Genomic DNA, 55,939 nt, shown 5'->3' on the forward strand with positions numbered 1-55,939 from the left:
GAGCGGCTGCCGCATGACGACCCGTACGAGGTACGCCCGCGGGTCGCCGACCCGCGACCGCGGACCAGATCTCCCCCGTGTACGGGGACCTGCACACCCACCGCGACCAGGCCGAACGGATCTTCACCGTCTGACCGTCGCCGGAGCCGGAAACCGGCGGCACCGCACCCCCGACGGGCACGGGTCCCGTCGGGCCGCCACGGCCCGCCACGCGTCCCCGACCGCGTCGTGTTCCGGCGGGCGGGCCTCCGGATCAGCGGGCGAGGAGGTCGCGGAGGGCCGTGACGACCGTCGCCGGGGACTCCTCCGCCATGAAGTGGCCGGTGTCGACCGTGGTGTGCCGGAGGTCGGGGGCCCACGCGGACCACAGCGCGGCGGCGTCGAACCCGAGCGCCGCGCCCCAGTCCTGCTGGAGGACGGCGACGGGCATACGCAGCCGGTTGCCCGCGGCGCGGTCGGCCGCGTCGTGGGTGACGTCGATACCGGCCGAGGCCCGGTAGTCCGCGACGATCGAGGGGATCGCGGCCCGGCAGGCGGCCAGGTAGACGGCGCGCACGTCGGCCGGGACGGCCTCGGGAGCCCGGACCCACAGGTCCAGGAAGTGGCCGAAGAAGAGGTCGGGGTCGGCGGCGATCATCCGCTCGGGCAGACCGGGCGGCTGCGCCATCAGGTAGAGGTGGAAGCCGACGGCGGCCGTGGTGCCGTGCATGGCGTCCCACATGTCGAGGGTGGGCAGGACGTCGAGGCAGGCGAGGTGCGTGACCGTTCCCGGGTGGTCGAGGGCGGCGCGGAAGGCGACCAGGGCGCCGCGGTCGTGGCCCGCGAGCGCGAAGCGGTCGTGTCCGAGGGCGGCGGCCACGGCCACGATGTCGGCGGCCATGGTGCGCTTGGCGTAGACGGCTGGTGCCGTCCCGGCGGGGCCGGCCGTGTCGTCGGCCTCGGCCGGCTTGTCGCTCGCGCCGTAACCCCGCAGGTCGGGGCAGATCACGGTGTGGTCGGCGGCGAGGTCGACGGCCACGTGCCGCCACATCAGGTGGGTCTGCGGAAAGCCGTGCAGCAGGACGACGGGCGGCCCGGAGCCGCCGACGGCGGCGGTGAGGGTGACGCCGTCGGCCGCGGGGACGCGGCGGAGGTCGAAGCCGGGGATGGCGGGTGGCATGGGGTGCCCCTTTCGGTGGGTGGACGTACGCGGGCCGTGCCCCGTACGCGGCGGTCCCGGTCGGTCCTACGCGAGCCGGGCGCGTAGGCGGTCCTGGTCCGTACGCGGGCCTGGTCCGTACGCGATCTGTGCGAGTACGCGGTCCGGGTCCGTACGCGGGCCTGGTCCGTACGCGATCTGTGCGAGTACGCGGTCCGGGTCGTACGCGGGCCTGGCGCGTCAACGGGCTCGTGCTTCCAGCGTGTGGGCGGCGGATGAGCAGCCGATGAGCGCGCTACCGTGACCTGGGGGAACTCCCGGAGAGGCGGTACGCGGTGCGGGTGGCGTTCGGCGTGCTGGGGCCGGTGGCGGCCTGGGCCGAGAGCGGGGACGGCCCGGACGAGGCGGTACGCGGTGCGGCCCTCGCGCTGAGGGGGCCACGGCACCGGGCCGTACTGGCCCGCCTGGTCATCGCCCGCCGCCGCGTCGTACCGGTCGCCCGGCTGGTCGAGGACCTGTGGCCGGAGCGGCCGGGGAACGACGGCGCGGGTCCCGGCCACTCCCCCGCACCGCCCGCCGATCCCGTCGGCACCCTCCGTACCTTCGTCGCGGCCCTGCGCCGCACCCTCGAACCCGACCGGCCGCCGCGCGCGCCCGCCCGGCTGCTGGTCACCGAGGGCCCCGGGTACGCGCTGCGCGCCGCGCCCGACACGGTGGACGCGTGGCGCTTCGAGCAGGCCGTGACCGAGGCCGCCGGGCTGCTGCCGAAGGACGTACTCGCCCTGCTCCAGCGGGCGTTGGGGTGGTGGCGCGGGCCCGCGTACGCCGAGTTCGCCGACCAGCCGTGGGCCCGCACCGAACGCTCCCGCCTCGCCGAACTGCGGCTGCACGCCGTGGAACGCCGGGCCGAGGCCCGCCTCTCCCTCGGCCTGGCCGCCGAGGCCGCCGCCGACCTCGACGCCCACGCGGCGGAGCACCCCTGGCGCGAGGACGCCTGGCGCCTGCTGGCCCTCGCCCTCTACCGTTCGGGCCGCCAGGGCGACGCCCTGGCCGTGCTGCGCCGCGCCCGCGCCCTCCTGGTCGAACAGCTCGGCGTCGACCCCGGGCCCGGCCTGCACGCCCTCGAAGCCGACATCCTCCGGCAGGACGACGACCGCCTCGACCCCGGCGCGGGCGGCGCCGAACGCGTCTGGGCCGAGGCCACCGCCGCCTACGACCGCACCGTCCCCACCGGCGCCCGCGCCCGCCTGGAATCCACCGTCACCCTCCTGCGCGGCCTCGCCGTCACCGGTGGCGACGGGCTCCGGTCCGCCCGCCGCCACCGCCTCGCCGCCGTCTCCGCCGCCGAAGAACTCGGCGACCCCCACCTCTGCGCCCGCGTCATCGGCGCCTACGACGTCCCCGCCGTCTGGACCCGCCTCGACGACCCCGCCCAAGCCGCCCAAGTGGTGGCCGCCGCCGAACGCACCCTGACGGCCCTGCCGCCGGGCCCCGCCGAAGAGGCCCTGCGCGCACGGCTGTTGGCGACGATCGCGCTGGAGACGCGGGGCGCGGACGTCGGCGGCGCGAACGTCGGCGGCGGGCGCGGTGGCGGCGGGCGCGGGGCGCAGGCGGCGCGGTTGGCGCAGGAGGCGGCGCGGCGGCTGGACGATCCGGTGCTGCTGGCGTTCGCGCTCAACGCGACCTTCATGCAGACGTTTCAGCGGGCGGGTCTGGCGCCGGAACGCGATGCGATCGGCGCGGAGCTGGTCGAACTCTCCGCGCGGCACGGCCTGTTCACGTCCGAGGTGCTCGGCCGGCTCATCCGGCTCCAAGCGGCCTGCGCACGGGGCGACTTCGGGGCGGCGGACGAGCACGCCGCCGCCGCCGACCGGCTGGCGGAGCGTCATGAGCTTCCGCTCGTCGGGGTGTTCACCCGGTGGTACGGGGCGCTGCGGCTCGCGGAGACCGGGACCTTCGAGGCGGCCGAGGCCGCGTACGGGGATGCCGCCGCCGAGCTGACGGGGGCCGGGATGCCGGGGCTGGAGCGCGGGCTCCTCCCCCTCGCCCTTCTGTGCCTGCGGCTCCGGCACGGCCGCGACCTGCTCGTCCTCGCGCGGACCGACGCCGACTGGGGCCCGTACGCCCCGTGGGTCCGCCCCCTCCTCCTGCTCGCCGAGGACCGCCGCCCCGAGGCCGCCGCCGCCCTCCGGGGTGCCCCCGCGCCCCCGCACGACCTCCTCTACGAAGCCATGTGGACTCTCACCGCCCGCGCCGCCCTCGCACTCGACTCCCCGCCAGCCGCACGGCGTGCCCACGCCGAACTGCTGCCCGCCGCAGGTGAGCTGGCCGGCGCCGCCAGCGGACTCCTGAGCCTCGGCCCCGTCGACAGCCACCTGCGCGACCTGGCCGCCGCCCTGCGGACCCCCTGACCGAATTCGACGTGCCCCGACCCGCCTTCCCCCGCCATCATCAGCGCATGGTCCACATCGAGGTCGTCCAGGGCGACATCACCAAACAGGCCGTCGACGCCATCGTCAACGCCGCCAACGAGTCCCTCCAGGGCGGCGGCGGAGTCGACGGCGCCATCCACTGGGCCGCCGGCCCCCGTCTCGCCGAGGCCGGCGCCGCCGTGGCGCCCTGCGCGCGGGGGGACGCCGTCGCCACCCCCGGGTTCGACCTCGACCCCCCGATCCGGCACGTCATCCACACCGTCGGTCCCGTATGGAAGGGCGGCGCCTCCGGCGAGGCCGACGTCCTCGCCTCCTGCTATCGCCGCTGCCTCGAAGTGGCCGACACCCTCGGCGTCTCCACCCTCGCCTTCCCCGCCATCTCGACCGGCATCTTCGGCTTCCCCGCCGACCAGGCGGCTCGCATCGCCGTCGCCGTCCTCACCCACGCGTCGACTCGCGTCGAACACGTACGCCTCGTGGCCTTCGACCGCCCCTCCTACGCCGTCCTCGCCGAAGCCTGACCCCTCCCCGGGACCCGTGGCGACACTCAGCCCCGTCGTGCCGCGTCGCACCCACGCGGCACCAGCCGCCAATAACACACAGCCCCGCGCCCCTAAAAACCTCGACCCACCCACCCCGCACGAGTCCGAACCCCGCAGGGGCGCGGGGAACGGCGCGGGCAACCCCCACCGGGCTTTCAGCCCGGAAACAACAGCATCTGCCCCGCTGGGGCCGGTTTTCAAAGCCGCGCCACCGCGGTGGCTGACCGCGCAGTTCCTCCCCCGACCTTCGGCCGGGAGGTGCCCCCAGCGCCCTGAAAGCACGGCCCTGCGCGAGGGCGGTGGGGTGGGGGCGCGCCGCGGAGGGGGGTCAGGTCTCGTTGAGGAGGCGGAAGGCGGCGAGAACTGTTTCCGACTGAAGGTCAACCTGGTCGGGGACCGGCACCCACGTCAACTCATGACCGGCGGCCAACTCGGCCGCCCAGCGGGCGTGCTGGGCGGAACAGACGCCGTGGAGGGTGCGCGCGGCGGAGCCGCCGCGGCCGTCGAGGAGGCGGAGCATGATCCCGGTGGCGCGCAGGGAGATGCGGCGGGCGGCGATGTCGAGGGCGTTGAGGTGCGCGAGGGTGAGGGGGACGGGGGAGGGGTGGAGCCCGTCCCAGTCGTCGGCGACGCTGCGCATGATGGCGGGCATGCCGCCCGTGATGCGCAGGAGGGGGCGGGTGGCCGGGGAGCCGGGGTCGGGGACCAGCGGCCGTACGGCGTCGAGCAGGGCGTGGGTACGGTCGGCGTGGCGGCGCAGAAGCGCGGCGAGAGCCGCGAGCGCGCGGGCCGGGTCCGGGTGCGCCGTGGTGTCGGCGACATCGCGGCTGGCCCACATCGGGACCTCGAAGAGCGCGGTCATCCCGCCGTAGCGGTGCGGGCGGATCCAGGTCGAACGGTTGACGTCCTCGGGCAGGTTCTCGAACTGGGCGCGCTGGCCAGGCGCGGGCATCAGATAGACGCCGGGCCCCGACACCGTCCAGTACAGGGCGTCGTACGTGCCGGTCTGCACGGGCACGTCCCGCTCGGCGGAGAGCTTGCCGAGAGGCTCGGCCAACCCCGGTATGTCACGCGTGAGTTGGACCCAGCTGCCGCCGAGGTCGTTGCCGTGCAGCGAGCACTGCAACTCCGGCCGCAGCTCGTCGATGAGGCTCACCAGCGCCTGGGATTCGGGGAGTTGGTCGTCCGGCGGCCGGATCGACGGTGCCCACTCCGGCTGTTCGTCGGCGGGCGGACGGTACGCGTGCCGGAAGTGCTCGGCGGGCGTGCGCCGCACCGGCGGCCCGGCCTCGCTGCGTACGGTCCCGTCCGGGTCGAGACAGAGCAGGAAGTGCCAGGAGGCGCCCGCCCCGGAGTGCAGGCGGCTGTCGGCGGCGACCCGGTGCGCCAGCCGCAGCGCGGTCGCGGGCCCGACGCGCTCGTCGGAGTGCGGGCCCGCGACGACCAGGATGTGCCGCCGGCCGCGCCCGACGGTCAGCAGATGCAGCGGACGCCCCTGCCGGGACCGGCCGACCACCCGCAGGGTGCTCAGCACGGGCCGCGAGTACGCGAACGCGGAGGCCGCCGCTGCGACCTCCGCGACGCTGGGATAGGCGTCGGCGTCCGACGTCACGTGCCGTTGGAGTTGCTGTCGCCGGTGGTCTCTTCCTTGTCCAGCCGTCGGATGACGAGAGTGGTGTTCGCCACGGTGACTCCTCTCTGTCCAAGCAGGGTGCAGCGCTGAGGAGTTGAACGGTTTGGCCCCTGGATCCCCCACTGATTCCCCCGCACCTTGCCAAGGCTCCGGCGGCCCGGCGACAGTGTCAAGGTCCGTACGTACTCATGCGTACGGGCGGAGCACGAGGGGGTCGGCTGATGACGGCACCACCGCACACCGAACCGCACACCGATGACTCCGAGGCGCTGCTCAGGCCGCGGATCAAACCCGAACACCAGCCCTATCGCACCGCCGACGGCAACGTCAGGATCGGCAGTGTGATCTACGGGATCGGCGCCGAGATCGAGGACCCTGACGGCTGGATCTGGACCCTTACCGAGGCGATGGACGGCACACGCACCGCGGCGCAGATCGCCGCCGAAGTCGCCGCCGCGCACCCCCGCTTACTTCTGTCCGCCGCCACGATCGGCTCCGCGATGGCGGACTTACGGGAGGCGGGTTTCGTGGACGACGCGGCGGCACCGCTGCCCGCGGGGCTCGTCGACCGCGACCGCGTACGGCACGCCCGCGGTGTCGCGCTGCTGCGCTGGATGGACCTCAGCTCACGGGCCAGCCCGTGGAACGCCCAACTGCGCCTGGCCGGCGCCCGCGTGCTGGTCCTCGGCGTCGGCGGTACGGGCGGCATGGCCGCGCAGGCGCTGGTCGCCTCCGGTGTCGGTCACGTCCACACCGTCGACCCCGACGTCGTGGAACTGTCCAACCTCAACCGGCAGACGCTCTACCGCGAGGCCGACATCGGGCGGCCGAAAGCCGACGCGGCGGTGGCCGCGCTGCGCGCCCTCAACTCCGATGTCACCGTCACCGGTGAACGGCGGGAGATCCGCGGCCCCGACGCCCTCGCCGCGCTCCTCGCCCCGGACGGCGGCGGCCGGTCACCGTACGATCTGCTGGTCCTCGGCGCCGACCGGCCGCCGGAGATCCGCCGTTGGGCCAACCGCGTCTGCATCGCCCTCAATCTGCCCTGGGTGGAAGGCGGTTACCGCGGCCCGCTGGTCACCGCGGGCGTCCACGTACCCGGCGACGGGCCCTGCTGGGAGTGCCAGCGCGCGGGCGAGGACGCACGGCGCGATCTGCGGCTGCGCCCCGGCCAGAGCGAGGACGCCGCCTCGCCCCGCATGCCGTGGAATCCGGCGAGCGCCGTCACCGCCGGTCTGTCCGGCACGCTCGTCGCCCACGCCGCCATCGCCCTGCTCACCGGCGTCCCGCGGATGCGCCCCGGCTTCCGCTACGGCATCAACCTCATGGCGCTCGGCGACCCCGTACTCCAACGCCACCCGCGCCGCCCCGACTGCCCGGCCTGCGGCCCGCTCGACCACCCCACGTAAGGGCCCAAGGCCCCATCGGCGGGTGGTGACCTGCGGAAGCGTCGTGCCCGAGCGCGCCCCACTGACCGGCTCGCCGCCCGGACGAAAGGCGGTGCGCCCCGTCAGGGGTGCGAGCGATCCCCACCGGCGGGTGGCCCGGACACCACCGGGCTGCCCCCCGGGGGCGGGTGGTGACGTACGGGAGCGTGGCGGTCGGGCGCGCGGTTCCTCGGCCTTCGACCGGGAGGTGCCCCCGGCACGGTGAGCCGATCTCTCCGGGGTGCGGGCGGGGTCCTTGAGGGGGCGGGTCACCGCGTCGAGGCGAGGTCGACGGTTGCAAGGACGGTCCTTGCCTGGAGTTCGGCCTGGTCGCCGACCGGCACCCAGTGGGCGTCGGTCGCGGCCAGCAGGTCACGGGCGCCGGAGTCGATCCGGCGCTCCAGCCGGCCGCGCAGGCGGCCGTGGTCGCCGCCGGGGTCGCCCTCGCCGCCGCGCTCCTCGTCGAGCAGCCGCAGCAGCATCCCGGAGGCGCGCAGCGGCATACGGCGGGCGGCGATGTCGAGGGCGGCGACGTGGGCCATGGTCAGGGGGACGGGGGAGGCGTCGGCGAGCGTCTCGTAGTCGTCGGCGAGGCCGGAGAAGGCGCCGACGGCCTGCTCGACACCGCGCAGCAGCGGGCTGTGCGCGGCCTGCGGGGAGAGCAGGCGCCATGCGCGGTCCAGCGCCGACGCGGTGGCGGCGCCGTCCTTGCGCAGCCGGGCGGCGAGGGAGGCGACGGCCTGGGCGGGGCCGGGGTGCGCGTCCTGGTCGGCCACGCGCCGGGTGGCCCACATCGGGACCTCGACCACGGCGGTCAGCCCGCCGTGCCGGTGCGGGCGGGCCCAGGTGGAGCCCGCCGCGTTCTCCGGCTCGTCGGTGAACCGCCCGGGCGTGCCCGCGGGGGGCCGCACGAAGACGCCGGGCCCCGACCCGGTCCAGTGCAGCGCGTCGTAGGCGCCGGTCTGCACCGGGATCTCCAGTTCGGCCGCGTATTTGCCGAACGGCTCGGCCAGGCCCGGCACATCGGCGGTCAGCCGCACCCAACCGCCGCCGACGTCGGTGCCGTGCAGCGTGCACTGGAGGAACGGCTTCAGCTCGTCGATCGCCGCCAACAGGGCCATCGTCTCGGGGAGTTCGTCACCCGGCGCGCGGAAGGCCCCGGCCCGCTCGGGCTGATCGGCCGGCGCCGGGCGGTAGGTGTGCCGGTAGTGGACGGCGGGCGGCCGGGGCCCGGCCGGACCCGTCTCGTTGAGCACGGTGCCGTCGGGGTCGAGGCAGAGCAGGAAGTCCCAGGTCAGATCCGCGTCGGCCTGCCGCTGCCGGTCGGCGACCGCGTGCTCGGCCAGCCACAGCGCGCTCGCCCCGCCCGTCTGCTCGTCCGGGTGCGCTCCGGCCACCACCAGCACGTGCCGGCTGCCGTGTCCCACCGACAGCAGCCACAGGGGCCGCCCGGCCCGCGACTCCCCGGCCAGCCGCATCCGGCACAGGTCGGGATGCCGCCGGGTCAGTACGCGGGCCGCCGCCGCGACACCTGACACGGTCGGATACGCGTCTGGCCCGCGCATGACGGCTCCTCCTCGTCCCACATCCACGACCACGGCGGCGTCCACTCGCCGTGCCCACCCCCACCGCGCTCCGTACCGGCGCGCCGCGTATCGCACATCGCGCGCCACCGGCGGAGTAGCGGAGTTCGGGTGCCGTGGGCGCGCCACCCAAGGCTGTGCGGGCCGCCCCCGGGTGTCAAGAGCGCCCCGTGGCCCCCGAGTCGGCGCGCGACCGCCCGATGTCGGGCCCCCGGTAGAGGCGTTCGGGGATGGTGGCCAGCGCCGATTCCCGCAGCCGCGGGCCGAGCCCGTAGAAGTGCTGGAAACTCATCACCAGGGGCCGCCACATGTCCGGATCGATCCGGTCCCGCGTGCCCGCCGCCCGTACCTTGTCGTGCACCAGCACGCGCGTGATCCGTACCTCGAACACCACGATCCCGCCGCGCTGTTGAGGGTCGTCCTCGGCCAGCGGGTGGGTGGCCTCGACCACCGCCTCCAGCGCCACAGGGCACTCGGCGACGCGCGGCGCCGCGACCGTCTCCGACGCCACCGGGGTCAGCCCGGCCAGCTCGAACTTGCCGCCCTCGTAACGGTATCCGCGCCGCGCCTTCCCCTCGGGCACCGGATCGCGGCCGGTGGTCAGCGCCAGCCGGTCCACGGCCGCCGCCATCGAGTCCTCGGGCAGATTCAGTACGCACGCGCCGTCGCGCAGCAGATTGCGCGCCGTCTGCGACCGGGCCCCGAGCCCCAGCATCGCCCGCCACCCCAGCCAGAACACCGACGACATCGGCGCGAGATTCGCCGACCCGTCCTCGTTCACGGTGGAGAGCAGCACGACGGGCGTGCCGAAGTAGAGGATTCCGGGCTCGATGCGTGAGTGGACGGCGGGTGCGGTCGCCGCGGTGATCTCTGAGGTCATACGGCCAGTGTTGTGCGCGAGGCCGCCGGTCGCTGGCGGGTATCGGACGTCGCGTACGGGGACAGTAAGGCCCGGTACGGGGGCCCGTACGCCCCGGTACGGGGGCGTCGGCGGTCAGGAACCGGGCCGCTCGCGGGGGCCGTAGCGGGCGTGCGGCGCACCCGTGGCGAGCGCCCAGTAGCGGTCGCCGTAGGACCAGTGCCACCACTCGGTGGGGTAGTTGACCAGGCCCGCGGCGGTGAGCGCGGCGGACAGCGTACGGCGGTTGGCGCGGGCCTCGGCCGACAGCCCCGGCGCGTCGGTGTAGCAGGCGCCCGCGCTCTCCTCGGGGTTGGCGTTCACGCGGGTGCCCATGTCCAGTTCGCGGCCGTCCGCGACGAGGGTGAGGTCGACGGCCGCGCCCGCGCTGTGCGGCGCGATCTCCGGCGGGGACACGTAACGGCTGGCGGCCTCCCTGATCCGCGCGGGCGTCCACTCCGGCCGTGCGGCGCGCAGCTGCGCCGAGTACCCCTCGAAATAGGCGCGTTGGAGGGACGGCGGCCGGTAGCCCTCCACGAACAGCAGGCCGACGCCGTCGGGCAGCAGCGTGCGCGCGTGCGCGAGCCGGGTCAGGACGCCCTCGCGCAGGTGGGCGAAGCTGCCGTCGTCGTCCTGGCGGCGCGGGTCGACGGCGCCGAGCGGTCCGTCCGTACCGGGGCCGCCGCTTCCCGCCCCGCCTCGTACGCCACCGCCTCGTCCGCCGCCCCGCACGTCGCTCCGCACGTCGAGCAGCGGCTCGTCGCAGTCCTCGACGGGGATGGCCGCGATGCGCGGGTCCGACATCAGCACGATTTCGCTCATGGTCCGATCATCGCCTGCCGCCCGCCCAAGTGCCGCGCCCGGCCCCGCCACCGCCCCGGCTGCGCGGCCTTCGCTAGCCTGCGCGGGTCAGGGACAGAGCCGGGCGCGGGGCGTCGTCGAACGGGGCGGACGGATGAGCGAGCAGGAGCGGGACCGAGAGCGGGACCGGGAGCGGCTGCGGGCGGCGGTCGAGGCGCGCGTGCTGGCGGACTGGGGGTTCGAGCTGCCGGACTCGCTGTTCCGGTTCCACGACTTCATCGGGTCGCTCGACCCCGTCGAGGCGTCGGCCTTCGCGGACCTGGAGCTGTGGCCTTACGGCGTGATGGACCTCTTCGACGCCCCCGGCGCGCGAGCCCGCGACGGCGTCGACATCCGCGCGCACGGCCGTTACTACCGCGACCCGCCCGAGTTCCTGACCTTCCTGCACGGCGGCACCGACGGCCTGCACTACGGCCTCTGGTACGACGACGGCCGCACCTGCGCGGGCGTCGGCTCGTACTACAACAACGACGGCGGCGGCATCGACCGCACCTGCCGCACCCCGCTGGAGGCGGTGCGCGTCACGCTCGAACGCCACTGGTACGACCTGCACGAGGACACCGGCCGGGAGCCGGAGGAGGTCGCGGAGCGCGCGCCGGGGATGGCCCGACTCCGTTCGAAAATCGGCGAGTTCGAGACCGGCGACCGTACCGCGACCGGCGCGGACTACGTACGCGCCCACACGTACGGCTACCGGCGCCCGCCGGTCGAGCCCGGCCGGATCACCACGCTCGACGGCGGCGGCGCCCTCGCGGCGGGCGAGACCGCGCTCGGCCGTCCGCCGCACAACGGCGCGGACGAGCACGCCTTCGGCACGCACATGGCCGCGGTCTTCGCGGACCCCGGCGAGCTGGCGGCGGCCGTCGCCGAGGCGCGGCGGCGCCTCGTGGCCGGTGACCCGACGGAGGCGCTGGTCCTCGGCCGCGACCTGCACTGGGCCTCGGTCGGCGACGCGACCCGCGAGGGTCACGCCCATGAGCTGCTGGCCGCGGCCTACCGTGCCCTGGACCGGCCCGCGCTGGCCGCCGTCGCCGACGCGCACCACCGGCACCGGGACCTGCCGCGCGTGGACGTGCTGGAGCCCAAGTCCTAGGGCCCAAGTCCTAGGGCCCGTCCGGTGGATCAGCGGGACATGGGCGTCAGGCGGGCAGCTCCACGACGTCCGCGACCACGCAACTGACGTTGTCCGGACCGCCGTTGCGGTTGGCGAGGGCCACGAGCGCGCGGACCGCGTCGTCGGGGTCCGGGGTCGTCGCGAGCGTGGCGTGTACGTCGTCGGCCGGGACGACGGCGGACAGCCCGTCGGAGCAGAGGAGATAGCGGTCGCCGGGGCGGGCGTCCTGGAGCCGGATGTCGGCGCCCGCGCTCCCGTCGATGGCCGGGCCCGTACCCGACAACGCCCGTGCCAGCAGGGACCGTTGGGGGTGGGACTCGGCCTCGGCCGGGCTGAGGCGGCCCTCGTCCACCATCGACTGGACCATCGTGTGGTCGTGGGTGATCTGGAAGAAGCCGCCGTCGCGCAGCAGATACGCGCGGGAGTCGCCGATGTGGACGAGGGCGAGCTGGGAGCCGGTCCAGAGCATCGCGGTGAGGGTGGTGCCGACGTGTCCCGGCTCGCGCTCGGCGGCGGCGACGCCGCGGACGGCCCGCCCGGCCTGCTCGACGGCGTCCTCCAGGGCGTTCAGCAGCTCACCGGCGGGGACGGTGTTCGCGCCCGCGTCGAGGCGTTTCAGTACGTCGACGGCCGCGGCGCCCGCGGGGGCGCCGCCGGTCCCGAAGCCGTCGGCGACGGCGAGCAGGCGGGAGCCCGCGTAGGCGGTGTCCTGGTTGCTCTCGCGGACGAGCCCGGTGTCGGACAGGGCGGCGTAACGGATGCCGAGCGGTGCGGTGGCGGCTGACATGGCGGGGTCCTTCCAGGACAGGTAGTCGATGAGGAAGGCGGCCAGGTCCCGCCGGGCGGCGGTGTCGGCCTCGACACGGGTCCAGTACGCGCGGACCGACAGGGCCGCGTCCCGGCCCTCCTGGGCGCAGACCTCCTGGATTCCGGCCAGCGGCATCCCGAGGCGGCGCAGCCACGCCACCAGGCGGGCCTTCTCCAGTTGCTCCGGTGCGTACCAGCGGTAGCCGGTCGCCGGGTCCACGCGGGCGGGGGAGAGCAGGCCCAGCTCGTCGTAGAGCCGCAGCGCCCGCTGCGACAGCCTGGCCGCCTTCGAGAAGGCCCCGATGCCCATCAGGCCGGGTCCCGTGTCCCGCTCCATGCCCGCGCTCCTCCGTCCCTCCTCGCGCCGGGCCTCCGTCCGGCGCGCGTCCGATGCTGGGGTCTTCCCCGACGTGAGAGTCAAGCAGGTCCGCGGCCTTCCGCCTCTCCCGCCGTCCGCGCCCTCACCTGCCCGGCTTTACGGTTCGCTCTACGAACTAATATGGTTCGTAGAGCGAACGAGATGTCGAGGCGTGCGGGGAGTGGTGAACATGGCGGGTGCGGGTGCGGGTGCGGGTGCGGGTGCGGGTGCGGGTTCCGGCGTCGGTGGTGGTGCTGGTGCGGGTACGGAGGGCGCGGCGCGTGCGGCGGGTGCGGTGCGGACGGTCGCGGTCGTCGGCGGGGGGTACGGGGGCGCCGCCGTCGCCAAGGCGCTGGACCAGGACACGGACGTCGTCCTGGTCGAGCCGAAGGACGCCTTCGTGCACGCGGCGGGCGCGCTGCGCGCCCTGGTCAGGCCCGACTGGGCGGCGAACATGTTCTTCCCGTACGACCGGCTGCTGGCGCGCGGCCGGGTGGTCCGCGAGCGCGCGGCCTCGGTGGACCCCGGCGGCGTCACACTGGCCTCCGGCGCCCGCGTCGACGCCGACTTCCTCGTCCTGGCCACCGGCTCCGACTACGCCTTCCCGGCGAAGACCGAGACCGACTCCACGGCCGAGGCGCTGCGCAGGCTGCGCGTCGGTCACGACGAACTGGCGCTGTCCGAGCGGGTGTTGATTGTCGGCGCGGGCCCCGTCGGGCTCGAACTCGCCGGTGAGATCAGGGCCGTGTGGCCGGACAAGCACATCGTCGTCCTCGACCCGGCCGAGCGGTTGCTGTCCGGTTTCATGCCGGAGCTTCGGGACGACCTGCTGCGCCAACTGGACACGCTGGACGTCGAATTGCGGCTCGGTACGACCCTGGCCGCGCAGCCGCCGACCGAGCCGGGGCAGGCGAAGACGTTCACGGTCGCCACGTCCTCCGGTGACCAGGTCACCGCCGACATCTGGTTCCGCTGCTACGGCGTACGCGTCAACAGCCACTACCTCGCCGACGGCCGCCTCACCGCCCGTACGCCCAAGGGGCAGGTCCGCGTGACCGACACGCTCAACGTCCATGGCAACGGCGGGACGTACGACCGCGTCCACGACCACGTCTACGCGCTCGGCGACCTCACCGACCTCGCCGAGGCCAAGATGGCGGGGTACGCCATGAAGCACGCCGCCGTCGTCGCCGAGAACATCCTCGCCCAGGTGCGCGGCGAACGGCCCTCGGCCGTCTACCGGCCCTCGCCCGTACCGTCCGTGCTGCTGCCGCTCGGGCCCGGCGGGGGTGTCGGCCAGACCCTGTCCGACGACCGGCCGACCCCCGTACCCGTGCTCCTGCCGGCCGAGCGGGTGGCCGCGTACAAGGGGCGGGATCTGCTCGTGGGGCGATTCGCGGCGCTCTTCGGCACGGGCTGAGCCCTCGGGTACGGGACGTGGCGCGCGCTCAGTGCGCGACGGGGCCCTCGTCCAGTTCGAGGAAGACGGCGGGCACCTTGTTGTCGCGGACCACGCGGCTGAGCAGACCCGCGAGCGTGACCCGTTCCGCCTCGGTCAGGCCGGACGGCAACTCCTCGACGCGGCGGCAGGTGTCGGCGTAGAACGCGTCGACCAGCGACCGCCCTTCGGCGGTGAGCGCGACCCGTACCGCGCGGCCGTCGCTCGGATCGGCCTCCCGCCGTACCAGCCCGCGCTGCGCGCAGCGGTCCACAAGACCGGTCAGGCTCGACTTCGCCAGCCCCAGGATGCTGCCCAACTCGCCCATCCCCAGGGGCTGTCCCATCAGCACGCACAGCAACTGCCCCTGCTGCGGCGTCAGTCCGTACCCCCGGCCCGCCTCCGCGTACACGGCGTTCACCAGGAAGGAGGAGCGCACCAATGCGGTGACGACTCCCATATGCTCGCCCGCGTCCTTCCCCATACGGCCAGCCTACGGGATAGGGGCGATCGGGTGGTGGTTCGTGACGCGAACTATGGAAGGGGTGGGAGGGGGAGGAGGGGAAATAGGGAACGCGGTGCGTTCCCGTTCGGACCCGTCCTTTCCCGTGCGTTCCCGTTCGGACCCGTTCGGACCCGGCCGGATTGCCGCCGGGGTGCGGGCGTCGGACGATCGAGACCGGCGGTCCGTCCGGCGAGGGAGTGATGCGATGAGCGCGCGGCGGCTGGCCGACCTCGACCGCCCCGAGCGGCGCCGGGCGATGGCCGCGAGTGTGGTCCGCTGCGTGCTGTCCACGGCGGCGATCCTGGTCCTGTACTACTTCCTGCCGCTCAACGGCGGCCGTCCCGACGCCGCCGCCCTGATCCGGCTCGGCATCGGCGCCGTCGTCTTCGTCGCGGTCATGCTCCTCGAACTCCGCCGCATCCTCCACGCCGATCTTCCTCAGCTCCGCGCCGTGGAGACCCTCGTCGTCACCTTCGCCTTCTTCCTCGCGCTCTTCGCCAGCGCCTACGTCTCCCTCTCCCACCTCTCACCCGGCAGCTTCACCGAGCCGGTCGACCGCACCGCCGGGCTCTACTTCGCCATCGTCACCCTCGGCACCGTCGGCTACGGCGACATCGCCCCCACCAGCGATTTCGCCCGCATTCTCGTCAGCGTCCAGGTCCTCATCGACCTCGTCTTCCTCGCCTTTCTGCTCCGCCTGGTCATCGACCTCACCCGCCTCACCCTCCACCGCGACCAGCCCCCCTGACGGGGGTCCCGCCCCCTCCCGGCCCGGCCCCCACTTTCCCGCCCCCCGGGTCCGGCAGGGCTTGCCCGCGCCGTTCCTCCCCCAACCTTCGGCCGGGAGGTGCCCCCAGCGCCCTAAAAAGATCGGCCCACCGCCCCGGTGGAGGAACCGGACCGGGCCGCGCGGCTCCTGGGGGCGTACGCCCGCGGGGGTCTAGAGCGCCGCGGTAGCGGCAAGCTCGGCGGCGACGAGCTCGGCCACCTGAACGGCGTTCAAAGCGGCCCCCTTGCGAAGGTTGTCGTTCGAGACGAAAAGCGCGAGCCCGTTCTCGACGGTCTCGTCGAGGCGGATGCGGCCGACGTACGACGGATCGCGCCCGGCGGCCTGAAGCGGCGTGGGAATGTCGGAGAGCTCGACGCCGGGTGCGGACCGCAGAAGGTCATAGGCACGGGCGACGCCGAGCGGCCGGGAGAAGCGGGCGTTGAGCTGGAGGGAGTGGCCGGAGAAGACGGGGACGCGTACGCAGGTGCCGGAGACCTTGAGCTCGGGGATCTCGAGGATCTTGCGCGACTCGTTGCGCAGCTTCTGCTCCTCGTCGGTCTCGAAGCTGCCGTCGTCGACGAGGTTGCCCGCGAGGGGGACGACGTTGAAGGCGATGGGCCGGGCGTAGACGGCGGGTTCGGGGAAGGCGACGGCGTCGCCGTCGAAGGTGAGCTGGTCGGCGGATTCGACGACCTTGGTCGCCTGGCCGTGCAGCTCGGCGACGCCGGACAGGCCGGAGCCGGAGACGGCCTGGTAGGTGGTGGCGACCAGGGCGGTCAGCCCCGCCTCGGCGTGCAGCGGGCGCAGCACCGGCATCGCGGCCATGGTGGTGCAGTTCGGGTTGGCGATGATGCCCTTGGGGCGGTGGGCGATGGCGTGCGGGTTGACCTCGGAGACGACCAGGGGGACGTCGGGGTCGCGCCGCCAGGCGGAGGAGTTGTCGATGACGACCGCGCCCTGGGCGGCGACCTTCTCGGCGAGGGCGCGGGAGGTGGCGCCGCCCGCGGAGAACAGCACGATGTCCAGGCCGCTGTAGTCGGCGGTGGACGCGTCCTCGACGGTGATCTCGCCGTCGGCCCACGGCAGGGTGCTCCCGGCGGATCGGGCGGAGGCGAACAGCCGCAGCTCCGTCACCGGGAACGCGCGCTCGGCCAGCACCTTGCGCATGACCGAGCCGACCTGTCCGGTCGCTCCGACGATTCCGATCCTCATCCGGCTCTCTCCGATCGATGTGTGCCGTTCCGTACGGCTGCGTGCCGTTCCGTACGGCTGCGTGCCCGCCCGGTCGAGTATCCCCCGAGGCGGGAGCGGGGCGGCGGGGCATTTCAGGGGACGAGACGCAGCCTGGTCAGGGCGTCGTCCACGACGGCGGGCGGCGGGGGCAGCAGCGGCAGCCGTACGTCGGGGGTCGGGATGCGGCCCTCCGCGTGCAGCACGGCCTTGATGACGGTCGGGTTCGGCGCGCGGAAGAGGGCGGCGGCCAGGGCGGCGAGGCGGTGGCCGAGGGCCGTGTCCCCCTTGGCGTCCCCCGTGGCCGCGGCCTCCGCCAGCCCGGCCCAGCGGGCGGTGGCCAGGTGCGCGGAGGCGAGGATGCCGCCGGGGGCGCCGAGGGCGAACAGGGCGGGCGCGAAGACGTCGTCGCCCGCGAGGATCTCGAAGCCGTCCGGGTGGTCGCCGAGCAGGTCGACGGTCTCGGCGTCGATGCCGCCGGTGGCGTACTTCACACCGGCCACGCCCGGCAGCGCGGCCAGCTCGCGCAGGGTGCGGGCGGTCAGCGGCTGCCCGGTGCGGTACGGCACGTGGTAGACGATCAGCGGTACGGGACCGGCGGCGGCCAGCGCCGCGAAGTGGGCGAGGACCCCGGCCTCGCCCGGCCGGGAGAAGGACGGCACCGTGGCCAGTACGGCGTCCGGCACCACCGGCCCCCCGGCGAGCGCCCCCAGCTCCCGTACGGCCGCCGCCGTGGCGCCGCCGGCCACGCCGAGCACGAAGCGCGCGCCGTGCTCGCGGCAGACCCGGCCGACGACCGCCGTCACCTCGGCGCGTTCGCCGGGGTCGAGGGCGGCGGCCTCCGCGGTCGTGCCGAGCGCCACGAGCCCGGCCGCGCCGTCCCGCAGCACCTCGTGCGCGAGCCCTTCGAGGGCGCCCACGGCGACCCGGCCCTGTGTGTCGAACGGCGTGACCAGCGGTACGAGGATCATGTCCGCGAGTCTGACCCGAGCCCATGGCGAAGGTCCAGTTAATTGTCGTGCACGGAACCGTTAAGCAGCGCTACTCTCCCGCGCATGTACGAGATCTCCGCGGACCCGGCCCGCCTCGACGTCCCCCGTATCCACGACTGGCTCTCCACCGACGCCTACTGGGCCCTGGGCCGCACCCTCGCCACCCAGCAGGCCGCCATCGACGGCTCCCTCAACTTCGGCGCCTACCACCCCGCCACCGGCGCCCAGCACGCCTACGCCCGCGTCGTCACCGACCTCGCGACCTTCGCCTACCTCTGCGACGTCTACGTCGACCCCGCCACCCGCGGCCAGGGCCTGGGCACCACCCTCGTCACCGCCATCCGCGACCACCTCACCCCCTACGGCCTGCGCCGCGTCGTCCTCGCCACCGCCGACGCCCACGCCGTCTACGCCAAAGTCGGCTTCACCCCCCTCACCGACCCCGACAACTGGATGACCCTGGGCCTCCAGAACCCTTCGGTGCGGGAGCCGCGGAACCGCTGACGCGGCCTCAGCGACGCAGGCCGCCCGCACCGCCTACGGGGATACGCGGCTCACGGGGACCGCGGGCATACGCGGCCTACGCGGCCTCGGCGATGTCATCGCGCAGCGGCGGGACGCGGACGCCGTCGCGCTGCCGCTTGCGCACCCAGTCCACCAGCGCCCGCTCGACCTCCGTACGCGTGGCCACCCGGCGCAGCCGCAGCGGCACCGCGGCCAGGTGCAGCGCCGCCCGCACCCGGCTCACCCCGGCCCCGACCATGCCAGGACCCGGATGCGCGTCGAGCGCGAGCGCCACGCGCATGGTGTCGGCGAACAGCGACTGGGCCCGTTCGTAGGCGGTGTACACCGGCAGGTCCCGTTCGAGCCCGGCGGCGGCCTCCGGGTGTACGCGGAGCACCGCACGCCGCCAGCGCTCGATGACCTCGGGCCGCTGGTCGGCCGGGTACCGCATCCGCACCAGGTGGATGGCCAGGTCGTGCAACGGGTCGCCCCACATGGCGAGTTCCCAGTCCACGACGGTGAGGCCGCCGTCGGCGCGGACGATGAGATTGTGCCGGTGCAGATCGCCGTGGAGCAGCGCGAAGGGCCGCCGGCGCAGCGGCGGCATCCGGTCGCGGAACCAGCGCAACGCGTTCGCCGGGACTTCCAGCGCGGCGAAGAGCGGTGCGAAGTCGGCCCAGTTGGCGGCGCGCACATCGTGCTCGGCGAAGTCCGCGCGGGCTCTGAGGAAGGCGTTGGAGTCGCCGTCCGCGGCCCAACCGGCGGGCAGCGGGGGCAGATCGGCCGCCGACACCCGGGTGAACCCCGCCATCTGACCGACGATGGCGTCCACGACGAAGGGATCCACCGGCTTGCCCGGCGCGCAGACCTCCGCCAGCGCCTGCCCTGGCACGTACTCGTGGACGGAGAATCCGCCGAGTCCCACGTAGTGCCGGGGGGTGTTCTCCACAACCGCCGTGCGCTGCAAGGCGTTCAGGATCTCGCCCTCGTCGGGCCAGACGCGCTCCACGACCTTCAGCGAACCGTCCAGCGGCACCCGCACCTTGACCGGGGTGTGCGCCTCGAAGCGCAGACGCTCCGCCATGCCGGGCGCCAGATCGATGACGTAGTTGCTGTTGTGATGACCTGTCAGCCGCTCACCGAAGCGCGTGGCATCCTGTCGGACCGTGTCCCAAGCGGCAGCAAGGCTCTGCTCCCGGCCGGTCGTCAGGACGCCCAAAGCATCGCTCCCACGCGCTCGCGCACTCACGAGACCGCCGAAGGGCGGCCAGTGTTTGGCACGAACATTAGTGGGTAGCGGCAGCCCCCGCCATCGGAGAGCCGTTAAGACCCGGTTACGGACCGCGACGCCTCACCCGTTCGGGCGACGACTCAACGCGCTCGCGGCGACGACGAGGTCACGCATCCCGACGACCACCGGATGGGGCTCGATCTCCTGGAGCCGCGCCACCCGGCTCCTGGACCGCGCGTAACCGAGGAAACGTACCCGCGCCGCCCGCGCCGCCTCCGCGTCCCGCGGCGAGTCACCGATCATCAGGCACTGCTCCGGCCGTACCTTCAGCGCCGTCATGGCCCGCAGCAGGCAGTCGGGGTCCGGCTTCATCCTGGCCGGGTCGTACTGGTCACGGCCGTAGATCCGCGACCCGAAGACGCTCTCCAGCGAATGGCTCTTCAGATACGTCTCGACGGCCTGGGGCGAGTTGTTGGTGGTGATGGCGAGCAGTCGGCCACTGAGCGCCACGGCCCGTACGAATTCGTCGGCGCCCTCTGTCTCGCGCGCGGACGGTACGGCCGACTCCTCGCCGTGCGCGAGTATCCGCTCGAGCTCGGCGGCCACTCCGGGCGGCCAGGGCTCGCCGAGCATGGCGTGCGGGTCCTTGCTGCGCGCCGTCGCCGGATTCGGGGGACGTATCCCGTGCCGGTCGAGGTACCGGCGCATCTCTTCCGCTATCAGGCTGGCCGGATGCCTCGCGAACAGTTCGCAGACCGGTCCGTCGAAGTCGAGCAACAGGCATTCTGCCGCGTCGAGCAGGGCGAACGGGCTGCTCTCAGGTGATTCGAAGTACGTAGGAGTCACTCAAGGAGTGTCAGCGGCTCGGCGATCGTTGACCAGAGTGAGTCAAACCACTCCTGGGACTCGGTGACGAACTGCGAGTCCCGCTCCTTGGGCTTGTCGGTGTTCAGGCCGAACGAGAAGAGCGTCGCGGTGATGCCGAGGACGTCGTAGATGTTGCCCTTGCCCCGCTGGCCGAACTCGACCTCGCGGTCGATCACTTGATAGTGGCCGAACAGCGCGGTCCGCCCGTTGATGAGGTAGAGCTTGTGCATCGGGGTGATCGGTACGGTCCGCACCTCGACCGACTGCTCGACGTCGGGCTGGAATTCGGCCAGGGCCGCGAAAGCGGCGCGCACGGTGAGGACATGGGCGCGGACGAGTTGTCGTAGCCGCCACAGCGGGCGCTCGTCGGAGGCGTCGGCGACCAGCCGGGGAATCGCCAACTGCGCGGACAGGCTGGGCATCATGAGGCGGAGGCGGATCGACTCGGGCTTCAGGTCGCCGTCCTGAACCCGCGTCAGAGGTACGACCAGCGCGCGGCTGAGGGTCTCCGTGGTCAGCGAGTAGGCGTCGATGGTGACGTGCTGGTGCGTGAACGCCTCGTCGATGTGCGGCCGGAGGGCCTTGGAAGCACGTCCCGGCTCCTGGAGCCGAGTCTGCGAATCCGGGCGGTCTTCCTCCCAGCGCAGCACCTCGGACGGGCGTCCGCGCTGATTGTCGATGTAGCCGTCGTCGCGGAGTACGCCCAGCGCACGCTGGATCGTGGGACGGGAGACGTTGAAGCGCTCTTCCAACTCCGCCTGAGAAGGTATGCGTCCGCCGACCGGGTAGCGACCGTCGACGATCTCACCGCGGAGTACGTCCGCGATGTAGCGGTATGGGGGTCGGGAACCGTTGGTTCCGGCGTCTTCCTCGTCCACAAGACGACGTTACAACTTCCGGCGGGACAACGGTGCTTACCTGACCCGAGTTTATCGATCTCGGCCAACTGGGCACACCCTTGATAGAGGCAGCCTCTCTCAACTTCTCATTCGGGTAGGGAAGTTGAATGATCCAGCCTCATCGGGGGTCGCCAACTTCCCGTCCGATGGCGTGCGGGACATCGCAGCCACCCGCCTTCTGCAAAAGCGCGGAGTCGCGAAGGAGGGATCGGTCATGCTCGCTCTCAGTTTGTGCGCATATGCCTTCGAAGAGATCATCCAGTGGCGGTACGGTGCGGCAGGGGCCATCGCCGTCGGGCTGGTGGGACTCGGTCACAAGATGCGGAACACCACGTTCACCTGCATAGGGATCACCGCGATAGCGCTGCTGCTGGCGCAGTGACGGGCCGCGGAAAAGCGGGCAACCGGGTAAGCGGGTAACCGGGTAACGGGTCAGCGCGGGGATCAGAAGACGTCGGGGCACCAGGGCCGGCGTGGGGTGCGGAACAGGGCGTCGGCTGTCCTGGCCGCACCCGTTCGGTGTTCGGAGACACGGCCGAGGGCGGCGAGGCGGACCGGGGACTCGTCGCCGAGGTAGAGGCAGCCGAGGTCGGCGACGGACAGGGAGAGGTCGGCGGAGGCCGAGGTGGGGGTGCAGGAGGCGGCGCCCGAGGGCGAGGTCTCCAGGAGGAAACGGCCGCTGGCCAGGCCCGCGGGGTCGTGGACATCGAGCACGAGGGCGGCGGGGCCGCCCGCGTAGGTGCGGGCGGACAGGGCGGCGGGCACGTCGAGCATCCGCAGCCACATGAAGTCGGCGTAGGTCTCGGTGCGGGCGGCGCGCGGGTCGCCGAGGAGCAGCGGCAGGAGGTCGTCGGGCGCGCGGTGGCCGGACTTCAGCAGCGTCACCCAGTCCAGCGCGAGCAGGAAGCGCCACAGCGCGGTCTCGGCGGCCGGGGAGGCGGCGATCAGCCCGTGCACGCTCAGCTCGACCTTGGGGAACTTGCCCGGCCAGTGCTCTTCCTTGGCGGCGTACGCGGCCAGGCCGTCGACCCGGCCGTCGGCGTCGCGGTAGACGACGAAGAAGGGCTCGGTCCACGGCTGGGAGTCCAACGGCCGCTGTCCGGTGTTGACTTCCCACCAGTAAGGGGTGCGGTTGATCGCGCCGGGCGTCACCGCGCGGACCCGCTCGTGCAGCGCGGGGCCGACCTTGCGTACGTCCTCGACGGTCACGAGGTCCACCCGGCCGCCGTCGGTCGGGCCCGCCCAGCGCCGGTCGAGGCCCGCGCGCGGCACGTCGATCTCCCAGTCCGTCACCCAGGTCGCCGCGCCGAAGCCGTACCGTCCGTAGATCGGATATTCGGCCGCGACCAGGATCGACACCGGCTCGCCGCGCTCCTTGGCGGCGGCCAGGTCGGCCGCCATCATCCGGCTGGCCAGGCCGCGGCGGCGGTGCGTGCCGGTCACGGACACGTTCGTGACGGCGGAGGCCGCGACGGCCGCGCCGCCGGGCACGGTGAGCTGACGCGGCATGCTACGGAAGGTCGCCACGCAGCGGCCCTGGTCGAAAGCGCCCTGCGTCCGGCTCAGGTCGAACGCGGCCCTGCGGGCCTCGACCTCCGCGGCGCTCACCGAGGGCGCGAGATGGAAGCCGGCGAGCTTGGCTCGCACCCAGTCGGCGACGTCGGATTCGGCCAGCGTGCGGATCTCAGGGCTCGAGGTCATACGCGCACGCTACGGACGCTCCCGGCCGTCCGCACCCGAATTTCGGCCGGGGAGCCGCCGGGCGCGCCGACCCGCCGTCACCCCGCGCCCACCCGCCGCCACCGCGCACCGAACCGCCCTCACCCGTCCGACAGCAGGTCGTCCACCTTCGCCTCGCCCTCCCGGTACCGCCGGGTGATCTCCGCGCTGCACCCGTCCACCGTCTGCTGGAGGGCCTGGCGGCGGCGTGAGACCTGCTGCTCGTTGCGGACCAGGCGGCCCATCGCCGCGTCCAGCTCCGGGTCGGTGCGGGCGTCGAGGTCGGACAGCTCCACCTCGGCGAGCATGTCCTCGGCGAGCTGCCGCACCCGCTCGGTCAGCGGGGTGCCGAGCGTGACGTGACGGGCGGAGGAACGGACCCGCGAAGGCCCGTCGGTCAGGATCTCCGAGAGCCGGTCGAGCACGGGCGACGTACTCGGCGCGTCGGGGCCCTGCCCCGCGGCCGTACCGCGCGCGTCCCGCCCGCTGCGCCTGGCCTGCTCGGCCTGGAGGATGTCGATCCTGCCGTGCAGCATCCGCCGCAGATACGACAGGTCGGCCTCCTCCTGCTGCGCGTCCCTGCGCAGGGCGCGCAGCGCGCCCAGGTCGAGCGCGCCGAGGTCGGGCGCGGGCAGGTCGGCGAGCGGGTTGCGCGGCGCGGGCGTGCGCAGCGGACCCCGTGAACCCAGCGGACCAGATCCGTCGGCCTTCAGCATGCGGTGGCCCTTCGTGGTGGGCGCCGTCGGTACGGCAGTGCCGGAAGTCTCTCCAGCGCCGGAAGTGGTCATGCCTGTTGTCCCCTCCGTGGCGGCGCCTGCGCCGCCACCCTTCCGATGCTGCCACCTGCCCCTGTCACCCCGCAGCGACTCTGCACCCGAACGGCCGTCGCAACTGTTGTGCGAAGCCGCCGACCGGGCGTACGTTCCCCTCCCCGCGCTCCCCCTCACCCGTGTGGGTGGCGTGGGGGCGCGGCAGGCCACAATGGGCGCATGCGAGCGGTGGCCCAGCGGGTGAGCGAAGCGGAAGTCGTGGTCGACGGGGAGAGCGTCGGTGCCATTACGGGGCCCGGCCTGTGCGTCCTGGTCGGCGTGACGCACGACGACACGAAGGAGAAGGCCGCGGCGCTGGCCCGCAAGTTGTGGACGCTGCGGATCCTGCCCGACGAGCGGTCCTGTTCCGACATCGGCGGCCCGCTGCTCGTCATCAGCCAGTTCACGCTTTACGGTGACGCCCGGAAGGGTCGCCGCCCCACCTGGAACGCCGCGGCGCCCGGCGACCTCGCCGAGCCTCTGGTCGACGAGGTCGTCGCCCAGCTCAGGGCGCTCGGCGCGACCGTCGAGACGGGCCGGTTCGGCGCGGACATGAAGGTCTCGCTGACGAACGACGGCCCGTTCACAGTGGTCATCGACATGTGAGGCGGCACCCGCGCCCCGAATTGCCACACGCGCCAACGGACCTACGGCGCCACGACCGTCTCCTGCGACGCCGCCGTCTGCTCCGCCATCAGCACCGCGTCCTCCGGCGTGTTCCGCTTCACCAGGGCCAGTGCGATCGGCCCCAGCTCCCAGTGCCGGGCCGAGGACGTGACGAAGCCGATCGCGCGGCCGTCCTCGCCGTCCGAGGCGAGCCGGACCGGGGCGCCGTGGCCCGGCAGCCGCACCTCGCTGCCGTCCAGGTGCAGAAAGACCAGGCGGCGCGGCGGGCGGCCGAGGTTCTGAACGCGGGCGACCGTCTCCTGTCCGCGGTAGCAGCCCTTCTGGAGGTGCACCGCGGTCTCCAGCCAGCCCAGCTCGTGCGGGATCGTACGATGATCGGTCTCCAGGCCCAGCCGCGGCCGGTGCGCCTCGATGCGCAGCGCCTCCAGGGCCAGCGCGCCGATCGGCGGCGCGGCCTTCGCGGCGAAGGACTCCAGCTCGGCGCGCGGCACGAAGACGTCCCGGCCGTACGCGGTCTCCCGTACGGCCCACTCCGACGGCACCGCCGTGATCGAACCGGCGGGCAGGTACACCACCGCGTAAGCGTCCGTGGCGTCCGCGGTCTCGACGCGGTAGAAGAACTTCATGCTCTCCAGGTAGGCGAGCAGCGCGCCCTGCGTGCCGGGCTCGACGTGCATCCAGGTCGTGGTGCCGTCGTCCACCAGGTACAGGGCGTGCTCGATGTGGCCGTTCGCCGACAGGACCAGCGCCTCGGTCGCCTGCCGGGGGGGAAGTTTCTCGACGTGCTGGGTGAGCAGCAGGTGCAGCCAGGACAGCCGGTCGTCGCCGGACACCGTCACCACACCGCGGTGCGACTGGTCCACGAAGCCGGTGCCGTCCGCGAGGGCGCGCTGTTCGCGGAAGAGGTCGCCGTAGTGCGCGGCCACTCCCTCGTCGGGGCCCTCGGCGAGGACAGCGCCGGGCAGCGACAGCAAAGGACTCTTCTTCACGCCGGTGGTCGCGCCGTCCGTCATGTTCACGCCGTCAGTCATGCCGTCAAGACTACGACTCCGCGCCGGTGCTACGACTCCGCGTCCGAACGCCTGTCCGCGCAGTCCCGGCAGCGGCCGAATATGGCGAAGTGCTTCATGTCCGTCTCGAAGCCCAGCTCCGCGCGCAGCCCGTCCTTCAGCGGCTCGGCCAGCGCGACCGGCACCTCCGTGACGGAGTCGCAGTCGCGGCAGACCAGGTGCATGTGGTCGTGCCGGTCGGCGAGGTGGTACGTGGGGGCGCCGTGGCCGAGGTGGGCGTGGCTGACCAGGTCCAGCTCTTCCAGCAGCTCAAGGGTCCGGTAGACGGTGGAGATGTTGATCCCCGAGGCGGTCTTGCGGACCTCGCACAGGATGTCGTCGGGCGTCGCGTGCTCCAGTACGTCCACGGCCTCCAGCACGAGCTGGCGCTGGGGCGTGAGCCGGTAGCCGCGCTGCCGCAGATCGGTCTTCCAGTCGATGGTCACCACACGGCCAGTGTAGGACCGTCCCGGAAAGCCGACCGTCCCGGAAAGGCGACCCTGGCTTCCCCGGCGTACGCGGGGCGCGGACCCGGGCGTACGCGCGATGCCGGGGCGTACGGCCGGCTCCGCCTCCGTGGAGCCCGGCCTACTTGAAGAAGGCGATGCCGTCGTCCGGCAGGTCCTTCAGGTCGGCGGCCCACTCCCGCGGGTCCACGACCTTCTTCAGGTGCGCCGACATGTACGCGCGCAGCGGCACCGCGGGGGTGGCCTTCTCGCCGACCCACATCAGGTCGCTGTTCACGTACCCGTACAGCCGCTTGCCGCCGCTGTAGTCGGGCGCGCCCGCGAGCCGTGCCACGGCGTCCGTGACCAGGTCGATCTGCGGCTTGCCGTCGGCCAGCTCGCCGGTCCAGATCTCCACGACGCCCTCGTCACGCGTGGTGGTGACGTCGACCTTGCGGTCCTTGTCGATCCGCCAGAAGCCGCTCTCGCTCTCCAGCGGCCTGACCTTCTTGCCCGCTTCGTCCAGCACCCACGAGTGCGAGGTGTACTCCAGGAACGGGCGGCCGTCGTGCGTGAAGACGACCTCCTGCCCGAAGTTGCACTTCTCGGAGCCCGGGAAGTCGTGGACGCCCGCGCCCTCCCACCGGCCGAGCAGGAACACCAGCGGTACGAGGTCGGGGTGCAGGTCGGACGGGATCTCGATCATGTCAGCGCTGGCCCTGGTAGAGCTTCTTCACCGCGTAGAACGCGAAGAGCGCGACGCCCAGGCAGACGAGCACGAGCAGGGCGTCGTAGACATACTCAATTTGCACGGGACGTGCTCCTCGGACGGATCATGCGGACGGGCCGCGCACGAGTCTAGTGCGCCGCCCGTCCGAAGGCGCGGCCAGGCCGCGTGACGTGCGCCCCAGCGCCCCGCCCCGCCGCCCCGCCGCCCCGCCGCTCAAGCGCTCAGGCGCTCAGGCGCTCAGGCGCTCAGGCGCTCAGCCGAGCAGTTGCGCCTGGAGCCGTACGGTCTGGCGGAACGGCACCGCGGGTGTGCCCCGCTTGACGCCCGCCTGCCGGCCGGTCGACTGCACGACCAGCGCCAGCGTGTCCCCGGCGTGGACGAAGGCGTACCGCGTCGCCGTGTCGTCGTACGGCGGGGTCTGGGCGTACGCGGAGACGGTGACGGGGACGGGCAGGGAGTCCGACTCCACGGAGTTGTCGCCCTCCTTGCTGTCGACGCCGGTCAGCGTCGTGTACTCGGCGCTGGTGGCGTAGTCACCGGCGTAGGCGGTGCTGACGAACTGCACGAGGTAGATCTGCGTACGGGTGCCGTCCGGCATGGACCAGGCGCGGCCCGCGATGTGCCGCAGGCCCTGTGCCGTGAGCGTGGTCCCGGCGGCGGCGCGGTCGCCGACGTCGAACCGCCCGACGTAGTCCTCGGCGGGCACCCAGCCCTTGACGCCGGGCAGCATGGTGTCCTCGACGGCGCCTTCGGGCAGCGGCAGCAGCAGTGACCTGAGGTCGGCGTAGTGGCGGCCCGAGGGGTTGACGCCCGTGTCCAGCGCGCCCGGCTTGCCCGCGGGCAGCTTCGGCAGCGCCAGCGGCGGAAACGTCCACCGTCCGTCGTCCGGCGTCTTGAGCCCCGGCACCTTCGTCCGCTCCGGCTGCGTCACCGCGTACGCCGTCGCCCCGCCGAACGCCGCGAAGACCAGAACGGCGGCCGTCCACCGCGCCAGCGCCCGCAGCCGCCGCCTCGGGCGGCGGGCCACGGGAAGGAGGTGCGGCTCGACGGCCGGTGCGTCGCCGGGCCCCTGGGGTGCCGACCAGGACTCGGAAAGCCGCTCCGGCTGAGACGGCGGCTGCGGCGCGAGGGGGGTGGCGGGCTCAGCCGCAGGCGAATTGTCGGGCATCAGACGGCCTCTCCCGGGTCCTTGATGCGGTCGAGTTGCTGGGCGAGGAGTTTGGCGGCCTCGTTCTTCTGGAGCGGGACGACACCGGAGGCGGTGACCGTGACCATGAGGTCGCCCTCGGTGGCCTGGCAGAGCATCTCGTCGAGTTTTTCGCCGGGCTCGGTCGGCGGCAGCACGCACGTCGCGCCGGGGTGGCCGTCGATCGTGGGCCCGTTGCGGAAGACGCCCAGCGCCTTGGTGAACTCGGTGAAGTAGTCGGTCTGGGCGTGCGCCGCCGTTTTGTTCTTCATCTGGACGATCTCGATCTCGACGATCAGATTCTCGATCGACCGGTACGTCCGCATGCCCGCGCCCTCGATGTGCAGCTGCGCGAGAGCCTTCTCCGTCTTCGCGCGCTGCTTCTTCGTCAGCCCGCCGAGGTCGCCCTTGACCAGGTCGGCGGCCTTCGTCGCGTTCAGTTCCACGTCGTTGCCGAAGCCCTCGACGTCCGGCCCCGGCCCGTAACCGGCGGGCATCGGCAGCAGCAGCTCACTCAGCCTGCCGTAGTGGCTGCCGCCGGACTTCGCGCCGAACTCCTCGGTGGCGGTCGGCGCGGGCGGCGTCCAGGGCGTGGCCACGGCGGGCTTGGCCGACGTGCCGTCGTCGCGCTGTTTCAGCACCGCGTAGCCGATCCCCCCGCCCGCCGCGACGGCCACCAGGGCGCCGACGGCGATCAGCGCGGGCCCGCGCCGCGACCGTACGGGAGCGGGCACGGGCGCGGGAGCGGGCACGGGTGCCGGAGCGGGAGCGGGAGCGGGTACTGCCGGGGGCCCGAAGGGGGCGGCGGGGACGGACGGCGGTACGTTCTCGGGCTCGTCGGTCACAGCCGCTCCAGTTGCCGCTTGATGAGGGACAGGACGGTCTTGACCTTGACCGGGTGCTCCGAGTCCAGGACGACCTCGACGAAGAGGTTGCCGACGCGGGCGAATCCGATGCCCCGGTACTGGGGCAGATAGCCGTCGCTCTCGTACGGCATTCCCGAGCCCCACGCCTGGCCGTCGGCGGTGCCGGGCACGGGCGTGTTGTGGGCGAAGTGCGGGTTGGTGCCCGCGGCTCCCACCTGCTCGGTGAGGTGCCTGCCGGTGTACAGGGTCGCCTCGTCACGGAACTGCACGACTTCCACATGGGAGAAGTCGTGGCGGGCGTCCGTCCAGCCGGCGCCCGCCACCCGGCGGAAGTCGTTCTGGGCCAGCCGGGTGAAGGCGATGTCGGGGCGGCCGTAGCCGTCGGCGTATTCGACCAGCGACTGCCAGCCGCGTTCCAGCTCCTTCGTACCCTTCGTCTTCGGCGTCGGCACGAGCAGTTTCAGCAGGTCGCCGTCGTAGACCGCGTTCCGGTCCTGGGCGACGGGGAGGGCCGGGACGTCCGGGCCCGTCCCCTTCGGCTGGGCCAGCGCGGGGCCGGTCAGCGGGGGCAGCGGCGTCGGCTCACGGTCGTGCTGGATCTTGTAGCCCACGCCTCCCCCGGCCAGCACGCCGAGCACCAGCGCGGCGGCGATCAGCAGCGTCGTGCGCCCGCGCGGGCGCGGCGGGTGCGGCGGGTGCGGCGGGTGCGGCGGCGTGGGCGGGAGGCCCTGCGCAGGCGGCGTGGGCGGGAAGTCCGGCGCGGGCGGCGCCTCGGGCTCCGGCTCGGGGCCCCGCTCCTGGGCAGGGGTGTCTTCGGACAGGGACAAGGGGATCTCCACGAGATGGTTCGGAAGGAGAAGGTCGCGCGGCGGGACCCGAGGTCAGTGACCGGTCTTCAGCCGCTGGAACTGGGCGTCGAGCAGGCGCTGGACCAGCGCGGCGGACGGCGCCTTGCCGCCGGTCAGGGTGATCGTGATGTGGACGTCGCCCTGGTGGGCGACGGCGACCACGGCGCTGGTGCTCTCGGCCGAGGAGGACTGGAGGTTGTAGGCGCGGGCCGGATAGGCGGTGGTCAGCGGAATCCGGGCACCCTGGTACGAGTGCTGCGCGTCGTACGCGGCGGTCTGTTCCGCGCTGCCGAAGCGGATCAGCCGGGCGCTGACCTCGAAGGCCCCGTCCCCGGTGAGGTACGTGCGGTAGGCGCCGGACCGGAAGCCGTACGTCTTCAGGGCCGCTCGGGCGTCGGACGGGTCGGAGGCGCTGCCCGCGATGTCGTCGGCGGTGTACGGCGAGCCGTCCGGGTCGCCGTAGACGTCGGCGTCCGAGGGCGCGGGGAGCAGGAAGAAGCGCAGGTCACCGGTGTGGACGCCGTGCGAGACCCGGCCCGGGACGCGCGCGGCGGCCGTGGGGGCTGCCGAGGAGGGCGTGGCCGCGCCGGTCGTCGGGGCCGCTGCCGCGGCGGAGGGCCTGGCGGGCGGGGCGACGGACGCGTCGGCGTGGCCGGAGGAGGAGCCGAGGGCGACGACCGCCCCCGCTGTCACGGCCGCCACGGCGACCAGTCCGGCCACGGCGCCGAACAGCGCGCCACGGCCGCGGCGGCGTACGCCACCGTCGTTCAGTTCCACAGAAGCCCCCCCGGGCGTACACGCGTGCGATGCACGCGGACTCGCATTATGTCGAGACGACACAGCGGCTTCACAACGAAATTTGCCGACGCCTGCGTGACGTACGACACAACCGGAGGACAGAGGTGCCACCGGTACGGGTGCGGTGCGGCTCCGGGACGGCTGTGCGGCTCCGGGACGGCTGCGCCTACGCTGGCCGGATGGCGAAGAAGCTCGTGATCAAGGTGACGGCGGGCGCCGACGCGCCCGAGCGGTGCTCGCAGGCGTTCACGGTGGCGGCGGTCGCGGTGGCCAGCGGAGTGGAGGTCTCGCTCTGGCTGACCGGTGAGTCCGCGTGGTTCGCGCTGCCCGGCCGCGCGGCGGAGTTCGAGCTGCCGCACGCGGCGCCGCTGCCGGATCTGATCGACGCGGTGCTCGCCGCCGGGCAGGTCACCTTGTGCTCGCAGTGCGCGGCCCGCCGTGACATCAAGGAACAGGACGTCATCGCGGGCGTACGGATCGCGGGCGCGCAGCTCTTCGTCAGCGAGATCATGCCGGACGGCGTGCAGGCGCTGGTCTACTGAAGGCGCGGGCGCTACGGCGGACCGCCGCGGTCCAGCTCGTCCCACCACCGGTCGGACTCCGGGTCGCCGGACGAACCGTAGCTCTGGCGCTCGGACCGCGCCGGGGTCATCCTGCGGTGCTCCTCCATCGAGGTCGCGCCCGGCGGGGGCGGGTCATCGCGCTCTTTCCCGGTCGGCTTCCGCTCCTCGGGCCGCAGCGGCTCCTCGTCCCACCACCGGTCCTCAGGGCCCTTCCGGTTCGCCACGATCGCCGCGACCGGCGGGATCACCATCGCCACCAGGCACATCGCGATGGCCGCCGGCACCGACCAGATGCGGACAACCGACCACGCCATGACGAACAGCACCACGCAGGTGCCCATCATGGCGAAATACCAGTGACGGCGACGCGCGTTCACCCTTCAACGGTACGTCCGCCACGCCGGATCAGCACCCGCCGAGCACCCCCCGCCGGACGGAGTCCGGCACAGCGAAGGGCCGCGCCCCCTTGCGCGGGGTGCGGCCCTTCACGGCGGGGTCAGACCGCGATGGCGACCTCGGACGGGGCGCCCTGCTGGGCGACGACGGTGCGGTCGACGGTGGCGCCGGGGACGAGGGCGCGGAGCGTCCAGGTACCGGGGGCCGCGAAGAAACGGAACTGCCCGGTCGCGGAGACCGGCACCTCGGCGGTGAACTCGCCGCCGCCGTCGAGCAGCCGGACGTAACCGGTGACCGGCTCGCCGTCGCGGGTCACCGATCCCTGGATGATCGTCTCTTTCGCCACGTCAACTCCTGCCAGATCGGGCCCACCGGCCTTGGCTCCACACATAACGTTCAGTCCTCCGGGGTCAGTTGGAGCCGAGCTCGATCGGAACGCCGACCAGCGAGCCGTATTCGGTCCACGAGCCGTCGTAGTTCTTGACGTTGGCCTGGCCGAGCAGCTCGTGCAGCACGAACCAGGTGAGCGCGGAGCGCTCGCCGATGCGGCAGTACGCGATGGTGTCCTTGGCCAGGTCGACCTGCTCCTCGGCGTACAGCGCCGTCAGCTCGTCGTCCGACTTGAAGGTGCCGTCGTCGTTGGCGTTCTTCGACCACGGGATGTTGCGCGCGCTCGGCACGTGGCCGGGGCGCTGCGACTGCTCCTGCGGGAGGTGCGCCGGGGCGAGCAGCTTGCCGGAGAACTCGTCGGGCGAGCGGACGTCGACCAGGTTCAGCGAACCGATCGCGGCCACGACGTCGTCGCGGTAGGCGCGGATCGAGGTGTCCTGCTCCTTGGCCTTGTACGTGGTCGCGGGGCGCTCGGGCACGTCAACGGCCAGGTCGCGGGAGTCCAGCTCCCACTTCTTGCGGCCGCCGTCGAGCAGCTTCACGGAGTCGTGGCCGTACAGCTTGAAGTACCAGTAGGCGTAGGAGGCGAACCAGTTGTTGTTGCCGCCGTAGAGCACCACGGTGTCGTCGTTGGCGATGCCCTTGGCGGACAGCAGCGCCTCGAAGCCGGCCTGGTCCACGAAGTCGCGGCGGACCGGGTCCTGGAGGTCGGTCTTCCAGTCGATGCGGACGGCGTTCTTGATGTGGTTCTTGTCGTAGGCCGAGGTGTCCTCGTCGACCTCGACAATGACCACCTTGGGGTCGTCGATGTGGGCCTCGACCCAGTCGGCGTCCACCAGGACGTCACTGCGGCTCATCTTGTTTCTCCTCCGGGGCAGTACGGATGTGCGGTGCGCGACGGGCGCGCGGGGCTTGCGAGGGATACGCGATGCGCGTGATGCGCGGGGATTCGCCTGGCAGGCAGGGGAGGCAGGCTGCGCCGGGGGCCGTTACGGCCGGCATCGGCACGGAGGAACCGCCACCCCTAGGGCATGCGACAGAGCATGGCGGCGACGCGGCACAGGTCGACTGCCCGCCGCTTCGTGAGATCCGCCTGTCGCTTCATGGTCCCGATCGTAGGGATATCAACCCGTAGGTGTCACCGTTGTGTCATATACCGAGACAAGATTGTCCGCATGGCGGAATCACCATGCCACGCAACCCGTGTCTCGGCCCGTCCGGCGGCCTGCCGACGGCGTACGAGCGGCTTGATACCCCATGCCGGACCGTTCCGAACCACCCGATCGGGCGATACGGTCACCCCGCCCACCTGCGGAGGACTGCGGTACGGACACCGCCGTCTCAGTTGGCGAGAACGACGTTCTTGCCGCCCGCCGCCACCGACAGCCCGTCCGGCGTGCTGGTCACGGACGTCAGCGCGATCCCGGAGGGCAGGTGGGTGAGCTGCCGGGTGAAGTCGATCTGCTGCCGCACCTGGTCCTCCAGGCCCAGCTCGGTGAACGCCTTCGGCAGCTCCGCCGCCTGGAGGCCGATCTCGTCGGCGCCGCGCACCGTCACCTCGCTGAGCACGCTCAGCCTCGCGCCCATGAACTCGCCGGTGATCTTGACCAGCGCGCCGCCGTCCTTGCTCTTGGCGTCGCCCGCCGACGAGACCGTGATCCCGGTGGGCGCGGCCTTCGTCAGGTCCTCGTAGGTGAGGAAGGCGATGCCGTCGGCGGTGTCCGCGACCGCCCGCCGGTAGCTGTCGGAGAGCCGTACGCCGTGCAGGTCGGCGTGGAAGGAGTCGATCCGCAGGGTCTGCTCGCCGTTGCCCGCCGCGATGTCCTTCGCGGAGATCTTGACCTCGTCCAGCTTGCCGCCGGCGGCCTGGGTGAGGAACGGGAAGCCCTCGATGGACACCTTGGGCTTGGTGGTCAGGCCCTCGGTGAGCGCGGCGCGGTCGGCGGCCTTGTTCTGCGCCACCGACACCGTGATCCGGTCGGCCGCGACGAAGAGGCCGCCGAGGATCACCAGGACGATCAGAACTGTCCGCGCCACTCGCATGTGCTGTCGCTCCCCGCTCGTTCCCCGCTGATCTCCCCTCAGCCCTGACGGCGGGGCAGACCCGACGGTTCCCCGCGCGGCCAACCGTTACCGCGGCTCAATCCGCCCTTCACACGGTGCGCACGTGACCTGTGCGCCGCCTGTGCGAACAATTCACCGCCCACGGGGACGGACCACCGCCCGGGCAGACGGATCACCGCCCGCGCGGACGGATCACCGCGCGGGCGGATCGAGCCGGTGGTCGCCGTCAGCCCGTGAGGACGCGGCCGAGGATGTAGACGGCCGGGGCCGCGGCGGTCAGCGGCAGCGCCACACCCGCGGTGAAGTGCACGAAACGGGACGGGAAGTCGTAGCTGGCGACCCGCAGGCCGATCAGCGCGCAGACACCGCAGGCCGCGGCGAGCAGGACGGCGTCCCCGCCGCTCATCCCGGTGGCCGGTCCGGTGGCGAAGCCGGTGGCCGCGGCGGCCAGCAGCGCCACGACGACGGAGGCGGCGCCCGGCAGCGGGAGGGCGCGGACGAGGGCCGCCAGGGCCACCGCGACGGCGCCGACCACGACCGGATCGGACCCGGCGTCGGAGGCCGCGGTGGCGAGGTAGCCCGCCGCGACGACCGTGAGCAGCGTGGACGCGGAGGTCGCCGTCAGCGAGGACATGCGTTCGTCGGCCGAGCCGTGGTGCCGCAGTTGCAGGACGAGCACGAGGAGCAGCCATACGCCGAGGGTGCCGATCAGCACCGCGGGGCCGTGGTCGTCACCGGCGATCAGCAGGCCGATGTCGGCGGTCACGCCCGACAGGAACGCCAGCGCGATGCCCTGCCGGGCGGGCCACATGCCGTTGAGCCGGAACCATCCGGCCGCCGTCACCGCCTGGAGCACCACCAGCAGCACCGCGAGGCCCGGCTTGCCGAGCGCCGCGCCGCCCGCCATCAGCAGGCCGAGCGCCGCCGTCAGCGCCGCGGGCTCCAGCCCGGGGGCGATGATCGGTGAGCCGGTCCTGACCGGTGCCTGCGGCTGCCCCTGGGCCGGGGACTGGCCCTGGTCCTGGTCGCCGTGCCTGCCCGGCGTCTGCTGCGGCAGGCTCTCGACCACCGGCAGCACGGCGGTCTGCTCGACCCCGCCCGCCTGCGGGTGCGGGTGCGCCGCCCCCTGGGCCCAGTCCGCGCCTCCCGCGTGCCCGCCCCACGCGTCCCCGGGCGTCGGCGGCGCGTACGGCGCCCCCGGCTCCGAGTACGGCGGCATGGGCCCGGCCAGCGGCTCCGGCACGTACGTCCGGCCCCCGTCCGGGTAGTCCCCGTATTCGCGCGCGCCATACCCCTCGTCGTGGCCGCCGACCGGATAGACCCCGGCCCCCTGACCGGCGTGCCGGCCGCCGCCGTCCTGACCGTCACCGGCGTACGCGCCACCGGGCGCCGCGTATCCCTGGCCCGCGTATCCCTGACCCGCGGGCCCGCCGGGTGCCTGGCCGCCGTACGAACCGCCGCCGGTTCCGCCGTACCCGGCGTCCTGGCCCGCGCCGTGGCCGCCGCCCGGATACGCGGTCCCGCCGTTGTCCCCGGGCGCTCCGTACCCCGCGGCCGGGTAGCCCTCGGGCGCCTGGCCGCCGTACGGGCCCCCGTGGGTGCCGTACCCGGAGTCGTGTCCCTCGGGTGCGTAGGAGCCGGGTCCGTAGGAACCGGGGCCGTGGCCCTCGGCCGGGTACGTGCCGGGGAGCTGACCGCCGTAGCCGGGGTCGTAGCCACCGCCGGTACTCGCGTCACCCGGGGCTCGGTGCCTGGCGTGGTTCGGGTCGGACGGGGAGCGGCCGTCGTGGTCGCCCTGGGCGGTGTCCGGGTCCGCGGGCCGCCGGCCGGATTCGTCGCCGGGCTGGAAGCCGTGCCATTCGTTGGTCATGTCATCCTCCCGCGAACGGTGGGAGGACCTCCACCGTGCCGCCGTCGGCCAGTGCGACCGAAGTGTGGTCCCGGGTGCCGACGGGGTTGCCGTCGACGAGGTAGGAGCTGCGCAGCAGGACGCGGGCGAACTCCGGGCGCTGGGCGTGCCGTTCGCGTGCGGCGGCCAGGGCGTCGGCGAGGGTCGCCGCGCGGTACGGCTCCTCCGCCGTGCCCGCGGCGGCCTTGGCGGCGGCCCAGTAGCGGATCGTGCCCGCCGCCGGGCGCGCGGCCGTGTCGGGTGCGGCCATCGCGGCTCCGTCCTTCGTTCTGTCCTGTGCTCGCCGTGCGTGTCACTCGCCGTACGTGTCACTCGCCGTGCGTGTCTGACGTGTGGTGCGGCGTCCATCATGGCCCGTCCACGTCACCTCGCGGGAACGCGGCCCGTCAGCCAGTCGCCGATCCGGCGCAGCAGCGCGTCGTCCGCGGCGTTCTCCGCGTGGCCGAAACCGGGTTCGATCCACAGCTCCGCCCGGTCCCGCCCGGCCGCGTCGGCCAGCGAGAGCGGGTGGTCCAGCGGGAAGTAGCCGTCCCGGTCGCCGTGCACGATGAGCAGCGGGATGTCCGGGTCGATCAGCGGGACGGCCTCGACCGGGGAGAGCGGCACCGGGTCCCAGTCCGCCGCGCGGATGCGGGTCTTCAGGCCGAGCCGCGAGACCAGGCGGCCCGCCGGGCGGGTGATCGCCCAGTGCACGCGGCGCATGGGCGCGGTGCCGCGGTAGTACCAGCGGGCGGGCGAGCTGACGGAGACGACCGCGTCCACACGCGCCGGTGAATGCGCCGTCGTGCGCCCGTCACGCGCCGGGCGCACGACCCCCCGCCCGTCCACCCGCGCGTTCCGTCGTACGTCGCCACGTACGCCGTCCCCGCCTGCGTCGTTGCCGCGTACGTCATGAGGCCCCGCCGCCGAGCACACCGCCGCGTGCACCGTCTGTCCCGCCGCGTGCCGCAGGACCACGGAGCCGCCCATGGAGAAGCCGACGGTGGCCACCCGCCGGTAGCCGAGGCGGCGGGCCCAGGAGACGGCCGCGTCGAGGTCGAGCACTTCGAGATCGCCGACCGTGGACAGGCCGCCGGACCGCCCGTGACCGCGGAAGGAGAAGGTCACGACACCGGCCGAACCGCCGAGGACACGGGCCGCCCTGCGCACCGCGGGCCGCTCCAGCGCACCGGTGAATCCATGGGCCACGACGATCGCCAATTCGCGCTCTTCGGCCATCGATTCGCGCACTTCGGCCGCCGATTCACCCCTCGAATCGGCGGCCGATTCACGGGTCGTTTCGACGCGCCGGACATCACCTGTCCGGTCCGCCGTATCGACCGCCGATTCCGTGTCCGCGGGCCGGTGTTCCGCCTCGATCCGTACGCCGTCGGCCGTCAGGAGCGTTCTCCGCCCAGCGGCATTACCGTCGCCGGAAGTGATCGGTGCTACACGGAAACGCTGGTCATCGGTCTCGGCAGGGCTGTCCATGTGGGCTATTCTTCCGTGCAAGAGGACCTGGGCAATGTCGCCCCCGGGTCCTTTCGTGCTTTCCGGCACGAGGTACGTCCTCGCAGGGACCGAGGAGGGTTCGGAAATGAGCAAGCGCACCGCGTGCGGAAACCGCGCACAGCCACGAGCACACCGACGAAACGTCCGGACGACCGACGGGAGCTGCCGGTGAGTTCTCTCCTGCTTCTGACCAATGCCCTCCAGCCCTCCACCGAAGTGCTGCCCGCGCTCGGGCTGCTGCTGCACAGCGTCCGCGTGGCGCCCGCCGAGGGCCCGGCCCTGGTGGACACCCCGGGCGCCGACGTGATCCTGATCGACGGCCGCCGCGATCTGCCGCAGGTGCGCAGCCTGTGTCAGCTCCTGCGCTCGACCGGGCCCGGCTGCCCGCTGATGCTGGTCGTCACCGAGGGCGGACTCGCCGCGGTGACCGCGGACTGGGGGATCGACGACGTGCTGCTGGACACCGCGGGTCCCGCCGAGGTGGAGGCCCGGCTGCGGCTGGCCATGGGCCGCCAGCAGATCACCACGGACGACAGCCCGATGGAGATCCGCAACGGCGACCTGTCGGTCGACGAGGCCACGTACAGCGCGAAGCTCAAGGGCCGGGTCCTGGACCTGACCTTCAAGGAGTTCGAGCTGCTGAAGTACCTGGCGCAGCACCCGGGCCGGGTCTTCACCCGCGCCCAGCTCCTCCAGGAGGTGTGGGGCTACGACTACTTCGGCGGCACCCGCACGGTGGACGTGCACGTACGGCGGCTGCGCGCCAAGCTCGGCGTGGAGCACGAGTCGCTGATCGGCACCGTCCGCAATGTCGGCTACCGCTTCGTGACCCCGGAGAAGGTCGAGCGGGCCGCCGAGGAGGCCGCCAGGAGCGAGGCCGCGCAGGGCCGCGGGCCGCAGCGTTCCGACGAGCCCGCGGACGTCCCCGTCGAGCGGCTGAAATCCGCCGAACAGACCGTATGACGAGCCATGTGACGACTGGATAGACACGCGTAGACTGCGCGACGTGCCCAAGGTGACGCGTGACGACGTGGCAAGGCTGGCGGGGACGTCCACCGCGGTCGTCAGCTACGTCATCAACAACGGACCCCGGCCGGTAGCCCCGGCCACCCGCGAGCGCGTGCTCGCGGCCATCAAGCAGCTCGGCTACCGCCCGGACCGTGTGGCCCAGGCGATGGCGAGCCGCCGTACCGACCTCATCGGTCTGATCGTGCCCGACGCGCGCCAGCCGTTCTTCGCGGAGATGGCGCACGCGGTGGAACAGGCCGCGTCGGACCGCGGGAAGATGGTGCTGGTCGGGAACTCCGACTACCTCGACGAACGCGAGGTGCACTACCTGCGGGCCTTCCTCGGCATGCGGGTCTCCGGGCTGATCCTGATCAGCCAGGGCCCCAGCGAGAACGCGGCGACCGAGATCGACGCCTGGGACGCGCGTGTGGTGCTGCTGCACGAGCGGCCCGAGGCGATCGACGACATCGCCGTGGTCACCGACGACATCGGCGGCGCGCAGCTCGCCACCCGCCACCTGCTGGAGCACGGGCACGCGTACGTGGCCTGCCTCGGCGGCATGGAGAAGACGCCGGTGATCGGCGACCCCGTCACCGACCACGTGGTCGGCTGGCAGCGGGCCATGCAGGAAGCGGGGCGGTCCACGGAGGGCCGCCTTTTCCAGGCCCCGTACAACCGGTACGACGCCTACGAGGTCGCGCTGGGCCTGCTGGCCGGGCCCGACCGGCCGCCGGCCATCTTCTGCGCCACCGACGACCAGGCGATCGGCGTGCTGCGCGCCGCGCGTGAGCTGCGGATCGACGTGCCGGAACAGCTCGCGGTCGCCGGGTTCGACGACGTGAAGGAAGCCGCGCTCGCCGATCCGCCGCTGACCACGGTCGCCTCCGACCGGCAGGCGATGGCCAGGGCGGCGGTGGACGCGGTGCTCGACGACTCGCTGCGAGTGCCGGGCGCCCGGCGCGAGCGGCTGCGGCAGTTCCCCTCCCGGCTCGTGGTGCGGGGGTCGTGCGGCTGCCACGGGTAGCCGCGGGAGCCGGGGCGCACGGCCGCCGCGCGTAGCCGTACGCGCGGCGGTGCACGGGCGGCGGTGTACGGGCGGTCGCGGGCGGGCCGCGGTGTACGGGCGGTCGCGGGCGGTCGGGACCGGGCGTTCCCGATCTTGTTTATATGGGGCATACCCACTTCTGCCGGGCTTCTCAGCGAGTGCTCAGGAAGCTCTCATCTTCCGGGCACAGAGTCATTGTCATGACCGAGAGCAGCCGCACCGGCGGCGAACACCAGAACCCGGACGAACCGCAGCTTCCGCTCTACTTCGGCAATGAGGCCCCCCAGGTCTCCGAGCCGGAGGCCCCGCAGTACCGCCAGGCCCCCGACTACGACGCCCCCTCCGCGACCGGCTTCCCGCCGCCGCCCCCGTACGACCCCGCCACGCCCGCCGTCGCCGGGGCGTCGCCCGCTCCCCGCCGCAAGGCCCGCAAGCCCGTCGCGCTGTTCGCCGCCGTCGCGCTCGCGGCCGGTGTGATCGGCGGCGGCGCGGGAGCCCTGATCGGCAACGCGACGCACGACAACGGAACGACGACGACGGCCAGTTCGGCGGTCAACGCGAGCGTCGTGAACGGCAGCGTCAGCAGCGTGGCCAAGGCGGTCAGCCCCAGCGTCGTCGAGATCAACGCGACGTCCGGCGCGGGCAAGTCCACCGGCGCCGGTGTCATCATCACCAGCGGCGGCGAGATCATCACCAACAACCACGTGGTCGCCGGATCGACCTCGGTGTCCGTGACGTACAGCAACGGCAAGACGGCCACCGCGACGGTGGTCGGCACCGACTCCGCCAAGGACCTCGCGCTGATCAAGGTGCAGGGTGCCAGCGGACTGCCCGCGGCCACGCTCGGCGACTCCTCGAACATCGCCGTCGGCGACTCGGTGGTGGCCATCGGCTCCCCCGAGGGCCTGACCGGCACCGTCACCAGCGGCATCGTGTCCTCGCTCAACCGCGACGTGACCGTGTCCACCGACGAGAACCAGGGCCAAGGCCAGGGCGGCCAGGGCAACGGCCAGTGGCCGTTCTCCTTCGGCGGCAACCAGTACAACGGCGACACCGGCAACTCCACCACCACGTACAAGGCGATCCAGACCGACGCCTCGCTCAACCCCGGCAACTCCGGCGGCGCCCTGATCAACATGAGCGGCCAGATCATCGGCATCAACTCCGCGATGTACTCGGACGCGTCGTCCTCGGGCAGCAGCTCCGGCAGCGTCGGCCTCGGCTTCGCGATCCCGATCAACACCGTGAAGTCCGACCTCGCGAGCCTGCGCGCGGGCGGCACCAGCGGCAGCGGCACGACCGACAACAACGGCAGCAGCAGCGGGAACGGCAACGGGAGCAGCAGCGGCGGTAACAGCGGCGGCGGCTTCGGCGGCTTCTGAGCCGACGGGACCGCGGGCACGCGGAACCGCTGAGGGGCCGCCCTCGCCTCTCCGCCCCTCCGCCTCACCGACCCTCCGCCTACCCAACCGTCCGTCCCCCCCGCCCCTCCGGAAAGAACGGCACCACCCCGAACCACCCTGGGAGAACGCCATGAGCAGCAGCACCCTCACCGTCAGCGCCAACCGGCTGCGCCGCGCCCTCAGTGCCGCCGTCTCCTGGAGTCCGCACAGCGCGGCCGTCGCCACCGGGCCCGCCGATCTCGACCTGCCGCTCGCCCACATCGCCGCCGGCGCGGCCCGCGACGCGGCGGCGGACCGGGCCGTCCGGCGGGAGTCGGCACCGCGCCCCGCCGAGGTCTCCGCCTCCGCGAAACCCGTGAGCCGCGCGCACCGCGGGACCGCACGACGCGGGACGCGCGCCGTGCGACGCTGAGAGAGTTCCGGCACCATTCCGATGTCCATCAGTGAGGTACCCGACACCATGAGCCCCGGCGACAGCGGCGAGGCCCCCGCCCGCATCCTGATCGTGGACGACGAGCCCGCCGTACGGGAGGCCCTGCGCCGCAGCCTCGCCTTCGAGGGGTACGACACCGCCCTGGCCGCGGACGGGCTCGCCGCCCTCGACCAGGCGGAGGCGTACCGCCCCGACGCGATCGTGCTCGACGTCCTCATGCCGCGCATGGACGGCCTCACCACGGCGCGGCGGCTGCGCGCCACCGGAGTGACCACCCCGATCCTCATGCTCACCGCGCGGGACACCGTCGGCGACCGCGTCACCGGCCTCGACGCGGGCGCCGACGACTACCTCGTCAAGCCCTTCGAGCTGGACGAGCTGCTGGCCCGGCTCAGAGCCCTGCTGCGGCGCAGTTCCTACGCCACCGTCGGCCACGAAGGCGACGGTGGCGGCCACGCGCTCACCTTCGCCGATCTGCGGATGGACACCACCACCCGCGAGGTCACCAGGGACGGGCGCCCGGTCGAGCTGACCCGGACCGAGTACACCCTGCTGGAGCTCTTCCTCACCCACCCGCGCCAGGTCCTCACCCGCGAGCAGATCCTCAAGTCCGTCTGGGGCTTCGACTTCGAGCCCTCGTCCAACTCCCTCGACGTCTACGTCATGTACCTGCGGCGCAAGACCGAGGCGGGCGGCATGCGACGGCTCGTCCACACGGTACGAGGAGTGGGGTACGTCCTGCGCGCCCCGGACGGCGGCCACGCGTGAAGCGGCTCCCCCTGAGGTCCCGGCTCACCATCCTCACCGCGGCGGCGGTGGCCGTGGCGGTGGCGGTGGTGTCGCTGGTCTGCTGGCTGCTGGTGCGCGACCAGCTCATGAGCGAGCTGGACAAGTCGCTGCGCCAGCCGGACATCGTGCCGGTGCAGCAGATCTCGCGCACGCTCAACACCCAGGGCTGCCAGTCGAGCGTTCCGGCGATGAACAGCACGCAGGGCGCCAACGGCGGCTCCGTCGGCTTCATCACCACCAACACCCTGGCCCAGGTGGTGCTCTCCGACGGCACGCCCTGCTGGGTGCAGGGCCGTACGACCATCCCCGTCGGCCCCGCCGACCACGCGGTCGCGGACGGCCAGCGACGCGACGCCCTCCACACGGTGACCGCGCCCAACGGCCAGAAGCTGCGCGTCTACACCTCACAGGCACGGATCAATCTCCAGCCGGCGGCGATTTCCGTGGCCCGGCCGCTGAGCGATGTCGACCGCCCGCTGACCACCCTGGCCTGGGTCCTGCTGGCCGTCGCCGGGATCGGCGTGGTCGGCGCGGCGAGCGCGGGGCTGTGGATCGCGCGGACGGGGCTGCGGCCGGTGGACCGGCTGACCGAGACCGTCGAGCACATCGCCCGCACCGAGGATCTGAACGTCAACATCCCGGTGGAGGGCGAGGACGAGATCGCCCGGCTCAGCGCGTCGTTCAACGCGATGACGGCCGCGCTGGCGTCGTCGCGCGACCGGCAGCAGCAGCTCATCGCGGACGCGGGGCACGAACTGCGCACGCCGCTCACGTCGTTGCGGACCAACATCGAGCTGTTGGAGCGCAGTGAGGCCACCGGCCGGGCGATCCCGCCGGAGGACCGGAAGGCGCTGATGGCGTCGGTGAAGGCGCAGATGACCGAACTGGCCTCGCTGATCGGCGACTTGCAGGAGCTGTCCCGGCCGGACGCCGTACCGACCCTTGAGGTGGTGGCGCTGCACGAGAGCGCGGAGACGGCGCTGGAACGGGCGCGGCTGCGCGGGCCCGACCTGAAGATCAGCGCGGAGCTGGCGCCCTGGTATGTGCGGGCGGAGCCCGCCGCGTTGGAGCGGGCGATCGTCAATCTGCTGGACAACGCGGTGAAGTTCAGCCCGCCCGGCGGCGGGATCGAGGTGCGGCTGGCCGACGGGCAGCTCACCGTACGCGATCACGGGCCGGGCATCCCGGAGGACGAACTGCCGCATGTCTTCGAGCGGTTCTGGCGGTCGCCGTCCGCGCGGTCGCTGCCGGGCAGCGGGCTCGGGCTGTCGATCGTGGCGCGCACGGTGCAGCAGTCGGGCGGCGAGGTCGCGCTGACCCGGGCGCCGGGGGGCGGCACGCTCGCCGCCCTCCGGCTGCCGGGAGCGCCGACCGCGCCGCCCGAGGGGCCCGCCGTGTCGTCCGGCGGCTCGACCGTATTCGCCGGTTTCGACGAATGACCGTGCTCTGAGCCCTACTTGATGACGGTGACCCGGTCGGCGGCGGGCGGGGCGAGGGGCGCCGCGGCCGTGGAGTGGGCGGTCAGGTAGGTGGCGAAGGCGGCCAGGTCGTCGCCGCCGATCAGCAGGGACGTGCCCTGGGCGAGGACGGGGAAGCCGTCGCCGCCGCCGGTCAGGAAGTTGTTCATCGCGACGCGGTAGCTGGCGGCCGGGTCGATCGGGGCGCCGTTGAGCTTGACGGAGTCGGCGACGACGCGCGCCGCGCCGGACTTGGTCAGGTCGAGCGTGTAGGTGAGCCCGGCCGAGATCTGGAGGATCTTCGTCGCCGCCTCGTTCGGCCCGCTGACCTGCTGCTGGAGCGCGGTCACGAGCTGCGCGCCGGTCAGCGTCTCCAGGTTCACGGTGTTGCTGAACGGCTGTACGGCGAAGCCCTCGGCGTAGGTGACGACGCCGTCGCCCTCGCTGCCGGAGGCCGCGTAGACCAGGTCGGTGCGGATGCCGCCGGGGTTCATGAACGCGATCTGCGTGGTCGGGTCGAGGGTCTTGGCGTATTCGAGCTGCGCGTCGGCGATGAGGTCGCCCAGCGGCGTCTCGTTGGTGCCGGTGCGGGCGATGTCGCCGCTGATCCAGCCGACGGTGCGGTTGGCGATCGGGGCGGCCAGCGCGTTCCAGCGGGTGATCAGCGAGGTCATGTCGGCGGCCTTGGGCTGGACGCGGTCCACGACGTGGTTGCTGCCCTTGACCGAGGTGCGCACGATGTCGCCGGTGCGCTTGTCGACCTTCATGTCCAGCTCGGTGTAGAGCCGCCCGAAGGACGAGGCGCTGGTGACCAGCCGGGGCTTGCCCGCCGGGTCGGGGATGGTGCAGACGTACGCGTTGTGGGTGTGACCGGTGACCAGCGCGTCGACGTCCGGCGAGATCTTCTTCGCGATGTCCACGATCGGGCCGGAGATGCCGGTGCCGGGACCGCCGCTGTCGCAGTCGTAGTTGTAGCTGCCGGAGACCGGGAAGCCGCCCTCGTGGATCAGCGCGACGACCGACTTGACGCCCCGCTTGCGCAGTTCGGCCGTGTACTTGTTGACCGTCTCCGCCTCGTCGAGGAACTTCAGGCCCTTCACACCGGACGCGGTGACGATGTTCGGGGTGCCCTTGAGCGTGACGCCGATGAAGCCGACGCGGACGCCCTTGACGTTCTTGATCGTGTACGGGGCGAGCAGCGGGCGGCCGGTCTTCTCGTTGACGACGTTCGCCGACAGGATCGGGTAGTCGGCGCCCTTGAACTTCTTGCCCTTCTCGTAGCAGCCCTCGACCGGGTGGCAGCCGCCGTTCTGGAGACGGAGCAGTTCGTCCTTGCCCTCGTCGAACTCGTGGTTGCCGACGCCGGTGACGTCGAGGCCGATCTTGTTCATCGCCTCGACGGTGGGCTCGTCGTGGAAGAGGCCGGACAGCAGCGGGCTCGCGCCGACCAGGTCGCCCGCGGCGACGGTCAGCGAACGGTCGTGGCCCTTGCGGGCGTTGCGCAGGCTGGTCGCCAGGTACTCGACGCCACCGGCGTCGATGGTCTTGACGGTGCCGTCGGCCTGCTGCTCGGTGACGCGGCCGGAGGAGCCGGCCGGGGGCTCCAGATTGCCGTGGAAGTCGTTGATCGTCAGCAACTGGAGGTCGACCGTGTTGCCGGACTGCCCGTGGCCCGGCTTTCCGGGGTGGCCGGGCCGGTCGTGGCCGCCACCGTGCTGGGCGGGCCCGGCCGCGACAAGCGCGCCGACGGCCACGAGCCCGACGGCCGCGACGGAGATTCTGCGCGTCAGAGACATGGATCCCCTCGGATCAAGGACTGGCGTCGGCTGGGGTCAGCCGCCGTCAGATGAAGTCAACAACTGGTCAAATACGGGTCACGCGGAGGGCAGCATAGAGTCAACGCGCGTAGCGCGGCAGGGGGGCGGGGGTTAAGACCCGGTTACCGCCCGGTGGGCCGGGATCGTCCGGGTGAGGTCCGATGGCGCGATGTCGCTCTAGCGAGTCTCACGATGCGAAACGAACTGTCTCAAACTGCGGAGCAGCCGCCATAGTTGGATGCACCACCCACTCACCGAGGAGGTGCTTCCGACGTGCGTCGTTGGATCATGCTGGCGCTGGGAACGGCCGCGCAGACCGCGGCCTGCGCCTTCGTGTACGGGGTCCCGTATCTGGCCGACGAGCTGCGCGGACAGCAGGGGCTGAGCCTCACGCGGGTCGGTTTCCTGGTGGCGTGCCCGACCGCGGGTCTGGTGCTCGCGCTCTATCTGTGGGGCGCGGCGGCCGACCGGTGGGGCGAGCGGGTGGTGATCGCGCTCGGCCTCGGCATCGCGGCCGGCGCTCTCGGCGGGGCCGCCTGGGCCGCGCACGGCATGGTCGCGCTCGGCGCGCTGCTGGTGCTGGCGGGCGCGTCCGGCGCCTCGGTCTACTCGGCCAGCGGACGCCTGGTGATGGGCTGGTTCTCCGCCGAGGAGCGCGGGCTGGCCATGGGCATCCGGCAGACCTCCACCCCGCTCGGCATGGGCGTGGCCGCCCTCGCCATGCCGCCGCTGGCCGCCGCGCACGGGCTGCGCGGCGCCTTCGGCTTCCTCGCCGCGATCTGCGCCGTCATCGCCGTGCTGATCGCGGTCTTCGCCGCCGACCCGGCGCGCGCCGAGGCCGCCGCGGCAGGACCCGCGCCGAACCCGTACCGCGGCTCGCGGCTGCTGCCCCGCATCCACGGGTCGGCCGCGCTGCTGGTGATCCCGCAGTTCACCGCGGGGGCCTTCGCGCTGGTGCTGCTGGTCGACGTACGCGGCTGGTCGCCGGTGCACGCCGGGCAGCTCATCGCCGTCGCCCAAGGTCTGGGCGCGGTGTCCCGCATCCTGGTCGGCCGCTGGTCGGACCGGGTCGGCGACCGGCTGCGGCCGATGCGGCAGCTCGCCGTCCTGACCGCCGCCGTGGTGGCCGCCACCGCCGTGAGCACCGCCTTCCCCTCCCCGCTGACCCCCGTGCTGCTGGTCGCCGCCATCGCGATCACCTCAAGCACCAACGGCCTGTCCTTCACCTCCACCGCCGAGCACGCGGGCCCCGCCTGGTCGGGTCGCGCCCTCGGGGTCCACAACACCGGCCAGAATCTGACCGCCGCCGTCGTCCCGCCGGTCATGGCCGCCGTCATCTCGGCCACCGCCTACTGGCCCGGCTTCGCCCTCGCCGCCGCCACGACCTGCGTCTCCGCCGTCCTCATCCCGATCCCCCGCCGCGCCGCCCCCGCCGACGCCGAGGCCGCCCGCCGTACGGTCTCGGCCTGACCGACGTCCTCGGCTCCGCGGGCACCCGCCGCCGCCGATGCCGGGGGCACCCGCCGTACGATCTCCGCATGACCGACGCGCGGATCGAGGCCCTGACAGAACTGCCCGCTGACACCGCCGAAGCGGTGCTCGGCCTGATCGGGGCGGCGACCGCCGCGGACGGGCAGCCCGCCGTCTCCGAGAGCGGACGGCTCCATGTGCGCGGCGGCGCGCGCGAGGGCGTACGGCACCTGCTGCTGTGGACGCCTGGACAGGACGGGGCCGAGGGGGGCGACGGCGCCGGGGCCGACCTCACCGGATACGCGCAGATCGACGGCTCGGACCCGGTCGAGGCGCCCTCCGCCGAACTCGTCGTCCACCCCGCGCGGCGCTCCCGCGGCCACGGCCGCACCCTGGCCGCGGCCCTTCTGGACGCCACCGGCAGGCGCGTACGCGTCTGGGCCCACGGCGGGCACCCCGCCGCCCGGCACCTCGCCGTCCAGCTCGGCCTCAAGCTCTTCCGCGAGCTGCGGCAGATGCGGCGGCCCCTGACCCCCGACGCCGCCGACCTCCCCGAGCCGCGGCTGCCCGACGGCATCACCGTCCGCACCTTCGTCCCCGGGCGCGACGACGCCGCGTGGCTCGCCGTCAACGCCGCCGCCTTCGCCCACCACCCCGAGCAGGGCTCCCTCACCCAGCGCGACCTCTCCGACCGCCTCGCCGAGCCCTGGTTCGACCCCGCCGGCTTCTTCCTCGCCTTCCGCGGCGACGACCTCGTCGGCTTCCACTGGACCAAAGTCCACCCCGAAGGGCTCGGCGAGGTCTACGTCGTCGGCGTCCTCCCCGCCGAGCAGGGTTCCGGCCTCGGCCGCGCCCTCACCGCCGTCGGGCTCCGCCACCTCGCCCGTGACCGCCGCCTTCCCGCCGCCCTGCTCTACGTCGACGCCGACAACCCCGCCGCCCTCTCCGTCTACGAACGCCTCGGCTTCACCACCCACGAGGTCGACCTCATGTACCGCACCGAAACCTAAGCCCCCCCCCGCAGGGCCTGCCCTTCCGGGGGCGCGCCCCCAGTGCCTCCACCCCGCGCACGGCCTGTTTTTTTAGGGGCGCGGGGAACTGCGCGACCAGCCCCCACCGGGCTGTCAGCCCGAAAACAACCGCATCTGCCCCGCTGGGGCCGGTTCCTCACCCGCGCCACCGCGCGGGCTGAGCGCGCAGTTCCCCGCGCCCCTAACTACACGGCGTGCCGCCTCGGCAGAAGAACCGCCCCAGGGCGCGCCCCTAAAAGATCGGCCCACCTCCCGGCAGAAGAACCGTCCAGGGGCGGCCCCTGAAAAGATCGGCCCCCCGGCAGGGGACCCGCGGGGGGCCGCGCCCGTGGAAAGGGGCTCACCTGCGCGAGGTGGAGGTGGAGGGGGCGGACCGGAGGGTTCGGACGGGGCGCGGGCCGAGATTCGAAGGCACCCCCGCTGGAAGCGTCCCGCTTGCCTGACGGCAACGCTCTCGTTACCGGCGATTCAACCTCGCTTGCGAGCATCGCAGGATGCAGCCCGCTGCCCCCGCACCCCCTCCCCCGCCCGACCTGCCGAAACCCTCGGGTACACGGGACAATGGACCGACGGCCCACGGTCGCCCCGAGCCGGCCGCAGGCCGCCCCGTGCCGGACCAGGAGGAGGGCTCGCATCCCATGGCCCAGACGAATCACCCCAGTTTTCCCGCCCAGCCCCAGCAGTCGTTGGCGTCCGGGACGTTCCGCCCCCGCGTCGTACCGAATCCGGACCCGGGATCGTCGAGCCTGGGCGAGGCGAGCGAGGAATTCGGTGAGGAATTGCCGCAGGGCCGCTTCCTGGACCGCGAACGCAGCTGGCTGGCGTTCAACGAGCGGGTGCTCGAGCTGGCCGAGGACCCGGCGACCCCGCTCCTCGAACGGGCTAACTTCCTGGCGATATTCGCCAGCAACCTGGACGAGTTCTTCATGGTCAGGGTCGCGGGCCTGAAGCGGCGTATCGCGACCGGTGTCGCGACCCGCTCGGCGTCCGGCGCCCAGCCGCGCGAGGTGCTGGACCTGATCCTGACCAGGTCGCGGGAGCTGATGGCCAGGCACGCGGCCTGCTTCCAGAACGACGTGGCGCCGCAGCTCGCGGACGAGGGCATCCACGTCATCCGCTGGCACGAGCTGACCGAGAAGGAGCAGGCGCGGCTGTTCACGCTGTTCCGGCAGCAGATCTTCCCGGTGCTGACCCCGCTGGCCGTCGACCCGGCGCACCCGTTCCCGTACATCTCGGGTCTGTCGCTGAATCTGGCGGTGGTGGTACGGAATCCGGTCTCGGGCAACGAGCACTTCGCGCGGGTGAAGGTGCCGCCGATCCTGTCGCGCTTCCTGGAGGCGGGCCCGCAGCGGTACGTGCCGCTGGAGGACGTGATCGCCGCGCACCTGGAGGAGCTGTTCCCCGGCATGGAGGTGCTCGACCACCACATGTTCCGGGTCACGCGCAACGAGGACCTGGAAGTGGAGGAGGACGACGGCGAGAATCTGCTCCAGGCGCTGGAGAAGGAACTCATGCGCCGCCGCTTCGGCCCGCCGGTCCGCCTGGAGGTCGAGGAGTCCATCGCCCCGCGCGTGCTCGACCTGCTGGTGCACGAGCTGAAGATGAAGCACAACGAGGTGTACCCGCTGCCGGGTCCGCTGGACCTGACCGGGCTGTTCGCCATCGCGGGCCTGGACCGCCCCGAGCTGAAGTACCAGAAGTTCGTGGCGGGCACCCACCGCGACCTGGCGGAGGTCGAGTCCGCGTCGGCGCCCGACATCTTCGCGGCGCTGCGCCGCCGGGACGTGCTGCTGCACCACCCGTACGACTCCTTCTCCACCTCCGTGCAGGCGTTCCTCGACCAGGCCGCCGCCGACCCCGACGTCCTGGCGATCAAGCAGACGCTGTACCGGACGTCGGGCGACTCGCCGATCGTCGACGCGCTGATCGACGCGGCCGAGGCGGGCAAGCAGGTGCTGGTGCTGGTCGAGCTGAAGGCGCGCTTCGACGAGCAGGCCAACATCAAGTGGGCGCGCAAGCTGGAGGAGGCGGGCTGCCATGTCGTGTACGGCCTGGTCGGCCTCAAGACGCACTGCAAGCTGTCGCTGGTGGTCCGCCAGGAGGACGACACCCTGCGCCGCTACAGCCACGTCGGCACCGGCAACTACCACCCGAAGACGGCCCGGCTGTACGAGGACCTCGGTCTGCTGACGGCCGACCCGCAGGTGGGCGCGGATCTGTCGCACCTGTTCAACCGGCTGTCCGGCTACTCGCGCCGCGAGGTCTACAACCGGCTGCTGGTCGCGCCGCGCAGTCTGCGCGACGGCCTGATCTCCCGGATCATGGAGGAGATCGCGCACCAGCGCGCCGGGCGTCCCGCGTATGTCCGGCTGAAGGTGAACTCGATCGTCGACGAGCAGATCATCGACGCGCTCTACCGCGCCTCGCAGGCCGGGGTCCCGGTGGACATCTGGGTGCGCGGGATCTGCGCGGTACGGCCGGGCGTCGCCGGTCTGTCCGAGAACATCAAGGTCCGCAGCGTGCTCGGACGCTTCCTCGAACACTCGCGGGTGTTCGCGTTCGGCAACGGCGGCGAGACCGAAGTCTGGTTCGGCAGCGCCGACATGATGCACCGTAACCTCGACCGCCGCATCGAGGCGCTGGTCAGGGTCGCCGACCCGACCCACCGCGCCACCCTCAACCGCCTGCTGGAGGACGGGATGTCGGACACGACCTCCTCCTGGCACCTGGCGGCGGACGGTAATTGGACCCGGCACAGCACCGACCCGGACGGGAAGCCGCTGCGCAATGTCCAGGAGATGCTCATCGACGCCCGGAGGCGCCGGCGTGGCCCAGCAGCAGCTACCTGACAGCCCCCCGCTGACCCCCGCGGGGAGCGGCGACCCGGGCCCACCGGCCGCCGCCCCCGCACCGGGCGGCACGACGGGGACACGTACGACGCAAGCGCGTACACCGCAGTCGCGGACGGCCGCGGCGCCCACGGCCGACGCGGGCCCGGCGCCCGCGGGCCCGCCCGGCGGTACGGCGGGCGGCACCCTCGCGCGCTATCTGCACGACCAGGCCACCGCCTTCCTGCGGGCCCTGAGCCTGCGGGGCGAGCACGAGGGCGACGCCGACGAACTGCTGCGGGCCAGCGCCCGGCGGATCGGCGGGGTCCTGCACATCTACGCGCCGCTGACCGATCCGGTGTGGGCCGAGTCGCTCCGCGCCGAACTGGGCTGGCTGGCCGCCACCTTGGCCCGCGAGCCGCAGTACACCGCCCGGCTGGCGCGGCTGCTGGAGGCGCTGCGGCGACTGTCGGCCGCCGCGGACCCGGACCCGGCCGCCGGCGGCAAGGCCCCCGCGGACACCGGCGACGTCCCGGGGCCGCCCGCGCCCGCGGTCCCGCCGCCCCCGGCCGGGAGCGGTCCGCTGGCGCTGGGCGCCGCGCGCGCCGGGGCGCTCCTGGAGCGGCAGCTCACCCTGGCCCGTACCCGGGCGCACTCGGCGACGCTCCAGGCGATGGGCTCCTCGCGTTTCCACGCGCTCGCGGACAACATCGCCGTCCTGGCCTCCGAGGTGCCGCTGACCGCGGCGGCCGAGGGACCGGCCGCGACCGTACTGCCGCCGCTCGCCGCGCAGGCCGACCGGCGGCTGGCCGACGCGGCGGGCGCGCTGCCGCTGCTGCGCGCGGCGCACCCGTACAACGCGGAGGCCGTCCAGGCGGCGCTCGGCACCGAGCTGACGGCCGACCTCCAGGACTCCCCCTGGCACCAGGTGCGGGTGCTGCTGCGGCTGAGCCGTTACGCGGCCGAGGTCTGCCGGGGCATCGACCCGGACGGCGAGGCGGCGGCGCAGCGGCTGGCCGAGGCGGCCGTGCTGCTGGCCAGGCACCGCGAGGCGGCCGAGTGCGCGGCGGCCGTCGCGGCGGCGGCCCGCACCCCGCGCATAGCTCCGGCGACCGCGTACGCGCTGGGCGTGCTCCACGCCGACCAGCGGCACGAGGTGGAGGCCGCGCGCTTCGCCTTCTCGCGGCTGTGGCAGCCGGGCTCCGGCGCCTCTCGGCCCGGTCCGCCCGGTCCCGCAGCGAGCGCCGCGCCGGGGTCCGCACCGGGACCCGTACCGGGCCCTGGGCCGAATTCCGTACCGGGGGCGCGCACGGAATGAAACGCGCGGGCGACAAGAGCGGAACGACCGTACGGGCGGCGGGCGTCGTGCTGTGGCGCGTCTCGCCGTACCACGGCGGGATCGAACTGGCGCTGGTGCACCGGCCGCGTTACGACGACTGGAGCCTGCCGAAGGGCAAGCTGAAGCGCGGCGAGGAGTTCCCTGCCGCCGCGCTGCGCGAGACCCGTGAGGAGACCGGCCTGGGCTGCTCACTCGGCGCCCCGCTGCCGACGTCGCGCTATCTGGTGGACGGCCGCCCCAAGGAGGTCCGCTACTGGGCGGCCGAGGCGTGGGAGGGCTCCTTCGTCCCCAACGACGAGGTGGACCGGATGATCTGGCTGCCGCCCTCCGCTGCCCGCCGCAGGCTCACCCACGACCGCGACCGGCCCCTCGTGGACGCGCTGCTGCACGCGCTGGCGGGCTGACGGCGGTCGTCGGAGCGGTCCCACAGCGGGCTCACCGGGCCGGCCGTACCGGCTCGCGGGGCCCGAGCGGGGGCACGAGCGGACGCCCGAGCGGGTGGACGGCCGGTGAACCGACGTACCACCGCGTGCCGATCGGCCCGCCCGGCGGCCGTAACCGGCCCGTGTCACCCCCGTGACCTGCCCGTGTTCCTTTGTGACACAACGACAGCCCCGGATACCACTTCGTCACCACGGCGCGCGTAACGCGCGTAGCGGCACCACCCTGATAGACGAGGTTCACCTGGCGTTCACTCCCTTCCGTCGGTCGCTTCACTTCATCTGCCTAATTTCGGGCTTACCGGTGAGCATCACGCGACGCCGGGTGGATGCAGAACCCATAACCCTCTGCTTCGCCGTCCACCGGCGGGCTTTTGGAAGGAACACACGAAGGTGAAGCTTCAGCGTAAGAACGGGCTGCGGGCCCTGACCGTCGGCGCGGTCGCGATTACCGGCGCGCTGGTCCTGAGCGCCTGTGGTTCGGACAACAACAACGACTCCACGTCCACGCCCAGCGGCAGCGCCTCGGCCAGCTCGTCCGGCAGCAGCGCCAACGCGAGCGGCATCGCCTGTGAGAAGGGCCAGATCCTGGCCTCCGGCTCCAGTGCCCAGCAGAACGCGATCGAGTCGTGGGTCAAGGACTACCAGCAGGCCTGCTCGGGCGCGACGATCAACTACAAGACCTCGTCCTCCGGTGAGGGCATCGTCGACTTCAACCAGGGCACGGACGCCTTCGCGGGCTCCGACTCCCCGCTGAAGCCCGAAGAGGTCACCGCCTCGAAGAAGGTCTGCACCAACGGCCAGGGCATCAGCATCCCGATGGTCGGCGGCCCGATCGCCGTCGGTTACAACCTCTCCGGTGTGAGCAACCTGGTTCTGGACGCGCCCACCCTGGCGAAGATCTTCAACTCGAAGATCACCAACTGGAACGACGAAGCGATCAAGAAGCTCAACCCGGGTGTCACCCTGCCGAGCTCCAAGATCCAGACCGTGCACCGCCAGGACGAGTCCGGCACCACGGACAACCTGACCAAGTACCTGAAGGGCGCCGCTCCGGCCGACTGGCCGTACGAGCACGCGAAGGCGTGGATGGGCAAGGGCGGCCAGGCCGCCGCGAAGTCCGCCGGTGTCGCCGCGCTGGTCAAGCAGACCGAGGGCTCCATCGGTTACTTCGAGCTGTCCTACGCGACCGCCAGCACCATCCCGACGGTGAAGATCAACACCGGTGCCTCCGCGCCGGTCGAGGCCACCTCGCAGAACGCGTCGGCCGGTATCGCCTCCGCCAAGGTCGTCGGCACCGGTTCCGACCTGTCCCTGGACCTGGGCGCCGCGTACACCACCAAGGCGGACAACGCCTACCCGATCGTCCTGGTGACGTACGAGATCGCCTGCGACAAGGGCAACAAGGCCGACACCCTGCCGCTCACCAAGTCCTTCCTGACCTACATCGCCAGCGACGCCGGTCAGGCGAAGCTCTCGGCGGCCGGCTACGCCCCGCTGCCGACCGAGATCGCCACGAAGGTCCGCTCCACCATCACCGCCCTGTCCTAGTCGAGTCGGCGGGCCCCGCGGTCCTGGCGACCGCGGGGCCCGCCGTACATCCGGTGCACCGCCGCCGGGGGACCGAACGTCCCCCACCCAGACCGGAGAAATCCCTATGACCACCACCGCCCCTCCCCCTACCGCGCCACCGGTGGAGACGAAGACCGTCACCCGGCCCGGCGACCGGATCTTCGCGGGACTCTCCCGCGGGTCCGGCATCTTCCTCCTCGTCGTGATGGCGGCCATCGCCATCTTCCTGACGGTCCGCTCGGTGAGCGCGATCTCCAAGGACCACGGCAACTTCCTGACCACCTTCGAGTGGAACGCCAGCCTCAACCCGCCGGTGTTCGGCATCGCCGTACTGGCCTACGGCACGGTCGTCAGCTCGGTCATCGCGATGGTCATCGCGGTCCCGATCGCCGTCGGCATCGCCCTGTTCGTCACGCACTACGCACCGCGCCGCCTGGGCGGTCCGATCGCCTACGTGATCGACCTGCTCGCCGCGGTGCCCAGCATCATCTACGGCCTGTGGGGCGCGCTCTTCCTGGTGCCGCACCTCAAGGGCCTCAACCTCTGGCTGGACAAGTACTTCGGCTGGACCGTCATCTTCGAGAAGCAGGACCCGAACTCGGCCGCCCGGTCGCTGTTCACCGTCGGCATCCTGCTGGCGATCATGATCCTGCCGATCATCACCAACGTCAGCCGCGAGGTGATCCGCCAGGTGCCCAAGATGCACGAGGAGGCGGCGCTCGCGCTCGGCGCGACCCGCTGGGAAGTCATCCGCCTGTCGGTGCTGCCCTTCGCGCGCTCCGGCATCATCAGCGCCTCGATGCTGGGCCTGGGCCGCGCGCTCGGCGAGACCATGGCGGTGGCCACCGTGCTGTCCGCCTCGCCGCAACTGTCCGCGCACATCCTGGACCCGCTCGGCGGCACCTTCTCGCAGAACATCGTCGCCAAGTTCGGTGAGGCCGACGAGTTCGGCCGCGACGCGCTGATCGCCTCCGGCCTGGTGCTCTTCTTCATCACCCTGCTGGTCAACGGCGCGGCCCGACTGATCATCGCCCGCCGCAAGGAGTACTCGGGGGCCAACGCATGAGCGACCTGATCGTGGACGACAAGCCGCCGGCCCCGGCGGAGGCTCCCGCCACGCCGCCGCTGGCCTCCCGTCAGCTCCCCAAGTGGGCCCCGCTGGCCATCGCGGCCGGAGCCGTCGTCGTCGCCGGAGCGATCGGCGCGGGCTTCGGGCTCGACAGCAAGATCCAGTGGGGCCTGATCGCGCTGCTCCTCTTCGTCGCCGGTTCGTACGTCATCACCGCGCAGGTCGAGGGGCGCCGCCAGGCCAAGGACCGGGTGGCCACCAGCCTCGTCTGGTCCAGCTTCATCCTGGCCGTCATACCGCTCTACTCGCTGGTCGAGACGACGATCAGCAAGGGCGTCAAGGTCCTCGACGTCAACTTCCTGACGCACTCGATGAACAACGTGCTGACCATCCAGCCCGGCGGCGGCGTCTACCACGCCATCATCGGCACCCTGGAGCAGGTCGGCATCGCCGCGGTCATCGCCGCGCCGCTGGGCATACTCACCGCGATCTACCTGGTCGAGTACGGCAAGGGCGCGCTCGCGAAGTGGGTCACCTTCTTCGTCGACGTCATGACCGGCATCCCGTCGATCGTGGCCGGTCTGTTCATCCTCTCGATGTGGTTCGTGCTGATCGGCAAGGCCCCCGCGACCGGTTTCGCCGGCTCGCTGGCCCTGGCCATCCTGATGATGCCGATCGTCGTCCGCTCCACCGAGGAAATGCTCAAGCTCATCCCGAACGAGCTGCGCGAGGCCTCCCTCGCCCTGGGCGTCCCGAAGTGGCGCACCATCGTCAAGGTCGTCATCCCCACCGCGATCGGCGGCATCACCACCGGCGTCATGCTCGCCATCGCCCGCATCGCGGGCGAGAGCGCGCCGATCGCCCTGCTGGTGTTCGGCAGCAACCTGATCAACACGGACCCCTTCAAGGACCCGCAGTCGTCGCTGCCGTTCTTCATCTACCAGCAGTACGGCAACGGCAACGAGCCGAGCTACGACCGCGCGTGGGCCGCGGCTCTGGTGCTCATCGCCTTCGTGATGATCCTCAACCTGGTGGCCCGCGGCATCGCCCGCTGGAAGGCCCCGAAGCATCGATGAGCGGCTCCGCCGCGTGGCAGGTCGCTGACGCGGCCGACATCAG

Annotated in this window: 54 protein-coding genes and 1 pseudogene (1 of these 55 only partly in view); 24 read left to right on the forward strand and 31 right to left on the reverse strand. The window is 72.8% G+C overall.

Features of this window, described 5'->3' with window-relative positions; translation table 11 throughout:
- Both ACFZAM_RS26115 and ACFZAM_RS26120 read right to left on the reverse strand, forming a co-directional pair.
- Positions 1–57: pseudogene (locus ACFZAM_RS26115) on the reverse strand (sigma-70 family RNA polymerase sigma factor) (its annotated part extends 557 nt beyond the left edge of the window); the annotation flags it as partial.
- Positions 58–253: 196 nt separating this feature from the next.
- Complete coding sequence (locus ACFZAM_RS26120) at positions 254–1,159, reverse strand: alpha/beta fold hydrolase (protein WP_355341999.1); 906 nt, start codon at positions 1,157–1,159, stop codon at positions 254–256.
- Between the two features lie 314 nt (positions 1,160–1,473).
- Here ACFZAM_RS26120 and ACFZAM_RS26125 point away from each other — a divergent pair, with 314 nt between their 5' ends.
- Both ACFZAM_RS26125 and ACFZAM_RS26130 read left to right on the forward strand, forming a co-directional pair.
- On the forward strand, positions 1,474–3,549 hold the full coding sequence (locus tag ACFZAM_RS26125) for a BTAD domain-containing putative transcriptional regulator (protein WP_391049699.1): 2,076 nt from the start codon (positions 1,474–1,476) through the stop codon (positions 3,547–3,549).
- A gap of 47 nt (positions 3,550–3,596) precedes the next feature.
- On the forward strand, positions 3,597–4,091 hold the full coding sequence (locus ACFZAM_RS26130; RefSeq protein WP_391049701.1) for a macro domain-containing protein: 495 nt from the start codon (positions 3,597–3,599) through the stop codon (positions 4,089–4,091).
- Between the two features lie 349 nt (positions 4,092–4,440).
- Here ACFZAM_RS26130 and ACFZAM_RS26135 read toward each other — a convergent pair whose 3' ends face one another.
- A complete protein-coding gene (locus ACFZAM_RS26135) occupies positions 4,441–5,724 on the reverse strand; it encodes a M14 family zinc carboxypeptidase (protein WP_355341969.1) in 1,284 nt (427 codons plus the stop codon).
- A 305-nt stretch (positions 5,725–6,029) separates the two neighbouring features.
- On the opposite strand from ACFZAM_RS26135, the gene ACFZAM_RS26140 reads away from it, so the two are divergent.
- The gene (locus ACFZAM_RS26140) at positions 6,030–7,154 is read left to right on the forward strand and encodes a ThiF family adenylyltransferase (RefSeq protein ID WP_391049795.1); all 1,125 of its coding nucleotides are present in this window, start codon (positions 6,030–6,032) and stop codon (positions 7,152–7,154) included.
- Between the two features lie 287 nt (positions 7,155–7,441).
- Here ACFZAM_RS26140 and ACFZAM_RS26145 read toward each other — a convergent pair whose 3' ends face one another.
- The 3 genes from ACFZAM_RS26145 to ACFZAM_RS26155 form a co-directional block, all read right to left on the reverse strand.
- Positions 7,442–8,737 carry a M14 family zinc carboxypeptidase gene (locus tag ACFZAM_RS26145; RefSeq protein ID WP_391049704.1) on the reverse strand — a complete coding sequence of 432 codons (1,296 nt, stop codon included), beginning with the start codon at positions 8,735–8,737 and terminating at the stop codon, positions 7,442–7,444.
- 175 nt (positions 8,738–8,912) lie between these two features.
- Positions 8,913–9,635, reverse strand: a complete 723-nt coding sequence (locus ACFZAM_RS26150; RefSeq protein ID WP_355341975.1) for a flavin reductase family protein — start codon at positions 9,633–9,635, stop codon at positions 8,913–8,915.
- Positions 9,636–9,749: 114 nt separating this feature from the next.
- Positions 9,750–10,475 (reverse strand): M15 family metallopeptidase, encoded by a 726-nt coding sequence (locus ACFZAM_RS26155; protein ID WP_391049706.1) that lies wholly within the window; start codon positions 10,473–10,475, stop codon positions 9,750–9,752.
- 133 nt (positions 10,476–10,608) lie between these two features.
- Here ACFZAM_RS26155 and ACFZAM_RS26160 point away from each other — a divergent pair, with 133 nt between their 5' ends.
- Positions 10,609–11,607 (forward strand): ADP-ribosylation family protein, encoded by a 999-nt coding sequence (locus ACFZAM_RS26160; RefSeq protein WP_391049707.1) that lies wholly within the window; start codon positions 10,609–10,611, stop codon positions 11,605–11,607.
- A 46-nt stretch (positions 11,608–11,653) separates the two neighbouring features.
- Here the strand turns inward: ACFZAM_RS26160 and ACFZAM_RS26165 are convergent, their stop codons facing one another.
- Positions 11,654–12,772 carry a MerR family transcriptional regulator gene (locus ACFZAM_RS26165; protein ID WP_391049709.1) on the reverse strand — a complete coding sequence of 373 codons (1,119 nt, stop codon included), beginning with the start codon at positions 12,770–12,772 and terminating at the stop codon, positions 11,654–11,656.
- 316 nt (positions 12,773–13,088) lie between these two features.
- On the opposite strand from ACFZAM_RS26165, the gene ACFZAM_RS26170 reads away from it, so the two are divergent.
- Entirely contained in the window at positions 13,089–14,213 is a 1,125-nt protein-coding gene (locus ACFZAM_RS26170; protein WP_391049711.1) for an FAD-dependent oxidoreductase, read from the forward strand.
- A 28-nt stretch (positions 14,214–14,241) separates the two neighbouring features.
- On the opposite strand, the gene ACFZAM_RS26175 is transcribed toward ACFZAM_RS26170, so the two are convergent.
- On the reverse strand, positions 14,242–14,691 hold the full coding sequence (locus ACFZAM_RS26175; RefSeq protein WP_355342340.1) for a MarR family transcriptional regulator: 450 nt from the start codon (positions 14,689–14,691) through the stop codon (positions 14,242–14,244).
- A 250-nt stretch (positions 14,692–14,941) separates the two neighbouring features.
- Here ACFZAM_RS26175 and ACFZAM_RS26180 point away from each other — a divergent pair, with 250 nt between their 5' ends.
- Positions 14,942–15,484 (forward strand): ion channel, encoded by a 543-nt coding sequence (locus tag ACFZAM_RS26180; RefSeq protein WP_355341990.1) that lies wholly within the window; start codon positions 14,942–14,944, stop codon positions 15,482–15,484.
- A 192-nt stretch (positions 15,485–15,676) separates the two neighbouring features.
- Here the strand turns inward: ACFZAM_RS26180 and ACFZAM_RS26185 are convergent, their stop codons facing one another.
- Together ACFZAM_RS26185 and ACFZAM_RS26190 are read right to left on the reverse strand one after the other, a co-directional pair.
- On the reverse strand, positions 15,677–16,717 hold the full coding sequence (locus ACFZAM_RS26185; protein WP_391049713.1) for an aspartate-semialdehyde dehydrogenase: 1,041 nt from the start codon (positions 16,715–16,717) through the stop codon (positions 15,677–15,679).
- A gap of 113 nt (positions 16,718–16,830) precedes the next feature.
- On the reverse strand, positions 16,831–17,706 hold the full coding sequence (locus ACFZAM_RS26190) for a dihydrodipicolinate synthase family protein (RefSeq protein ID WP_391049715.1): 876 nt from the start codon (positions 17,704–17,706) through the stop codon (positions 16,831–16,833).
- 84 nt (positions 17,707–17,790) lie between these two features.
- Between ACFZAM_RS26190 and ACFZAM_RS26195 the strand changes: the two genes are divergently transcribed.
- The gene (locus ACFZAM_RS26195) at positions 17,791–18,231 is read left to right on the forward strand and encodes a GNAT family N-acetyltransferase (protein WP_391049717.1); all 441 of its coding nucleotides are present in this window, start codon (positions 17,791–17,793) and stop codon (positions 18,229–18,231) included.
- Between the two features lie 76 nt (positions 18,232–18,307).
- On the opposite strand, the gene ACFZAM_RS26200 is transcribed toward ACFZAM_RS26195, so the two are convergent.
- The 3 genes from ACFZAM_RS26200 to ACFZAM_RS26210 form a co-directional block, all read right to left on the reverse strand.
- A complete protein-coding gene (locus tag ACFZAM_RS26200; RefSeq protein ID WP_391049719.1) occupies positions 18,308–19,450 on the reverse strand; it encodes a phosphotransferase in 1,143 nt (380 codons plus the stop codon).
- A gap of 132 nt (positions 19,451–19,582) precedes the next feature.
- A complete protein-coding gene (locus ACFZAM_RS26205; RefSeq protein WP_391049721.1) occupies positions 19,583–20,308 on the reverse strand; it encodes an HAD-IA family hydrolase in 726 nt (241 codons plus the stop codon).
- Complete coding sequence (locus tag ACFZAM_RS26210; protein ID WP_355341952.1) at positions 20,305–21,207, reverse strand: GntR family transcriptional regulator; 903 nt, start codon at positions 21,205–21,207, stop codon at positions 20,305–20,307. The genes ACFZAM_RS26205 and ACFZAM_RS26210 overlap by 4 nt, the downstream gene beginning before the upstream one ends.
- A gap of 235 nt (positions 21,208–21,442) precedes the next feature.
- Here ACFZAM_RS26210 and ACFZAM_RS26215 point away from each other — a divergent pair, with 235 nt between their 5' ends.
- Positions 21,443–21,610 carry a hypothetical protein gene (locus ACFZAM_RS26215; protein WP_355341949.1) on the forward strand — a complete coding sequence of 56 codons (168 nt, stop codon included), beginning with the start codon at positions 21,443–21,445 and terminating at the stop codon, positions 21,608–21,610.
- A gap of 62 nt (positions 21,611–21,672) precedes the next feature.
- On the opposite strand, the gene ACFZAM_RS26220 is transcribed toward ACFZAM_RS26215, so the two are convergent.
- Positions 21,673–22,929 carry a GNAT family N-acetyltransferase gene (locus ACFZAM_RS26220; protein ID WP_391049723.1) on the reverse strand — a complete coding sequence of 419 codons (1,257 nt, stop codon included), beginning with the start codon at positions 22,927–22,929 and terminating at the stop codon, positions 21,673–21,675.
- Positions 22,930–23,048: 119 nt separating this feature from the next.
- Entirely contained in the window at positions 23,049–23,735 is a 687-nt protein-coding gene (locus ACFZAM_RS26225; protein ID WP_391049725.1) for an ABC transporter substrate-binding protein, read from the reverse strand.
- A 201-nt stretch (positions 23,736–23,936) separates the two neighbouring features.
- On the opposite strand from ACFZAM_RS26225, the gene dtd reads away from it, so the two are divergent.
- Complete coding sequence (gene dtd, locus ACFZAM_RS26230) at positions 23,937–24,362, forward strand: D-aminoacyl-tRNA deacylase (RefSeq protein WP_391049727.1); 426 nt, start codon at positions 23,937–23,939, stop codon at positions 24,360–24,362.
- A 41-nt stretch (positions 24,363–24,403) separates the two neighbouring features.
- Here dtd and ACFZAM_RS26235 read toward each other — a convergent pair whose 3' ends face one another.
- The 7 genes from ACFZAM_RS26235 to ACFZAM_RS26265 all read right to left on the reverse strand — a co-directional run bounded on the left by ACFZAM_RS26235 (position 24,404) and on the right by ACFZAM_RS26265 (position 30,285).
- Positions 24,404–25,414: a folate-binding protein gene (locus ACFZAM_RS26235; protein WP_355341940.1), complete on the reverse strand. Its 1,011-nt coding sequence runs from the start codon at positions 25,412–25,414 to the stop codon at positions 24,404–24,406.
- A gap of 29 nt (positions 25,415–25,443) precedes the next feature.
- Entirely contained in the window at positions 25,444–25,881 is a 438-nt protein-coding gene (locus ACFZAM_RS26240; RefSeq protein WP_355341937.1) for a Fur family transcriptional regulator, read from the reverse strand.
- Between the two features lie 139 nt (positions 25,882–26,020).
- Positions 26,021–26,584, reverse strand: coding sequence for an FABP family protein (locus ACFZAM_RS26245; protein ID WP_355341934.1), 564 nt, complete (start codon positions 26,582–26,584; stop codon positions 26,021–26,023).
- A gap of 277 nt (positions 26,585–26,861) precedes the next feature.
- The gene (locus ACFZAM_RS26250) at positions 26,862–27,776 is read right to left on the reverse strand and encodes a hypothetical protein (RefSeq protein WP_391049730.1); all 915 of its coding nucleotides are present in this window, start codon (positions 27,774–27,776) and stop codon (positions 26,862–26,864) included.
- On the reverse strand, positions 27,776–28,639 hold the full coding sequence (locus tag ACFZAM_RS26255) for a hypothetical protein (RefSeq protein ID WP_391049731.1): 864 nt from the start codon (positions 28,637–28,639) through the stop codon (positions 27,776–27,778). The genes ACFZAM_RS26250 and ACFZAM_RS26255 overlap by 1 nt, the downstream gene beginning before the upstream one ends.
- Positions 28,636–29,487: a hypothetical protein gene (locus ACFZAM_RS26260; RefSeq protein ID WP_391049733.1), complete on the reverse strand. Its 852-nt coding sequence runs from the start codon at positions 29,485–29,487 to the stop codon at positions 28,636–28,638. Before ACFZAM_RS26260 ends, ACFZAM_RS26255 begins: the two co-directional genes overlap by 4 nt.
- Before the next feature lie 54 nt (positions 29,488–29,541).
- A complete protein-coding gene (locus tag ACFZAM_RS26265) occupies positions 29,542–30,285 on the reverse strand; it encodes a hypothetical protein (protein ID WP_391049735.1) in 744 nt (247 codons plus the stop codon).
- Positions 30,286–30,485: 200 nt separating this feature from the next.
- Here ACFZAM_RS26265 and ACFZAM_RS26270 point away from each other — a divergent pair, with 200 nt between their 5' ends.
- Positions 30,486–30,848 carry a DsrE family protein gene (locus ACFZAM_RS26270; RefSeq protein ID WP_355341920.1) on the forward strand — a complete coding sequence of 121 codons (363 nt, stop codon included), beginning with the start codon at positions 30,486–30,488 and terminating at the stop codon, positions 30,846–30,848.
- A gap of 11 nt (positions 30,849–30,859) precedes the next feature.
- Here ACFZAM_RS26270 and ACFZAM_RS26275 read toward each other — a convergent pair whose 3' ends face one another.
- The 8 genes from ACFZAM_RS26275 to ACFZAM_RS26310 form a co-directional block, all read right to left on the reverse strand.
- A complete protein-coding gene (locus ACFZAM_RS26275; protein ID WP_355341917.1) occupies positions 30,860–31,246 on the reverse strand; it encodes a DUF3099 domain-containing protein in 387 nt (128 codons plus the stop codon).
- Positions 31,247–31,365: 119 nt separating this feature from the next.
- Complete coding sequence (locus ACFZAM_RS26280) at positions 31,366–31,656, reverse strand: DUF1416 domain-containing protein (protein ID WP_355341914.1); 291 nt, start codon at positions 31,654–31,656, stop codon at positions 31,366–31,368.
- A gap of 19 nt (positions 31,657–31,675) precedes the next feature.
- Positions 31,676–32,512, reverse strand: coding sequence for a sulfurtransferase (locus ACFZAM_RS26285; protein WP_355341911.1), 837 nt, complete (start codon positions 32,510–32,512; stop codon positions 31,676–31,678).
- Positions 32,513–32,679: 167 nt separating this feature from the next.
- Positions 32,680–32,760, reverse strand: coding sequence for a putative leader peptide (locus ACFZAM_RS26290; RefSeq protein WP_355342331.1), 81 nt, complete (start codon positions 32,758–32,760; stop codon positions 32,680–32,682).
- A 236-nt stretch (positions 32,761–32,996) separates the two neighbouring features.
- On the reverse strand, positions 32,997–33,698 hold the full coding sequence (locus tag ACFZAM_RS26295) for a DUF2993 domain-containing protein (RefSeq protein WP_355341908.1): 702 nt from the start codon (positions 33,696–33,698) through the stop codon (positions 32,997–32,999).
- Positions 33,699–33,945: 247 nt separating this feature from the next.
- Positions 33,946–35,589 (reverse strand): hypothetical protein, encoded by a 1,644-nt coding sequence (locus ACFZAM_RS26300; RefSeq protein ID WP_391049739.1) that lies wholly within the window; start codon positions 35,587–35,589, stop codon positions 33,946–33,948.
- A 1-nt stretch (position 35,590) separates the two neighbouring features.
- The gene (locus tag ACFZAM_RS26305) at positions 35,591–35,878 is read right to left on the reverse strand and encodes a MoaD/ThiS family protein (RefSeq protein WP_391049740.1); all 288 of its coding nucleotides are present in this window, start codon (positions 35,876–35,878) and stop codon (positions 35,591–35,593) included.
- Positions 35,879–35,991: 113 nt separating this feature from the next.
- The gene (locus ACFZAM_RS26310; protein ID WP_391049742.1) at positions 35,992–36,846 is read right to left on the reverse strand and encodes an alpha/beta fold hydrolase; all 855 of its coding nucleotides are present in this window, start codon (positions 36,844–36,846) and stop codon (positions 35,992–35,994) included.
- Between the two features lie 441 nt (positions 36,847–37,287).
- Between ACFZAM_RS26310 and ACFZAM_RS26315 the strand changes: the two genes are divergently transcribed.
- From ACFZAM_RS26315 to ACFZAM_RS26340, 6 genes are all read left to right on the forward strand, one after another.
- Complete coding sequence (locus tag ACFZAM_RS26315; RefSeq protein ID WP_355341896.1) at positions 37,288–38,082, forward strand: response regulator transcription factor; 795 nt, start codon at positions 37,288–37,290, stop codon at positions 38,080–38,082.
- Positions 38,083–38,125: 43 nt separating this feature from the next.
- Entirely contained in the window at positions 38,126–39,151 is a 1,026-nt protein-coding gene (locus ACFZAM_RS26320; RefSeq protein WP_355341893.1) for a LacI family DNA-binding transcriptional regulator, read from the forward strand.
- 221 nt (positions 39,152–39,372) lie between these two features.
- Positions 39,373–40,554, forward strand: a complete 1,182-nt coding sequence (locus ACFZAM_RS26325) for a trypsin-like peptidase domain-containing protein (RefSeq protein ID WP_391049743.1) — start codon at positions 39,373–39,375, stop codon at positions 40,552–40,554.
- A 151-nt stretch (positions 40,555–40,705) separates the two neighbouring features.
- Positions 40,706–40,987, forward strand: coding sequence for a hypothetical protein (locus tag ACFZAM_RS26330; protein ID WP_391049745.1), 282 nt, complete (start codon positions 40,706–40,708; stop codon positions 40,985–40,987).
- Between the two features lie 48 nt (positions 40,988–41,035).
- The gene (locus tag ACFZAM_RS26335) at positions 41,036–41,776 is read left to right on the forward strand and encodes a response regulator (RefSeq protein WP_391049797.1); all 741 of its coding nucleotides are present in this window, start codon (positions 41,036–41,038) and stop codon (positions 41,774–41,776) included.
- Positions 41,773–43,236 carry a HAMP domain-containing sensor histidine kinase gene (locus tag ACFZAM_RS26340; RefSeq protein ID WP_355341884.1) on the forward strand — a complete coding sequence of 488 codons (1,464 nt, stop codon included), beginning with the start codon at positions 41,773–41,775 and terminating at the stop codon, positions 43,234–43,236. The genes ACFZAM_RS26335 and ACFZAM_RS26340 overlap by 4 nt, the downstream gene beginning before the upstream one ends.
- Positions 43,237–43,250: 14 nt before the next feature.
- On the opposite strand, the gene ACFZAM_RS26345 is transcribed toward ACFZAM_RS26340, so the two are convergent.
- On the reverse strand, positions 43,251–45,050 hold the full coding sequence (locus ACFZAM_RS26345) for a bifunctional metallophosphatase/5'-nucleotidase (RefSeq protein ID WP_355341881.1): 1,800 nt from the start codon (positions 45,048–45,050) through the stop codon (positions 43,251–43,253).
- 294 nt (positions 45,051–45,344) lie between these two features.
- Here ACFZAM_RS26345 and ACFZAM_RS26350 point away from each other — a divergent pair, with 294 nt between their 5' ends.
- From ACFZAM_RS26350 to pstA, 8 genes are all read left to right on the forward strand, one after another.
- Complete coding sequence (locus ACFZAM_RS26350) at positions 45,345–46,541, forward strand: MFS transporter (protein ID WP_391049747.1); 1,197 nt, start codon at positions 45,345–45,347, stop codon at positions 46,539–46,541.
- 68 nt (positions 46,542–46,609) lie between these two features.
- The gene (mshD, locus tag ACFZAM_RS26355) at positions 46,610–47,551 is read left to right on the forward strand and encodes a mycothiol synthase (RefSeq protein WP_391049749.1); all 942 of its coding nucleotides are present in this window, start codon (positions 46,610–46,612) and stop codon (positions 47,549–47,551) included.
- Positions 47,552–48,210: 659 nt separating this feature from the next.
- Positions 48,211–50,421 carry an RNA degradosome polyphosphate kinase gene (locus ACFZAM_RS26360; RefSeq protein WP_355341872.1) on the forward strand — a complete coding sequence of 737 codons (2,211 nt, stop codon included), beginning with the start codon at positions 48,211–48,213 and terminating at the stop codon, positions 50,419–50,421.
- Positions 50,399–51,718, forward strand: coding sequence for a CHAD domain-containing protein (locus tag ACFZAM_RS26365; RefSeq protein WP_391049750.1), 1,320 nt, complete (start codon positions 50,399–50,401; stop codon positions 51,716–51,718). Before ACFZAM_RS26360 ends, ACFZAM_RS26365 begins: the two co-directional genes overlap by 23 nt.
- Complete coding sequence (locus ACFZAM_RS26370; protein ID WP_355341866.1) at positions 51,715–52,143, forward strand: NUDIX hydrolase; 429 nt, start codon at positions 51,715–51,717, stop codon at positions 52,141–52,143. The genes ACFZAM_RS26365 and ACFZAM_RS26370 overlap by 4 nt, the downstream gene beginning before the upstream one ends.
- A gap of 429 nt (positions 52,144–52,572) precedes the next feature.
- Positions 52,573–53,730 (forward strand): phosphate ABC transporter substrate-binding protein PstS, encoded by a 1,158-nt coding sequence (pstS, locus tag ACFZAM_RS26375; RefSeq protein WP_391049751.1) that lies wholly within the window; start codon positions 52,573–52,575, stop codon positions 53,728–53,730.
- 106 nt (positions 53,731–53,836) lie between these two features.
- Entirely contained in the window at positions 53,837–54,817 is a 981-nt protein-coding gene (gene pstC, locus ACFZAM_RS26380; RefSeq protein WP_355341860.1) for a phosphate ABC transporter permease subunit PstC, read from the forward strand.
- Complete coding sequence (gene pstA / locus ACFZAM_RS26385; protein WP_355341857.1) at positions 54,814–55,896, forward strand: phosphate ABC transporter permease PstA; 1,083 nt, start codon at positions 54,814–54,816, stop codon at positions 55,894–55,896. Before pstC ends, pstA begins: the two co-directional genes overlap by 4 nt.
- Positions 55,897–55,939: the final 43 nt, after the last annotated feature.

This window comes from Streptomyces sp. NPDC008079 (assembly GCF_042957385.1).
Classification (GTDB): Bacteria; Actinomycetota; Actinomycetes; order Streptomycetales; family Streptomycetaceae; genus Actinacidiphila.

Bases quoted from the DNA above. Each gene is read 5' to 3' on its own strand.
- ACFZAM_RS26120 (WP_355341999.1), bottom strand. From the start codon at position 1,159: ATGCCACCCGCCATCCCCGGCTTCGACCTCCGCCGCGTCCCCGCGGCC.
- ACFZAM_RS26130 (WP_391049701.1), top strand. From the start codon at position 3,597: ATGGTCCACATCGAGGTCGTCCAGGGCGACATCACCAAACAGGCCGTC.
- ACFZAM_RS26145 (WP_391049704.1), bottom strand. From the start codon at position 8,737: ATGCGCGGGCCAGACGCGTATCCGACCGTGTCAGGTGTCGCGGCGGCG.
- ACFZAM_RS26150 (WP_355341975.1), bottom strand. From the start codon at position 9,635: ATGACCTCAGAGATCACCGCGGCGACCGCACCCGCCGTCCACTCACGC.
- ACFZAM_RS26155 (WP_391049706.1), bottom strand. From the start codon at position 10,475: ATGAGCGAAATCGTGCTGATGTCGGACCCGCGCATCGCGGCCATCCCC.
- ACFZAM_RS26160 (WP_391049707.1), top strand. From the start codon at position 10,609: ATGAGCGAGCAGGAGCGGGACCGAGAGCGGGACCGGGAGCGGCTGCGG.
- ACFZAM_RS26165 (WP_391049709.1), bottom strand. From the start codon at position 12,772: ATGGAGCGGGACACGGGACCCGGCCTGATGGGCATCGGGGCCTTCTCG.
- ACFZAM_RS26175 (WP_355342340.1), bottom strand. From the start codon at position 14,691: ATGGGAGTCGTCACCGCATTGGTGCGCTCCTCCTTCCTGGTGAACGCC.
- ACFZAM_RS26180 (WP_355341990.1), top strand. From the start codon at position 14,942: ATGAGCGCGCGGCGGCTGGCCGACCTCGACCGCCCCGAGCGGCGCCGG.
- ACFZAM_RS26185 (WP_391049713.1), bottom strand. From the start codon at position 16,717: ATGAGGATCGGAATCGTCGGAGCGACCGGACAGGTCGGCTCGGTCATG.
- ACFZAM_RS26190 (WP_391049715.1), bottom strand. From the start codon at position 17,706: ATGATCCTCGTACCGCTGGTCACGCCGTTCGACACACAGGGCCGGGTC.
- ACFZAM_RS26195 (WP_391049717.1), top strand. From the start codon at position 17,791: ATGTACGAGATCTCCGCGGACCCGGCCCGCCTCGACGTCCCCCGTATC.
- ACFZAM_RS26215 (WP_355341949.1), top strand. From the start codon at position 21,443: ATGCTCGCTCTCAGTTTGTGCGCATATGCCTTCGAAGAGATCATCCAG.
- ACFZAM_RS26220 (WP_391049723.1), bottom strand. From the start codon at position 22,929: ATGACCTCGAGCCCTGAGATCCGCACGCTGGCCGAATCCGACGTCGCC.
- ACFZAM_RS26225 (WP_391049725.1), bottom strand. From the start codon at position 23,735: ATGACCACTTCCGGCGCTGGAGAGACTTCCGGCACTGCCGTACCGACG.
- dtd (WP_391049727.1), top strand. From the start codon at position 23,937: ATGCGAGCGGTGGCCCAGCGGGTGAGCGAAGCGGAAGTCGTGGTCGAC.
- ACFZAM_RS26235 (WP_355341940.1), bottom strand. From the start codon at position 25,414: ATGACTGACGGCGTGAACATGACGGACGGCGCGACCACCGGCGTGAAG.
- ACFZAM_RS26245 (WP_355341934.1), bottom strand. From the start codon at position 26,584: ATGATCGAGATCCCGTCCGACCTGCACCCCGACCTCGTACCGCTGGTG.
- ACFZAM_RS26250 (WP_391049730.1), bottom strand. From the start codon at position 27,776: ATGCCCGACAATTCGCCTGCGGCTGAGCCCGCCACCCCCCTCGCGCCG.
- ACFZAM_RS26270 (WP_355341920.1), top strand. From the start codon at position 30,486: ATGGCGAAGAAGCTCGTGATCAAGGTGACGGCGGGCGCCGACGCGCCC.
- ACFZAM_RS26280 (WP_355341914.1), bottom strand. From the start codon at position 31,656: ATGTGTGGAGCCAAGGCCGGTGGGCCCGATCTGGCAGGAGTTGACGTG.
- ACFZAM_RS26285 (WP_355341911.1), bottom strand. From the start codon at position 32,512: ATGAGCCGCAGTGACGTCCTGGTGGACGCCGACTGGGTCGAGGCCCAC.
- ACFZAM_RS26290 (WP_355342331.1), bottom strand. From the start codon at position 32,760: ATGAAGCGACAGGCGGATCTCACGAAGCGGCGGGCAGTCGACCTGTGC.
- ACFZAM_RS26295 (WP_355341908.1), bottom strand. From the start codon at position 33,698: ATGCGAGTGGCGCGGACAGTTCTGATCGTCCTGGTGATCCTCGGCGGC.
- ACFZAM_RS26300 (WP_391049739.1), bottom strand. From the start codon at position 35,589: ATGACCAACGAATGGCACGGCTTCCAGCCCGGCGACGAATCCGGCCGG.
- ACFZAM_RS26305 (WP_391049740.1), bottom strand. From the start codon at position 35,878: ATGGCCGCACCCGACACGGCCGCGCGCCCGGCGGCGGGCACGATCCGC.
- ACFZAM_RS26310 (WP_391049742.1), bottom strand. From the start codon at position 36,846: ATGGCCGAAGAGCGCGAATTGGCGATCGTCGTGGCCCATGGATTCACC.
- ACFZAM_RS26325 (WP_391049743.1), top strand. From the start codon at position 39,373: ATGACCGAGAGCAGCCGCACCGGCGGCGAACACCAGAACCCGGACGAA.
- ACFZAM_RS26330 (WP_391049745.1), top strand. From the start codon at position 40,706: ATGAGCAGCAGCACCCTCACCGTCAGCGCCAACCGGCTGCGCCGCGCC.
- ACFZAM_RS26335 (WP_391049797.1), top strand. From the start codon at position 41,036: ATGAGCCCCGGCGACAGCGGCGAGGCCCCCGCCCGCATCCTGATCGTG.
- ACFZAM_RS26345 (WP_355341881.1), bottom strand. From the start codon at position 45,050: ATGTCTCTGACGCGCAGAATCTCCGTCGCGGCCGTCGGGCTCGTGGCC.
- mshD (WP_391049749.1), top strand. From the start codon at position 46,610: ATGACCGACGCGCGGATCGAGGCCCTGACAGAACTGCCCGCTGACACC.
- ACFZAM_RS26360 (WP_355341872.1), top strand. From the start codon at position 48,211: ATGGCCCAGACGAATCACCCCAGTTTTCCCGCCCAGCCCCAGCAGTCG.
- ACFZAM_RS26370 (WP_355341866.1), top strand. From the start codon at position 51,715: ATGAAACGCGCGGGCGACAAGAGCGGAACGACCGTACGGGCGGCGGGC.
- pstC (WP_355341860.1), top strand. From the start codon at position 53,837: ATGACCACCACCGCCCCTCCCCCTACCGCGCCACCGGTGGAGACGAAG.
- pstA (WP_355341857.1), top strand. From the start codon at position 54,814: ATGAGCGACCTGATCGTGGACGACAAGCCGCCGGCCCCGGCGGAGGCT.